This window comes from Xanthomonas sp. LMC-A-07 (assembly GCF_030208825.1).
Lineage (GTDB): Bacteria > Pseudomonadota > Gammaproteobacteria > Xanthomonadales > Xanthomonadaceae > Xanthomonas > Xanthomonas campestris.
This window is the reverse complement of the sequence record NZ_JARVTF010000021.1, coordinates 57,672-110,198: the sequence shown is the minus strand read 5'-3', so window position 1 is coordinate 110,198 and position 52,527 is coordinate 57,672. Positions and strand designations below refer to the sequence as shown.

The following is a 52,527-nucleotide window of genomic DNA, read 5'->3' as shown; positions in this document are numbered from 1 at the left end:
ACAGCGACAGCGACAGCGACAGCGACAGCGACAGCGACAGCGACAGCGACAGCGAGGCTGACGAATATGAGGTACGTGTGCGTCACCGGAGCTGATTGGAGAAATTCAAGAATCGGCACCGTCACTAGCATCGGCAATCAGCACAAGCGGCCGGTGATTTACGCCTAGCAGTCAACGAATCAGCAATTGCGTTTAGTTTTTGCCTATTTCGTGTGCTTCAGGTGTGCAGGTTGGAACGATGGTTCCTATTCCGTCACGGACACGGGATAAGGATGGGTCTAAAATATTCACATGATTAGCGCCGAGGACCCTGGGAGGGGCGGCGCGTTCATATCCAGGTGCGGCCGCTTTCGCCAGTCCGCTGCCTCTCTCCCTCCACGACCTGCACCGTTTGTTTGGTGCCCGGGTCCTTCCTGATAACTCAAAATGACTGATCAATCCTCTAAACGCGGGCTCGGCACTTGGCTGTTGGTGGCCTATGCCGTGGTGCTCGCCGTGCTTGGTGCGGCGCTCGCCTATGAAGGCGGGCGCCTGGTGGCCGTTGGTGGCTCCTGGTATTACGTGCTGGCCGGTATCGCCTTGCTGGTGGCCGGTGTGCTGCTGGCACTGGGCAAACGCGCTGGCCTGTGGCTGTTTGGCGCCACGTTGGCGGCCACCATCGTGTGGGCGCTGTGGGAAGTGGGCCTGGATGGCTGGGGCCTGATCCCGCGTCTGGCCTGGATCTCGGTGCTCGGCCTGGTGTTGTTGCCATTCTGGGGCGCGGCGCGGCGGCGCATGCAGCCGTTGTCCGGGCTCGGCTATGTCGTGGTCACCGGCGTGCTGCCGGTGCTGGGTGCGGCGCTGATCCTGTGGCCGCTGCTGGTGCCGCGCAATGTGGAACTGGCCGATGCATCCAAGCAGCTAGCCGATGCGGCAACGCCGTTCAGCCGTGGCAGCGTACCCAGCCCAGACGGGAACGTGGCGGCCAACCACGATGCCAGTAACTGGACCGCCTACGCCGGTTCCAACCTGTCCAACCATTACACCCCCGGCGCGCAGATCACGCCGGAGAACGTCAAGGGCCTCAAGGTGGCGTGGGAATTCCATACCGGCGATCTCAAGCCGAAGGATTCCAAGCTGGGCTATGCATTCCAGAACACCCCGCTCAAGGTCGGCGACCTGCTCTACATCTGCACCCCGACCCAGAAGGTGATCGCGGTGGAGGCGGCCAACGGCAAGGAGCGCTGGCGCTTCGACCCGCAGACCAATCCGAAGGCGATGGCCGGCGTGGCCGCCACCACATGCCGCGGCGTGTCGTACTACCAGGCGCCGGAAGGCACTGCCGAGTGCCCGACGCGGATCTTCTGGCCGATGGTCGATGGCCGCCTGGGTGCGCTGGATGCGCAGACCGGCAAGCTCTGCGCCAGCTTCGGTAACAACGGCTATGTGGACCTCAATGCCGGCACTGGCAACACCAAGCCGGGCTTCGTCGGCCCGACCTCGCCGCCGGTGGTCATGCGGGGCGTGGTGATCCAGCCCACCGGGCAGGTGCGCGATGGTCAGGAACGCGATGCGCCGTCCGGCGTGGTGCGCGGCTTCGACGCGCTCACCGGCCAGCTGCGCTGGGCCTGGGATCTGGGCAACCCGGCCATCACCGCCGAACCGCCGGCCGGCCAGACCTATACCCGCTCCACCCCGAACGTATGGTCGCTGATGGCCGCCGATGACGAGCTGGGGCTGGTTTACCTGCCCACCGGCAACGCCGCCGGCGACTTCTTCGGCAAGGGCCGTACCCCGCAGGAAGAGGAATACACCGCCTCGCTGGTGGCCGTGGACGCGGCAACCGGCAAGGAGCGCTGGCACTTCCGCACCGTCAATCACGACCTGTGGGACTACGACATCGGCCCGCAGCCGAACCTGGTTGATTGGCCGGTTGCCGGCGGTGGCACCCGCCCCGCCGTGATCCAGGCCACCAAGTCCGGCCAGGTGTTCGTGCTCGACCGCGCCACCGGCCAGCCGATCATGCCGGTCAAGCAGATCGCCGTGCCGCAGGGCACCGACCATGGCGACTGGACCGCGTCCACCCAGCCGGTGTCGCCGGGCATGCCCAACACCGTGGGTGCGCCCAGCCGTGACTACGAGACCATCGTTGAATCTGACGCTTGGGGCATGACCCCGTTCGACCAGCTCGCCTGCCGCATCGAGTTCAAGACGCTGCGGTACGAAGGCATGTTCACCCCGCCAAGCCTGCAGGGCTCGCTGTCGTTCACCGGCAACCATGGCGGCATCAACTGGGGCGGCGTCTCGGTCGACCTGCAGCGCGGCATCATGGTGATGAACAGCAATCGCCTGCCCTACACCGAGCACGTCTACCCGCGCACGGTGATGAACGAGCTGGGCGTGGTGTCGGTGTTCAACGGCAGCAGCAAGACCAAGGGCTACATGGCGCAGGAAGGCCTGGCCTATGGCGCGCGCAAGGAGCCGTGGATGTCGCCGCTCAACACGCCGTGCGTGGCACCGCCGTGGGGCTACATCTCCGGCGTTGACCTGCGCACGCAGCAGGTGATCTGGCGCCGTCCGCTGGGCACCGGTTACGACCAGGGCCCGATGGGCATCCCGTCCAAGACCAAGTTCGAGATCGGCACCCCGAACAACAGCGGCTCGCTGGCCACTGCCGGCGGCGTCACCTTCATCGGTGCCAGCCTGGACAACTTCATCCGCGGCTTCGACACCCGCACCGGCAAGCAGGTCTGGGAGACCCGCGTGCCGGCGGGCCCGCAGGCCGCGCCGCTGAGCTACACCATCGATGGCAAGCAGTACATCGTTGCCGCGGTGGGTGGCCATGACCGCATGGAAACCAAGTCCGGCGACAGCGTGATTGCCTGGGCACTGCCCGACGACGCGGCCGCCAGCGCCAAATAACGTCTGAGGTTGCGTAGTGACGTTGAACCGGCCGTCGCGAGACGGCCGGTTTTTTTTTGTGCGTGCCTGAAGAGCGCCGCGCTCCGACGGGTACTTCCCCCCGAGTCGCGTGATGTTGCAAGCGAATCACAGCGCGTTAGCGCGATCGCAGTACGCCATTGCCTGCGGGGCGACCTGCGATGCAGCGGCGACGGTCGGCCCAGCCTCGCCTTCGCGGGTTCCTGCCTGGTTGCCACGGGGGTACGAAGAGCGGCTGCACCCGTCGTCTCGAATCCGGCGCACTGTCGGGTAGGCTTAAAAAATTCACATCCCAATAACAAATAAATGTGCGCTTAGGCGGGAAATCGCCAGAGCGCCCACTCCTGTCCCGAGACTGAAACCGCTTCCAAATCAAGTACATCGGCATTTTTAGGGTACCGACGTGCTGATTCCGACGAACGGCGCCTTCACGCCGTCATGATTCGGGCTCGGCCGCCGATACCCCATTGCAGCCACACACTGCCGGACACGCTCCCCACCCAGAACACCAGTCGGACACCAGCCTATGTTGCCTACCCTCGATGCCGCACCCGCCTCTCCTCCGCCCACCGGCCGGAACGTTGCGCGTGCCACCTGGACAGCCTGGTTGCCGGCCGCGGCGCAGGCCGCGTTGCTGATCCTGCTTGCCGTCTACGCCGCCACGGCCATGCCCGGCGGCTTCTGGCATAGCCTGGGCACGCTGCTACCGGCGCTGCTGGTGCTCGGCGCCGCCAGTGCGGGGCTGTGGTGGTGGTCGCGCCGGCGCACTGCCGCCCAGCTCGACCAGGCAGTCACCGCCGTCGCCGCCATCGGCGAAGGCCGCTTCCAGCGCCTGGACGCGCGCAGCGCCAGCGGCGAACTCGCGCCGCTGCTGCGCACCCTGCAAGCCACCCAGGACAAGCTCGCCATCCGCCTCGACGTGATGGAGCAGGGCCTGCGCCACGGCCAGTTCGTGATCAAGGCGCTGGACGATCTGGACACCATGATCCGCATCGCCGATGACGACGGCCAGGTGCTGTTCGCCAACCGCAAACTGCTCAAGATGCTCAAGCTGATCGAGCCGGACGTGCAGAGCTTCCGCCCCAGCTTCCATGCCGAAGGCTTCGTCGGCGGCAGCATCGGCGACATCTATCCGGACAGCCAGGCCGCCATCGACCGCATGCGTGCGCTCACCGCCTCCAAGGCCGTGCGTGCGCCGTTCTTCGGCCGCCAGATCGACTTCGTCTACAGCCCGATCATTGCCGCCGACGGCACCAAGCTCGGCACCATCGCGCAGTGGATGGATGTCACCGCGCAGGTCAACGCCGAGCAGGCGCTGATCGAGATCATCGATGCCGCCGCCGCGGGCGATTTCAGCCGCCGCATGCAGATGGAGGGTATGGACGGCGTGCTGCTGTCGCTGGCGCAAGGCATCAACCGCATCTACGACTCGGTGGAAACGCATCTGGCCGCATTGGCGCGCGTGATCAGCGCCCTGGCCGAGGGCGACCTCACCCAGCGCGTGGATGGCGATGCGCATGGCATCTTCGCGCGCTTGCGTGACGACACCAACCAGACCGTGATCCGCCTGACCGAAATCATTGGCGGCATCCAGACTGCGTCGGACACCATTCGCCGCGCCGCGGTGGAAATCGCCGCCGGCAACACCGATCTGTCCGAACGCACCGAACAGCAGGCCGCGAGCCTGGAAGAAACTGCAAGCTCCATGGAAGAACTCACCTCCACCGTGAAGCAGAACGCCGACAGCGCGCAGCAGGCCAACAAGCTGGTGCTGGGCACCGGCGAAGTGGCGCAGAACGGTGGCCAGGTGATGGACGATGTGGTGTCCACGATGAGCCAGATCAGCACTGCCTCGCGCAAGATCGGCGAGATCATCGGCGTCATCGACGGCATCGCGTTCCAGACCAACATCCTGGCGCTCAACGCCGCGGTGGAAGCAGCGCGCGCCGGCGAACAGGGCCGCGGCTTCGCGGTGGTGGCCTCGGAAGTGCGCGCCCTGGCGCGACGTTCGGCCGATGCAGCCAAGGAGATCAAATCGTTGATCGCCGACTCCACCGATAAGGTGGAACTGGGCTCGGGCCTGGTGCACCGCGCTGGCGCGACCATGCGCGAGATCGTCGGCTCGGTGAAGCACGTCACCGACATCATGAGCGAGATCACCTCGGCCAGCGCCGAACAGTCCAGCGGCATCGAGCAGGTCAACCGCACTGTGGCGCAGCTGGACGAAGTAACCCAGCGCAACGCCGCACTGGTGGAAGAAGCCACCGCCGCCGCACGCAGCCTGGAAGAACAGGCAGTGGAACTGGCCGATGCGGTGTCCATCTTCCGCCTGCAATCAGACACCCGCGGTAGCTCGAACGTGGTGCGCGGCAGTTTTGGAAGTGCGGCGGCGTAACCCGCACACCACCCGCATTCCTAGGAGCGCGCTTGCGCGCGATGGGGCCTCGCCGGTAGAGCCCCATCGCGCGCAAGCGCGCTCCTACGTCATGTGTGTCGTTAGAAACGGCGGCCCGAAACCCTTCTGTGCGCTGCAATCGAAAGCAGCCTCTGTGTGACCGGCCGCGGTGCGTGCATGCGTGTGCCAACTGGTATCGGTAGACGTTGCAGAACAGGTTTTACGCACGTATCGACAACGCGGCGGCATCACCAAAGCGCTAGAAATCGCAACCCGCGTAGGAGCGCGCTTGCGCGCGATGGGGCCTCACCGGTAACGCCTCATCGCGCGCAAGCGCGCTCCTACGTCAGGTATGTCGTTCGAAACAGCGGCCCGAAACCCTTCTGTGCGCTGCAATCGAAAGCAGCCACTGCGTGACCAGCCGCAGTCCACGCGCGCGTGTTCCATCCAATAACTGCAGACATTGCGAAACAGGTTTGCGCACGTATCAACGACGCGACCGCGTCCCAAACCGCGCAAGAAACCAAGCCTACGTAGGAGCGCGCTTGCGCGCGACGTGGCCTCACCGATAACACCCCATCGCGCGCAGCCGCGCTCCCACGCAGCACCGCATCCCACATGCGGCGGCATCAATCCAGAAACAGCGCGCGTTGCTTAGGCGTGGGCAACATGCAGTGCGTGCTGCGGCCGAACCAGCGGTAGCGGTTGCGTGCCACCACACGGTAGCCAATGTCGCGTAAGGAACGCGGTACCAGGCGTAGCACCGTAGCCACGCGCCAAAGGCCACCAAGCCCGCTCAGTACCCGCACGATTGCATCGGTATCGGTCCAGGCGCCTGCCGCGTCCACCAGCAGGAACGACAGCGGGTCCTCCGGGTCCAACCCGTGCTGGACCAGCAATGCGCGCCCGGCCGTGCCCTGCATGGCGGCATAGCGATAGCGCCTGCGGTGGTCGTGGCGCAATAGGAACCTGACCCAGCCATTGCACAGCAGGCACATGCCATCGAACACGATGGTGGCAGGCGGTGCGGCGTGCTCAGTGCGGTTCAAGCCAACCCTCGTAGCGAATGAATGGCCCCACCCACGGTAGATGCACGTCGACCAGGAAGCCATAGCGGCCCTCGTCGGCGTGCTCGCGGCAACGCACCTGCTCGAACCAGCGCGCCGGCAAGGGCAGCCAGCCGAATGCCCACACCCGCCGCGCCTGCCAGTACAGCGCGGTGGCATCGGCGCGCAGTGCGAACTCGAAACGCACTGCGCCCAGGTGTTCGCGCAACCATGCGCCGTGACGCCACATGCGTGAGTGCATCGGCAGGCCAGCAAAGCGCCGATGCCAGCGCTCGCCGTTCGCATCGACCAGGAACTCCACCTCCACCGCCACCTGTCCGCTGTGCGGCAGGCGGCTCAGCCATGCCAGCAGCGGCACCAGCGGATGCGCACCGCGGCGCACCAGCGCACGGCCAACGAAGCGCTGCCGCTGCTGCACCGCGTGCAGCGCGCGCACCGGCGCCGGCAATTGGACGAAGGCTGCCGCGCCCAGCACCTGGGCAAACAGGGGCGTGCTCAGGGTGCGATCCAGGCCAGCGTGGCCATGCGCCCACTGCGGCGATCACGCCGGTGCGAGAAAAACCGCGTCGGGTCGGAAATGGTACACAGCTCGCCGCCATGGATAGCTTGGGCCCGCACGCCCGCACTGCACAAGCGCAGCCGCGCCAACGCGTACAGATCCACCCGCCAGTGACCCGGGCGCGTGGCGACAAACGCGCTGGCTGCCTGTGGATCACGCGTCACAAACGCCTCGAAGACATCCGCGCCAATTTCGTACGCCTGCGGCCCTGCGGCCGGTCCCAGCCAGGCGACCAGCTGCGGCGGCGGGGTCCGCATTGCGGCCACGCTGCGTTCCAGCATGCCGTCGGCCAGCCCGCGCCAGCCCGCATGCGCAGCCGCCACTTCGCTGCCATCGGCGGCCGCCAGCACCACCGGCAGGCAGTCGGCGGTGAGGATGGCCAGCACCACGCCGGGCACGCTGGTGACGGCGGCATCGGCCACCGGCTCGTCCAGCTCCTGCAGTTGCGCGTGCGCTGTATCCGCAGCACGCGGCGCATCCACACGCACCACCTCCACCCCGTGCACCTGCCGCAGCCAGTGCGGCGCGCCTGGCAAGCCCAGCGCCTGTGTCAGCAGCGCCCGGTTACGTTCCACATTCGCTGGCAGGTCCCCTTGCGGGCCGCTGCGGTTGCCGAGATTCAGGCTGTCGAACGGTGCCGGCGACACGCCCAGGCCGTGCCGCAGCGTGGTTAACGCATGGATGCGCGGCGGCGCCGGCCACTGCGCCGGCAACACAAACGACGGCACGGCGCTCACCTCAGCGCCGCGCCAACTCGGCGGCGCGAGCGCTGTCTTCGCGCAGGGCGCTCATCAGCCGCTGCAGATCTTCCGGCACCGGCGCGCTGGCGCGGATCGGCTCGCCACTGACCGGGTGCAGGAATTCCAGCGTTTCGGCATGCAGCGCCTGGCGCTTGAAGCCGCGCAGCTCGGCCACCAGTGTGTCGGTGGCGCCCTTGGGTAGCTTGAGCGCGCCGCCGTACAGCGGGTCGCCGACGATCGGCGATTTCAGGTGCGCCATGTGCACACGGATCTGATGGGTCCGCCCGGTCTCCAGGCGGCATTCCAGCGCGGTGTGCGCACGGAAGCGCTCGCGCAGACGGTAATGGGTGACCGCGTCGCGGCCGTCGTCGCGCACCGCCATCTTGAGCCGGTCACGCGGGTGCCGGTCGATCGGCGCATCGGCGGTGCCGCCGGAGACCAGCGCCCCCACCACCACCGCCAGGTACTGGCGGTGCACATCGCGGGCGGAGAGCTGCTCTACCAGCGCGGTCTGCGCCTGCAGCGTGCGCGCCACCACCATCACGCCGCTGGTGTCCTTGTCCAGGCGATGCACCACCCCGGCACGCGGCACCGCAGCCAGGTTCGGGTCGCGGAACAGCAGCGCATTGACCAGGGTGCCGTCCGGGTTACCGGCGCCCGGATGCACCACCAGGCCCGCCGGCTTGTCGATGACCAGCACCTGGTCGTCTTCGTACAACACGTTCAGCGGGATGTCCTGCGGCGCGGCGTGGGTCTGGGTTTCCAGCACCACCTGCACCTGGACGGTTTCGCCGCCGCGCAAGGTGTCGCGCGGGCGGGCGGTCTCGCCGTCCAGCAGCGCGTCGCCGGACTTGATCCACTCCGACAGCCGCGAGCGCGAGAATTCGGGAAACAGCTCGGCCAGCACCGCATCGAAGCGACGCCCGGCGGCGCTGTCCGGCACGACAGCCTGGCGCAGGGAGGAATCGAGGGGTTCGGAGGATTGGTCGGACATGGACGCAGGTACTCAGGCAAAAACCAAGGAATTTGGGGTCCGGGCGGCGGGAGTCAGTCGCCGGACAGGCCACTAGGCTATCATCGCCCTTTCGTTTTCCTGACGCGTCCTGCCCAGACCCCATGATCCGACGGTCCACGTTTTCCGCGCCTGCGCGCCTGATTGCCCTCATGCTGGTCATGGCGTTTGTCGTCACCGGCTGCCACCGCGGCGCCAAGGACAAGAATCCCGACGAGGGCATGCCGGTTGAGCAGCTCTACGGCAAGGGCCACGGCCTGATGGAGAAAGGCAACTGGGCCGGCGCCGAAGCCAGCTACAAGCGCCTGATCGCCCAGTACCCGTATGGCCCGTACACCGAGCAGGCGATGATCGAAACCGCCTACGCCCAGTACAAGGCCGGCAAGCACGACGACACGGTGTCCAGCGTCGACCGCTTCATCCGTACCTATCCGACGCACCGCAACATCTCGTATCTGTATTACCTGCGCGGGCTGGCCAACAGCAACCGTGACACGGTGTTCCTGCGCCGCGTGTGGTCGCTGGACCCGAGCCGCCGCGACCTGTCCTCGCCGCAGCAGGCCTACAACGACTTCAACACCGTCACCGACCGCTATCCCAACAGCCGCTACGCGCCGGACGCGCGCAAGCGCATGATCGAGCTGCGCGACATCTTCGCCCAGCACGAACTGGACAACGCGCTGTATTACCTGCGCCGCGATGCCTGGGTGTCGGCTGCAGGGCGTGCCAACTACCTGCTGGAAACCTACCCGCAGAGCGCGTTCCAGTACGACGCAGTCGCCGTGCTGGCCGAGGCCTACACCCACCTGGGCAACAAGACCCTGGCCGCCGACGCGCGCCGCGTGCTGGAGCTCAACAGCCCGCAGCACCCGTGGCTGACCGGCGACTGGCCGAAGTATCCGTGGGCCGTGCGCAAGCTCAACCCGTTCGCTGGCGAGAAGTCCGCCGCCACCGGCCAGCGCAATGCACAGATGAGTCGCGATTGAGAGATCGATCGGCGATGAGATGAAAGGGGCCGCAAGGCCCCTTTTTTATTGCCGCAACGCTTTATTGCCGCAGCGCCGGGTGGAATCGCGACACGGCGCACCCCTGGCGGAACGTGCTCGCAAGGCGACACGTTGGTACGGGCCAGCTCCAGCTGCCGTCCGTGGCGTGGTCTTCCTGGGTGTCACGCGAAGCGGATATCGCCATCGACTTCGCTGCCATGCTCACCCTGAGCCACCGTGTGTCCGGCTGCCAGCTGCATGCGCACGAGTCCTGGGCAGCAACCACGCTCGGCCCGGACGAGCTCATGCATCGCGAACCGGATCCGGGCCACATCGCCAGCGCGAGCGCCCGAGACCCGGCACCAGGTCACCGAATGACCTGGCGAGGCTTCCTATACTCCAGGCATAAGGCAGGTACGACATCCTGCCGGCGCACGCCAAGGAGGCTGTATGTCGATGTCCGGTCAACGGATCCTGTTCGCGCTCGGGCTGCTGCTGCTCGCGGCCACCGCCCACGCCGCCCCCATCGTCTACGGCGTCAACGCCCACGACAACCGCCCCGCCTACGACATGACGCAGGCCGAGGCCCGCTTCAAACTATTGGCCGCGCGTAACCTGCGCAGCTATCGCTTCGACGTGGACCCGCGCGATTACGCCACGCTCGACACGCTGGTTCCGCTCGCGCGCAAATACGGCATCACCTTGCGCCCGATGGTCTACCCGATGACCCGCGAGATCGGCTACCAGCTGGCGCGCCGTTATGCCGCCGACATCAAGGTGTGGGAGATCGGTAACGAGCAGGATCTGGTGCGTGCCGAGGCCGATGCCAGGATCGCGGCGATGACCACGATGTACCAGGGCATGCGGCAGGCGTCCAACGAGCTGGGCGCAGGGCTACGCTTCACCATCAACATCACCGCCTGCAATAGCGACGACCACAGTGCCACCGCGCGCTGCCCTGGCGATCGCAATGGCTCACTCTGGTTTCTGGCCAAGGCCCGGGCGGCCGGCTTTGCGTTCGACCACATCAGCTTCCACTACTACGCGTTCCACCACGATGCCGGCTATTGGACCGACCTGTATCTGGGGCAGTTGCGCACCGCCGCGCAGACCTACAACACGCCGGTGTTCTTCAACGAACTCAACTGCGCCGAGGTATATACCGGCAATGTCAGCGGCGGCGCCCAGGGCGATGGCGGCTGTTACGACAGCCTGGCCCAGCTGTTACGCACCGTGCGCGACCACTATGCCGACGTGGTGGCCGAGGTAAACGTCTACGAGCTGCTGGACCAGACCAGCATCGCGGGCGTCGAAGGCCATTTCGGCCTGATGTACGACCTGACGCGCCCCAAGCCGACGCTGGAGCTGCTCACCCGTTTCGCCCAGCCTCCGGCGTCGGCGCCAGCGCGCGCGACGCCCAATGCCACAGGCTACTGACCCGAATAGCCATTGGTGATCGGGTAACGCCGCTCGCGCCCGAACGCGCGCCGCGACACCTTCGGCCCGGGCGCTGCCTGATGGCGCTTCCACTCGTTCAGGCGCACCAGCCGCAGCACATGCTCCACGGTGTCGGCCGCGTAGCCGGCAGCGACGATGTCATCGCGCGACTGCTCCTGGTCGACGTAGCGGTACAGGATGCCGTCGAGCACGTCGTAGGGCGGCAGCGAGTCCTGGTCGGTCTGGTTGTCGCGCAGTTCCGCCGAGGGCGGGCGCGAAATCACCGCCGGCGGAATCACCGGCGCCCCGCCCACGGTGTTGCGCCACTTGGCCAGCCCAAAAACCTCCGTCTTGTACAGGTCCTTGAGCGGTGCGTAGCCACCGCACATATCGCCATAGATGGTGGCGTAGCCCACTGCGTATTCGCTCTTGTTGCCGGTGGTGAGCACCAGCCCGCCGAACTTGTTGGACAACGCCATCAGGATCACGCCGCGGCTGCGCGACTGCAGGTTTTCTTCGGTGATGTCGGGCTGGGTGTCTGCGAACAGCGGCCCCAGTGCCGCGAGCAGGCCTTCGAAGGCCGGCTCGATCGCAATCGTTTCCAGTTTCACGCCCAGCGCGCGGCATTGTTCTTCGGCCAGATCGTTCGACAGCCCGGCGGTGTAGCGCGACGGCAGGCGCACTGCGGTGACGTTCTCGCCCCCCAGCGCATCCACCGCCATCGCCAGCACCAACGCCGAGTCGATGCCGCCGGACAGGCCCAGCCACACCTTGCGGAAGCCATTCTTGCCGCAGTAATCCTTGAGCCCGCGCACCACCGCCCGCCAGGCCAGCGCGTCCATGCTTTCGTCACCATCGTCCACCCACACCACCGGGGTGAAGCTGCGCTCGCCGGCGGCATAGTCCACCACCAGCCACTGGTCCACGAATGCCGCCGCGGCCGGATGCACGGTGCCATCGCCGTCGGCCACGACCGAGGCGCCGTCGAACACCAGCGCATCCTGGCCACCGACCACATTGAGATAGGCAATCGCCGCCCCGCTCTCGCGGGTGCGCTCGGCCAGCAAGGCATCGCGCTGCGCATGCTTGCCGCGCTCGTAGGGCGATGCGTTGGGCACCAGCACCAGTTCGGCGCCGGCCTGCACGGTCTTGGCCAACGGCTCGGCAAACCACAGGTCTTCGCAGATCACCACGCCCACCTGCACGCCCTTGACGGTCACCACGCAGTTGTCGCCGTCCGGGTCCACGTCGAAGTAGCGGCGCTCATCGAACACCGCGTAGTTGGGCAATTCGCGCTTGCGGTAGGTCGCTTCGATACGCCCCTCGCGCAAGACGCTGGCGGCGTTGTAGACCACGCTGCCGGCGCTCTGCGGCCAGCCGACCACCGCCACAATGCCACGCGTGGCTGCGGCAATCCGCGCCAGCGCCTGCTCGCAGTGGGCGAGAAACCCGGGGCGCAACAGCAGGTCTTCCGGCGGATAGCCGCTGATCGCCAATTCCGGGAACAGCACGATATCGGCATCGAACTCGTCGCGGGCCGCGGCGATGAACTCGATGATCCGATCGGTGTTCTGTGCCACCGCGCCGACCGGGAAGTCGAACTGGGCCATGGCGATGCGAAGGGTCTGGGACATGTGGGGGCCTATGCAGATGCGACTGGAAAGCGCCACTGACCCGGTACCGCACAATCCGCGGCGCGAGCTGGCTGCCAGCGCCCATTATTCCAGAAGCACGACAGCCTGCAGGCATCTGCCTGCGCTGCGCGTGCGGTGCCTGCGATCGACCGGCGCACCGCCTTGCAGTGTGCGCCGGTCGATCTGCCGCGGCGGCTGGCTCAGCCCGCCTGCACGGCCTGCTGCACGGCCTGCTGCACGATTGCGCTGTCGACGACCTGCTGCATGCGCACGATCTTGCCGTCGACGAATGCATACAGATGCGCGAACGTCGCCTGCATGTGCTTGCCAGTGCCTTTGTAGCGGCCGGAATACATACCGAAGGCCGCCACATGATCGCCATCAGCCAGATAGGTATGCACCTTGGCCTGGTAGCCCTCCCATTCGCTGGCCAGGCGCGCAAACACATTGGCGAAGATGGCATCGGCACCGACGTAGGTGCCGGCATACGGGAAGCCGGCCGCTTCGGTCCACTGCGCGTCGGGCGCCAATGCGGCACGCAGGTGCCGGGCGTTGTCGTCCGGGCTGCCTTCGTAGGTGGCGCGAATGATGTCGAGGCGTGTGGTCATCGCATCACCCCCACGGCATCTCGCCGGTGGCGACCTTCGCGCCAATCTGCAAAGCCACGTCCATGCCCGCGGTGGGGTAGCGCTTGGTCATCGCGTCGATCAACGCGGCGCTGGTGGTGTGTTTGGCAAGCGCTTCTTCGAATGCCAGCAGGTAATCGCGCGTGTAGGCAATGGCCGTGGCATCGGTGGGAGCACCCACGGCCATGTGGCCCGGTACGACCACCGCCGGCGTGCGCGCCGCCATCGTCTCCAACGTCTTGCGCCATGCCGCGCGGCCGTCCGCGCCCTTGGTATCGGCGGTCCACACATGCGTGCCGGAGAACACCAGCACGCCACCGAAGATCGCCTTGAGTGACGGCACCCACACATAGCGGCGATTGGCCAGGCCAGCAGCCTCGACGATTTCCAGCGCATGCCCTTCCAACGTCAGCGCGGCGCCGTCGAAGGCCTGCGGCATCACGATGTCGGCCAGTGACTGCGGGCCGTTGTCCTTGAGCTGCGGGCCCCAGGTGGCCAGCTTTTTCTCCACGTTGCCCTTGATCGCGGCAATCGTGGCCGACGCCGCCAACACCTTGGCATCCGGGAATGCCGCGGCGATGGGCGCCAGGCTGAAGTAATAATCCGGGTCGCTCTGGCTGATGTAGATGGTGGTCAGGGTCTTGCCGCTGGCGCGGATCGCCTCGGCCAGCGCCTTGCCATCCGGCAAGGTGAAGCCGCCATCGATCAACACCGCCTCGCGGGCGCCGGAGATCAACACCGGCGCGCGGAAGAAGCCGTGCTCGCCGGCCGGGAAGTGCTGGTAGGTCAGTGTGCTGGTTGCAGCCATGGCGCTAGTTCCTTTGAGAAAGGCCGTCGCGGCAGTCGCGGCGGCCAGGGTTTTGATGACATCGCGTCGGGTTGCCATTGCGCAGTCCTTTGGGTGAGAGAGTGGAACGGGTACCGCGTGCGTGTGGCCTCAGGCAGCGCGCAGCTGACCGAGCAATGCCTGCGGGTTGCCGTACGCCTCGCGGGTATCGAGCAACCAGCGCGTGTCTGCCCGCTGTGCGATCAATGTCGGCACACCGCGCGCATTGAACGCCTGCAGCAACGACTGCGCAGTGGCGATGCGCGCCTGGGCGGCAGCGATCAGTGCCGCATCGGGCTGGGCGATCTGCGCGGCGGCGCGCTGCAGGCCCAGTGCCTGCAGAATGCCGGCCAGCGTCGACATTGCGGTGACGTCCTTACCATCGACATAGCGCGCTTGCTGGATCGCATCCAGCGCCTCCCATTCGCGCGCAGGCTCGGTCTGCGCCACGGCGGTGAGCGCGAGCGTTGCCGGGCCGCTGTCGAAGCGCTGCTGGCGGTCGGCAAGCACGTGCTGCCGATACTGCTCGGTGAAGCGTTGCCCGGTAAGCTGCGCGATGCGCTGGTCATTCGTCCACGCATACGCGGCGAAGGTGTCGTCCATGGCACGCGCACCGGCGCCCAGGAACAGTCCCGATGGCAGTAATTCCACGTTGACGCCGGCAGCCCGCAGCGCGGCCAGTGCCGGCATGGCGCCGTAACACCAGCCGCACAACGGATCGTAGAGCGAATAGACGGTGGTGGTCATGTGCGCGCACCGTAGGAAGAGAACGCCATGCTAGAGGCCGACGGTTGACTCTTGAATCCATCCGCCCTACACAGACTGTATGCCAAGCACACACAATCATGTCGAGGTCGGCCCCGGTGGCCTGGGCAACCTGCGCCGCCTCGCCTACTTCGTGGCGGTGGTGGAAACCGGCTCATTCACCGCTGCGGCCGAGCGGCTAGGGATCACCAAGGCGGTGGTCAGCCAGCAGGTGGCGCGGCTGGAGCGCGAATGCCATACCTCGCTGCTGCTGCGTACCACGCGCAAGGTCCGCACCACCGAGCTGGGCCAGGCGTTCTACCTGCGGTGCGCGGCGATCCTGCGCGCCACGGACGATGCCTTCGACAGCCTCACCGATACCGCAACCGAGCTGTCTGGCGTACTGCGCCTCAAAGCGCCGCTGGATTACGGCGTGCGCGTCGTGGTGCCGGCCATCGCCGAATTCACCCGGCGCCATCCCGCCTGCAAGGTGGACGCGGTCCTGAGCGACCAGACCCTGGATCTGATGAGTTCCCACATCGAACTGGCGATCCGTGTTGGATGGCTGGCGGAGAGCGCGCTGCAGGCCCGCAAGATCGGCGCGTTCCGGCAACTGCTGGTGGCCCCGGCCGCCATGGCACGGCAGCTATCGGTGATTGCCTCGCCGCAAGAGATTGGCCAGCTGCCCTTCGTCGCCAACACCGCCTTGCGCACGTATCAGCAGTGGCACTTCACCCATGCCGACGGCGAACACCAGATGGTGCACCTGCACGCGAGCGTCTTGCTCGATGCCACGCTCGCAGTGCGCGAAGCGGTCTGCCATGGCGTCGGGCTGTCGGTGCTGCCCGAGTATGTGGTGGCCGACGACCTGGCGGCCGGCCGCCTGCTGCACGTGCTGCCGCAGTGGCAGCTGCCCTCCGGCGGCATCCATGCCGTGTTTCCGGCAGCACGCTTTCGGCCGGCGAAGGTGCGCGCCTTCGTCGAGCTGTTGCTGGAGCAGCACACCTTGCAGCAACAGTGAATCACGCGCGGCAGCGCACCTAGTCGATCGCAGTCTGCCTCGCCATCACGTTGCGTAGTTGCGATAACCAGGCCACAGTCCGCGTCACATTCAACGCTGCATCCGCGCATAAAAAAGGCCGCCCGAAGGCGGCCTCTTAGTCACACGCTTGCGCGCGCGAGGTAGTGCTTACTTCACCAGCGCGGCAATGGCCGCGCCCAGATCGCCCGGCGAACGGACGGTCTTGACGCCGGCCGCTTCCATCGCTGCGAACTTGCCTTCGGCGGTGCCCTTGCCGCCCGATGCGATCGCACCGGCGTGGCCCATGCGCTTGCCGGCCGGCGCCGAAGCACCGGCGATGAAGCCGACGACCGGCTTCTTCACGAACTGCTTGATGTACTCGGCACCGGCTTCCTCGGCGTCGCCACCGATTTCGCCGACCATGATGATGCCTTCGGTCTGCGGGTCTTCGTTGAACAGCTTGAGGCAGTCGACGAAATTCAGGCCGTTGATCGGATCGCCACCGATGCCGATGCAGGTGCTCTGGCCCAGGCCCACTTCGGTGGTCTGCTTGACCGCTTCATAGGTCAGGGTGCCCGAACGCGACACGATGCCGATCTTGCCCGGCTTGTGGATGTGGCCCGGCATGATGCCGATCTTGCACTCGCCCGGGGTGATCACGCCGGGGCAGTTCGGCCCGATCAGCACAGTGTCCGGATGCGAACGGGTCAGCACGTTCTTGACACGCAGCATGTCCAGCACCGGGATGCCTTCGGTGATGCACACGATGACCTTGATGCCGGCCGCAGCCGCTTCCAGGATCGCATCGGCCGCATACGGCGGCGGCACGTAGATGACCGACGCGTCGGCGCCGGTGCTCTGCACGGCGTCGGCCACGGTGTTGAACACCGGCAGATCGATATGCGTGGTGCCGCCCTTGCCCGGCGTCACGCCGCCAACGACCTGGGTGCCGTACTCGATCATCTGAGTGGCGTGGAAGGTGCCCTGCTGGCCGGTGAAGCCCTGCACGATCACCTTGGTGTTCTTGTTAATCAAAACGGACATGGATAGTTCCTTCGGTGTCGTGGATCAGGCAGCGTTCTTGACAGCTTCAACGACCTTCTTGGCGCCGTCGTTGATGTTGTCGGCCGGGATGATGGCCATGCCGCTGTCACGCAGCAGCTGCTTGCCTTCTTCCACGTTGGTGCCTTCCAGGCGCACCACGACCGGCACCTTGACGCCCACTTCCTTGACCGCGGCAATGATGCCTTCGGCGATCATGTCGCAGCGGACGATGCCGCCGAAGATGTTGACGAAAATGCCTTCGACCTTGTCCGAGGACAGGATCAGCTTGAACGCTTCGATGACGCGCTGCTTGTTGGCACCGCCGCCCACGTCCAGGAAGTTCGCCGGCTCGCCGCCGTTGAGCTTGATGACGTCCATGGTGGCCATGGCCAGACCGGCGCCGTTGACCATGCAACCGATGTTGCCGTCCATGGTGACGTAGTTGATGTCCAGCTCCGAAGCAGTCACTTCGGTCTCGTCTTCCTGGGTCTTGTCGCGCATGGCGACCAGCGCCTTCTGACGGAATGCGGCGTTGTCGTCGCTGTCGAACTTGCCGTCCAGCGCGTACAGGTTGCCGTCGTCCAGGATCGCCAGCGGGTTGATTTCAACCAGCGCCAGGTCCTTGTCGTTGAACAGGCGATACAGGTTCACCATGATGCTGGCGAACTGGCCGGCCTGCTTGGCATTGAGGCCGAGCTTGAAGCCGAAATCGCGGCCGTGGTAGCCCTGCACGCCTTCGACGAAATCGACGTTGAGCGAGTGGATCAGCTCCGGCGTCTCGGCGGCGACCTGTTCGATCTCCACGCCGCCCTCGCTCGAGGCGATATAGGTGATGGTCTTGGTGCCGCGGTCGACCAGGATCGACAGGTACAGCTCCTTGACGATCTCGCCGGCGGTGGTCACCAGCACAAGGTTGACCGGCAACTCGACGCCTGCGGTCTGGTAGGTGGACATCTTGGTGCCGAGCATCTTGTCTGCTGCGGCCTTCACGTCGTCGGTGGTCTTGCAGAACTTGACGCCGCCAGCCTTGCCGCGGCCGCCCGCGTGGATCTGCGCCTTGACCATCCAGGGGCCCTTGCCCAAGGAGTTGGCGACTTCAACCGCTTCGTCCGGCGTGGACGCGACCTTACCGGCCGGGACGGGGATGCCGTACTCGGCAAGCAGCTGTTTTGACTGGTATTCGTGGAAATTCATGCGTCACCGTGGGAAAAGGAAACGACCGCTGCGCGCAACGCAGACCGACGGGGCGGTCACGTCGGGAGACGCGAGCGGGCCGCCTATTGTGGCCGACCACGCCCTGCGGCGCAAAATTCGCCGGCATTGGCAGCCAGATCTGTGCGCTTGCGCAATGCGTGAATGCATGCGCAAGCGGCCGTGGGCGGCGCAGCTGCCTATACTCGCGGCTCGTTTCAGCAGGGGGTTCAGGCGTGGCATCCAGCGTATCGCTCATCGACCGGATCCAGTCGGCACCGCAGCGCGAGCTGTATTTCTTCTCGCTGTACCGGGTGCTGGTGGCCGGCCTGATCGCCGCGCTGGTGTTCAGCCCGTTGTCCGACGCCATCCCCGAGCCACGCTACCCGCGCCTGGCCGCCGGCGTGGCGATCGGCTATCTGTCGATGGCCATCCCGCTGCTGTTCTGGGGCCGCAGTGAGCGCCGCCTCACCGCCACCGTGCTGTGCGCGGTGCTGGCCGACATCCTGGCCGCGACCCTGGCCACGCACGCCCTGCCCGGCGCCAGCGCCGGCATCGCGATGATGCTGCTGTTCAACGTCGCGGCCGGCTCGATCCTGCTGCGGCTGCGCTACGGCATGAGTGTCGCGGTGGTGGCCAGCACCGCGATCGTGCTGGAGTACCTGTGGACGCTGCTGGAAGGCGGCACCACCCGCCCGGTGGCCGAGCTGGCCATGTTCGCCACCAGCTACGTGGCGGTGGCCTACATCTGCCAGCAGATCGCCTCGCGCGCGCGCAGCAACCAGGCGCTGGCCGAACAGCGCGGCGCGCAGGTCGCCAACCTTTACGAAATCAACGAGTTGATCATCCGCCGCATGCGCACCGGCGTGCTGGTGGTCGATACCCACAACCGCATCACCCTGGCCAACGAAGCCGCCCTGGCATTGCTCGGCGACGGCGACCAGCGCAACGCCCCGGCCGACCTGGCATTGGCCGCGCTCACCCCGGAACTGGCGCGCCGGCTGCAGCGCTGGCGCAGCGGCTGGCGCCAGGAAGAATCCCCGCTGCAGTTGGGCGCGGACCGCCCCGAAGTGCAGCCGCGCTTCGTGCGCCTGCTCGCCGACAGCGACCTGGTGCTGATCTTCCTGGACGATGCCAGCGTGGTCTCGCGGCGCGCCGAATCGCTGACCCTCTCGGCCATGGGCCGGTTCTCGGCCAGCCTGGCCCACGAGATCCGCAACCCGCTGGCGGCCATCAACTACGCCTCGCAGCTGCTGGAAGAATCGCCGGACATCGGCGATGCCGACCGCCGCCTGTTGCAGATCATCCACCAGCAATGCCAGCGCACCAACGGCATCGTCGAAAGCGTGCTCGGCCTGGCCCGGCGCGAGCGCGCCAACCCGGAAAACCTGGACCTGGCCGCGTTCGTGCGCCGCTTCGTCGTGGAATACCGGCAGACCTTGTCGATGGAGACCGACATCCTGGAAGCCAGCATCGAGGGCGCCTCGGTGCACGCCTTGATCGACCCCAAGCACCTGCATCAGGTCCTGACCGCGCTGGTGCACAACGCACTCAAGTACGGCCGCGTCCTGGACGAGCCGGCACGGGTGAAGATGCGGGTGGAGCGGCGCGAGCGCATGGTGGCCATCGACGTGATCGACCGTGGCCCCGGCATTCCGGAGACGGTGGCAGCGCAACTGTTCCGGCCGTTCTACACCACCTCCGAACACGGCACCGGGCTCGGCCTGTATATCGCCCAGGAGCTGTGCCGCGCCAACCAGGCGCAACTGGATTACGTCTCCGTCCCCGGCGGCGGCGCGTGTTTCCGCATCCTGCTACAGGGCCCGAATGGGCTATTCGGCAAGTAGGCGAGCAGAGCAACTCTGCGCAGGCCGGCTGTCCTGCACGGGCAACAACCGGCTTGCAATCAGCATCGATCTCCGCGCGCGCGAGGCCTCATAGCACGGAACGTGGGACGAACATCGGTGGCGGCCCTGCACGCCCAACACATGACGCTTCAGGTCCAACAGCGCCGGTAATTGTCGACTGTCATCACGCTGGGCTATCGTGCGCAACATGAACGAAACGAAAAGTGCCCTGGTCGTCGATGACGAGCGTGACATCCGCGAATTGCTTGTTCTCACCCTGGGCCGCATGGGGCTGCGCATCAGCACCGCCGCCAACCTGGCCGAAGCGCGCGAATTGCTGGCCAGCAACCCGTACGACCTGTGCCTGACCGACATGCGGTTGCCCGACGGCAACGGCATCGAGCTGGTGACCGAGATCGCGCGCCAATACCCGCAGACGCCGGTGGCGATGATCACCGCGTTCGGCAGCATGGACCTGGCGGTGGAAGCGCTGAAAGCCGGCGCGTTCGACTTCGTCAGCAAGCCGGTGGACATCAGCGTGCTGCGCGGCCTGGTCAAGCACGCACTGGAATTGAACAACCGCGACCGGCCGGCGCCGCCACCGCCCCCGCCGGAACAGGCCAGCCGCCTGCTCGGCGATTCGACCGCCATGGAAAGCCTGCGCTCCACCATCGGCAAGGTCGCGCGCAGCCAGGCGCCGGTCTACATCGTTGGCGAATCCGGCGTGGGCAAGGAACTGGTGGCCCGCACCATCCACGAGCAAGGCGCACGCGCGGCCGGGCCGTTCATTCCGGTCAACTGCGGCGCGATCCCGGCCGAGCTGATGGAGAGCGAGTTCTTCGGTCACAAGAAGGGCAGCTTTACCGGCGCGCATGCCGACAAACCGGGCCTGTTTCAGGCCGCGCATGGCGGCACGCTGTTTCTGGACGAAGTGGCCGAGCTGCCGCTGCAGATGCAGGTGAAGCTGCTGCGCGCCATCCAGGAAAAATCGGTGCGCCCGGTCGGCGCCTCGGGCGAGACGCTGGTGGACGTGCGCATTCTGTCGGCCACGCACAAGGACCTGGGCGACCTGGTCTCCGACGGCCGTTTTCGTCACGACCTGTATTACCGCATCAACGTGATCGAGCTGCGTGTGCCACCGCTGCGCGAGCGCAGTGGCGACCTGCCGCAACTGGCCGCCGCCATCATTGCGCGCCTGGCCCGCAGCCATGGCCGCCCGATCCCATTGCTCACCCAGTCCGCGCTCGATGCCCTGAACCAATACGGCTTCCCGGGCAACGTGCGCGAGCTAGAAAACATTCTCGAACGTGCGCTTGCCCTGGCCGAAGACGACCAGATCAGCGCCACTGACCTGCGCCTGCCCGCCCATGGCGGCCACCGCCTTGCCGCCAGCCCGGGCACCGCTGCGGTTGAACCGCGCGAAGCGGTGGTCGACATCGACCCGGCCTCCTCCGCCCTGCCCTCCTACATCGAACAACTGGAACGCGCCGCGATCCAGAAGGCGCTGGAAGAAAACCGCTGGAACAAGACCAAAACCGCCGCCCAGCTAGGCATCACGTTTCGTGCGTTGCGCTACAAGCTGAAGAAGTTGGGGATGGAGTAGAGGGGCGGGGAATTGGGAGTGGGGAATCGGGAACCGTAAAAGCGGGTTGGTTGGTTTCGATTGTTCTGGCCCCGCCGTCCATCGCTGCTGGATACGGCATCTTTTGCACGCTGCTGTGCTCAACTCAGAGCGGCTGCGAAACGTCGCTAGCACCTGTCAGGCGGGCGGACGGCACGGAGGAACCGGCGCGCACGGGGTGCCTGAGGACTAACGAGCACTGGTCGCGCCCGCTTATGGCGACGCACGCGTTTCGATAGCTGCCCCAAAAGAAAACGGCGCTACCCGCCAGGAGGAAGCGCCGTTCGGCAAGGCCTTGCGACTGCCCTGATCGCAAGCCTATAGATCAAGAGCTAAATCGCTATATCCAGAGCGGGCCGTTCCGATTCCCCACTCCCGATTCCCAATTCCCGGCCACTCAGTCCTTGGTCACACGATTGATCTCGGCCAGGCTGGTCACGCCGTGCGAAGCCTTCATCAACGCCGACTGGCGTAAGTCGCGGATACCGATCTTCTGCGCAGCCTCGGCGATCTGCATCGCATTGCCGCCTTCCAGCACGATCGCGCCGATTTCATCGGTCATCGGCATCACCTGATAGATGCCGGTACGGCCTTTGTAGCCTTCCGTGCATTCATCGCAACCGACTGCCTCATAGAGCTCGATGTTCGCAACCTGCTCCGGCGTAAAACCTTCCGCCAGCAGCGCATGTTCCGGCAGCGTCGACTTGCGCTTGCAGTTGTTGCACAGCCGCCGTGCCAAACGCTGCGCGATGACCAGGGTCACCGAGGAGGTGATGTTGTACGGCGCGATACCCATGTTCATCAGACGCGCAATGGTTTGCGGCGCATCGTTGGTGTGCAGTGTCGACAGCACCATGTGGCCGGTCTGCGCCGCCTTGATCGCAATCTCGGCCGTCTCCAGGTCGCGGATTTCGCCGACCATGATGATGTCCGGGTCCTGACGCAGGAACGACCGCAGCGCAGCGGCAAAGGTCATGCCCCGCTTGACGTTCTGCTGCACCTGATTGACGCCGGGCAACCGGATTTCGACCGGATCCTCGGCCGTGGAAATGTTGCGCGTCTCGTCGTTGAGAATCCCGAGCGCGGTATACAGCGACACCGTCTTGCCCGAACCGGTCGGCCCGGTCACCAGCACCATGCCGTAGGGCTTGTGGATCGCATCCAGGAACAGCTTCTGCTGGTCCGCCTCATAGCCCAGCTTCTCGATACCGAGCTTGGCCGCACTGGCGTCCAGGATACGCAGCACCACCTTTTCGCCGAACAAGGTCGGCAAGGTGCTCACGCGGAAGTCGATCTGCTTGGTCTTGGACAGGTTGAGCTTGATGCGCCCGTCCTGCGGCACCCGCTTCTCGGCGATGTCCAGCTGCGACATCACCTTCAAACGCGCCGCAATGCGCTGGCTGAGCTTCACCGGCGCCTTGGCCACGTTCTTCAACAGCCCATCGATCCGCAACCGCACCCGGTAGTCATCTTCATAAGGCTCGAAATGGATGTCCGAGGCTCCCCGCCGGATCGCATCCACCAGCACCTTGTTGACGAATTTCACCACCGGCGTGTCATCGCCCTTGGCATCGACTCCGGAATCCCCGCCGGCGCCCATGTCCTCGTCCCCGGTGGAGACGTCCAGATCCCCCATTTCATCATCGTCGTCGCCGAGCGAGGAGCCGAGCGCCGCATTGCTGGCCTGCCACTGCTCCAAGGTGCGACGGATCTGGTCCTCGTCGACCAAAATCGGCTCGACCACCAAATTGGTGTGAAACTTGATGTCGTCCAGCGCTCTGGTCTGGGTCGGATTGCTCACCCCCACGAACAACCGGTTGCCGCGCTTGAACAGCGGCAGTACCTGATGCTTCTGAAGCAACTCCTCACTGACCAGCTTGACCGCGTTCTGGCTGGCGTCGAACACCGACACATCCATCAGCGGCATACCGAACTCAACTGCATTGGCAGAGGCGAGCTGCGCAGCAGAGACTAGCTTTTTTTCAGCAAACCACTGGGGTAAAGGCACTTTGGCGAGTGCTGCCTGATCCATCGCACCACGAGCAACCGCCTCTTCGAGCGCACCGTCTTGCACAAGACGTCGAGCAATGCCCGTGATTCCAACAAGATTAGCCGTTAGCACAACGCTCATTACGCACCTACGAAAGGACAAGCATTTGATTTTTCTAAGCCGATTTCAAGCACAACCGCGAAAATCATCTACATGCTTGAGGAAGATACTTTGACTGAATAGTAGTCCCGGAGCCGTTGCATCGCCATACGGTCGAACCTGCTCCCGACCAGTCAGGCACCAATTGCAAATGTGACGTTCGTATGCTTCGACTAGCATCCCCGCTAGAAAAGGCGACAGTAATAACTCCATCGACCTCAACCGTGACTGAGGAGACATACTTCCCTTTAATGCTTTCAGGACTCCCCAATCCAGCCTCAATATTTGTGCTTGGTGACGCACTCTTAGCCCAGTGGAACTCTTCGACAGCCACCTTTGCGCCTGAGGCCAGACTTAGACCCTCTGACACCTGAGCTCTAACGAGGTAGTCTTGGTAGGCAGGCAATGCTATCGCTGCCAGAATAGCGATAACCGCAACCACGATCATCAACTCAATCAAAGTGAATCCTCGGACCCTCACTTTGCCCCCTTTGAGCTTAACACTCAGTCAGAAGTAAAAAAGCCCCGGGCGAGCCGGGGCCTTTCAACATGAGCTTTGATTACGGAGCCGCCGCAGTGCGGCAAGAGGTCGGCAGATACTTCTGATCAATCGTGGTGCCGTTGGTGCACCCCCAGCTGATCGAACCGTTATTGTCAGTCGGGGTCAGGACCAGATTCTTGCCACTCAACTTTGCATTAGCAGTATTGAATGCCGCGGTGATGATCCCACCCGCCCCCACCGTCACAGACGTAACGTACTTACCCTTGATGTTCGCAGCAGCCTCAAGGCCAGCGGCGGCATTGGTCGCCGGGAAGGCACCGGTGTTAGCATAAGTTTCAGCGACAGCTGTCTTTGCACCCGACGCCAAAGACAAGCCTTCCGAAACCTGCGAACGAGCGAGGTAATCCTGGTACGCCGGCAAAGCGATAGCGGCCAGAATAGCGATGATCGCAACGACGATCATGAGTTCGATCAGTGTAAAACCATTTTGCTTTTTCATTGTCTACATCCCCTAGAGAGTTGAATGATTCAGTTGCTAACCGCTTTGCTGAAGTAAAGCACATTTGCAGCTTGCCGCCGAATGGGCTCAAGCACATTCCGTGCCAAGTTGGCCCACATCAATGCGCCCCGTGGGAATAGTTGCAGAGACAAGCGCTCAAGGGAAGTACACAAGCTGAGAAGTGCGAGGCCCAGACGCAAGTGACGCTACGGGTCAGTTTTGGACCCCTTCCTGGCCTAAGACAGGCCCTTTGGGAGCATGCTGAGATCTTGCAAACAAGCTACTATTGGCGAGCACCGGCCTGGGGATGGTCGCGGGGAATAGTTATGTCAATCGCTCGTAGCAGCATGAAGAAGCAGCCGATAGACCGGAACGTAAACGAGATGGTCCCATTTGTCTGGGAGGGTACGGACAAGCGCGGCATCAAGATGAAGGGGGAACAACCTGCTCGCAACGCGAACATGCTCCGCGCTGAGCTTCGGCGGCAGGGCATCACACCTTTAGTTGTAAAGACGAAGCCTAAGCCGCTTTTCGGCGCCGCTGGCAAGAAAATTTCTTCAAAAGATATCGCCTTTTTCAGTCGCCAGATGGCAACAATGATGAAGTCGGGCGTACCTATTGTTGGATCGCTTGAAATCATCGGAGAGGGGCACAAAAATCCCCGCATGAAAAAAATGGTTGGTCAAATTAGGACCGACATTGAAGGAGGGTCTTCACTCCATGAAGCAATTTCTAGGCATCCAGTCCAATTCGACGACCTCTATCGAAATTTGGTACGAGCAGGCGAAGGTGCCGGCGTTCTAGAAACCGTTTTAGACACAGTTGCAAATTACAAAGAAAACATTGAAGCACTGAAGGGAAAAATAAAGAAAGCTTTATTTTATCCTGCAATGGTAATGGCCGTTGCAATTATTGTGAGCGGAATATTACTTGTATTTGTTGTCCCGCAATTTGAAGACGTATTCAAAGGATTCGGAGCAGAACTACCAGCTTTCACTCAGATGATCGTCGCGGCGTCGCGTTTCATGGTGTCTTATTGGTGGCTTATGCTACTTGGTAGCATGGCAGCAATTGCAGGATTCATTTTTGCTTACAAGCGCTCGCCTCGCATGCGACATGGAATGGATAGATTGGTCTTGAAGGTCCCAGTCATTGGCCAGATCATGCATAATAGCTCTATCGCCCGATTTGCGCGAACCACTGCCGTTACGTTCAAAGCTGGCGTTCCTTTAGTTGAAGCCTTGAGCATTGTGGCTGGCGCCACCGGTAATAAAGTTTATGAGGAAGCTGTGCTTCGTATGCGCGATGATGTCTCGGTAGGCTACCCTGTCAACATGGCGATGAAGCAGGTCAATCTTTTCCCACACATGGTGGTTCAGATGACCTCGATCGGCGAAGAAGCTGGCGCCCTGGATGCCATGTTGTTCAAAGTGGCTGAATATTTCGAGCAAGAAGTTAATAATGCCGTGGATGCATTGAGCAGCTTACTGGAACCATTGATCATGGTTTTTATTGGCACAATTGTGGGCGGCATGGTCATTGGCATGTATCTTCCCATCTTCAAACTTGGCTCAGTGGTCTAAAACGTAATGGCATTTCTCGACCAGCATCCCGGTCTCGGCTTTCCCGCCGCGGCCGGACTGGGACTGCTGATCGGCAGCTTCCTGAACGTGGTGATCCTGCGCTTACCCAAGCGCATGGAGTGGCAGTGGCGTCGCGACGCGCGCGAGATCCTGGAGCTGCCGGACATCTATGAGCCGCCGCCGCCGGGGATCGTGGTCGAGCCGTCGCACGACCCGGTCACTGGCGACAAGCTCAAGTGGTGGGAAAACATTCCGCTTTTCAGCTGGCTGATGCTGCGCGGCAAGTCGCGCTACAGCGGCAAGCCGATCTCCATCCAGTACCCGCTGGTGGAGTTGCTGACCTCGATCCTGTGCGTGGCCAGCGTCTGGCGCTTTGGCTTTGGCTGGCAGGGCTTTGGCGCAATCGTGCTGAGCTGCTTCCTGGTCGCGATGTCGGGTATCGACCTGCGCCACAAGCTGCTGCCGGACCAGCTGACCTTGCCGCTGATGTGGCTAGGTTTGGTCGGTTCGATGGACAACCTTTACATGCCAGCCAAGCCCGCCCTGCTGGGCGCGGCGGTCGGCTATGTCTCGCTGTGGACGGTGTGGTGGCTATTCAAACAGCTCACCGGCAAGGAAGGGATGGGCCACGGCGACTTCAAGCTGCTGGCTGCGCTGGGGGCGTGGTGTGGGTTAAAGGGCATCCTGCCGATCATCCTGATCTCCTCGCTAGTCGGCGCCGTGCTCGGTTCGATCTGGCTGTTCGCCAAGGGGCGCGACCGCGCCACGCCGATTCCGTTCGGGCCTTATCTGGCCATCGCCGGCTGGGTGGTGTTCTTCTGGGGTAACGACCTGGTGGATGGCTACCTGCGCTTCGCAGGCCTGCGCTGAGCAAGCCACGACGATGAGCAACTTCATCGTCGGCCTCACCGGCGGCATCGCCTCCGGCAAAAGCGCACTCGCCGCTGAGTTCGAGAAGTTGAGCGTGCCGGTGGTCGATGCCGATGTCGTTGCGCGGCAAGTGGTAGAGCCAGGGCCAATTCTGGACGCAATCGTGGGCCGATTTGGTCCAGACATCTTGATGCCTGATGGCAGGCTGGACCGGCGAGCCTTACGCAACGTTGTTTTTGACGATCCAAGTCAACGCAAAGCGCTGGAAGCCATCACGCACCCTGCCATTCGTGCAGAACTGCAGCGCGCCGCGCAGGCGGCCGAAGGCGCTTACGCCATCGTTGCGATCCCCTTGCTGGCCGAGGCGGGCGGCCGAGCCACGTATCCCTGGTTGGATCGCATCCTTGTCATCGATGCTCCAGTGTCGCTTCAACACGCTCGCCTGATGCAGCGCGACGGCACTTCATCAATGCTGGCTGATCAGATGATTGCCGCGCAAGCCTCGCGTGAACAGCGCTTGGCCATTGCAGATGATGTCGTGAGCAACTGCGATCAGCCAGAGCTACTAGCAGTGGAAGCACGAAGATTAAATATGCAATTTCGAACGGCAGCGATAGGAAATTGAATCTTCCACCTTAGAATCCTGACGCAGAATCATGCAGCAAAAATATAAATGCACTCAAATTAAAACCAATGCCCCCCGCATTAAATAATATCAAAGCTAAGCAAAATTGACAGCACCACATTAGGCAAATAGCAATATATCACTACAAGGATAGAACTATGAAAAATCTAGAAGGGGTCATCGCACACTTTTTTAGAATGAAGAAGTCCATCTCAACTCATCACTTACGCTCAGTGGTTGTCGCGACTTTCTTGATCGCTATTTCCGTATTTTCTACAAATGCCTCTGCCGCCTGCACCCAAGAGGTTTACTCATTATTCCCCGAATCTAACACTCACTACGTTTATGAGGGGCACTGCGCAACATACAGCGAGGCATTTGCGACTTGCGCCGCATTGGCTAACAAGCATGGCTACACATCCGACTATTGCGGACAGAGTGGCGGCAATACTCCGACTGAAGGTCGACTTGGCGGAGGCTGGTTTTGGGAGCAAAACACAATCAAGGTTGTTCCATTCCATCTTTCGATCCTAACATTCGGCGGCGCCGAGCCTCCGCCAAAGCGAAAATCACTTGGAACGCCAGGATGCCCGGAGCAATGCCTAGGCGACCCCATTAATGCTATTACTGGCAATAAGTTTGAGACGATACAAGAAATAAAGGCATCCCCGAGTGGCTTCCTTGACCTTTCCTGGACTTATAACTCCCAGTATGAGCCTGGCTATGCCGGAGCGCGCTCTTCTATATTCGGTGAAAAAATAACATTTACCTACGGACGATCTCTAATTTGGCCACCGACTATCGGCAAGCCTATCGCATATCTATCTAGGCCTGATGGTCAGGCAATTCAGTTCACGCAGGTGGAAGGAGTCTGGATTCCAGATACTGGGCGTTCCGAGATTCTTGAGAAGCTACCCGACTCCCCGGGCTGGATTGTTACGCTTACCAATGGAGAGACAGAGGAATACTCATCGCTAGGGGAACTTAAGAGGATTTCAAAAGCGTCCGGCCGTTTTGCAACACTAAATTATTCTACATCTGGCTTTCTCGAAAATGTACGAGACGACCAAGGGCGGACGTTATCCTTTCATTACAACAACGACAATCTAGTTGACCACATCATCGCTCCTGATGGAAAAAAAATAGTCTTTAACTATGACTCCAAGCTGTTGCGATCCGTAACCTATCCAGATGGATTTCAAAAAATCTACCTCTACAATGAGGAAGGTTATGTTAATCCTTACACAAGCCCCGGATCGCTAACTGGGGTCGTAGATGAATCAGGAAATCGGCTTTCATCTACTTGGTATGATGCAAACAACAAAGCTTATAAGACTGGACTGGCAAACGGTGCCGACACCTTTAGCATTAGCTTTTCCACAATGGGCGGCAGTCTTCAGTCGGTTGCAAATAAGCCTACAGGTGGCTGGCGAGAGTCGCTAATGAAGTTCGAGAAGGGAAACTTGATTGAATCTTCATTTAGTGACGGATGTGATGGGTGCCCCCCAAAGTCCGTTATTTATAAATACACAAATGGACTACTAGCAAGCATTGTGCGGAACGGAACCCTGACAAAATACGAGTATGACGATGAAAATAACGAAAAAATTAGATTAGAAGCACCCGAATCAAAATTTGAACGCCGCAACGAAACGGATTGGGATAAATCAAAGAAGGCGCCTATTTCCTTGCGAGCCTACAGCCATTCCGGCATTTTATTGAAGAACTCAATTTACACGTACAACTCTAGACGTCAAGTTACCTCTCTATCCGAACAGGCAAGTGGTCTTTTAGACAGGTCGATTGCGTACGAATACTGCGATCTGGCAGGAAATTCCTGTCCTTTGCTTGGGCTACCTAGCTCTAAAGATGGACCGCAGCGTGGGACCACTGACCGAACAAGCTACGACTATTATTCTGCCGACGACGCAACATGCACAAATGTAGCAGGATCTTGCCTTTATAGAAAAGGAGACTTAAAACAGGTAATTATGCCGTCCGGCCAAGCAACTAATTATTTGAGCTACGACGGCGCAGGCCGTCCGTTGTCCGTCAAGGACGCCAACGGTATCGTCACCGACTACACCTACCACCCACGCGGTTGGCTGACGGCTAGCAAGGTGCGTGGCGCTGATGACTCCAGCGAGGCCGATGACCGCATCACCCGCATCGACTACTGGCCCACCGGCCTGGTCAAGCAGGTCACCCAACCCGATGGCGCGTTCACCGCCTTTACTTATGATGCGGCGCATCGGCTGACCGATATAACCGATAACGCGGGCAATACCGTCCATTACACCTTGGACAACGCCGGCAATCGCGTCAAGGAAGACACCAAGGACGCGGCCGGCACGTTGAAGCGCACGCTCTCGCGTGTCTACAACCAGCTCGGCCAACTCAAGACACAGGCCACCGCGGGCAGCGACCCAACCGACTTTGAGTACGACGCCAACGGCAACGCCACCAAGGTGACCGATGCACTGGCAACCGCAACGCAGAGCGAATACGACCCGCTCAATCGCCTCTCGCGCACGCTGCAGGATGTGGCCGGCATCAAGGCCAACACCACGTTCGACTACGACGCGCTGGACAAGCTCACCAAGGTCACCGACCCCAAGGGCCTGGATACCAGGTACGAGTACAACGGCTTCGGCGATCTGGTGAAGCTCACCAGCCCGGACACCGGCGTCACCAGCTACACCTACGATAGCGCCGGCAACCGCGCCACCCAGACCGACGCGCGCGGCAATACCACTGCCTACGGCTACGACGCGCTCAATCGCCTGACCAAGGTCACCTACCCCACTAGCGGCCTCAACGTCAGCTACACCTACGACGTGACGCAGACGGCCTGCGCGAGTGGGGAGACCTTCTCCATCGGCCGCCTGACCAAGATGCAGGATGGCGGCGCGATCACGCAGTACTGCTACAACCGCTTCGGCGATCTGGTGCGCAAGGTGCAGACCAGCAATGGCAAGGCGCTGGTACTGCGCTACGACTACACCGTCGGCGGCCAGTTGCGGCGGATGACATATCCCGACGGGGCGGTGGTCGATTACGTGCGCAACACCCAGGGCCAGACCACCGAGGTCGGCGTGACCCCGGCCGGCGGCAGCCGGCAGGTGCTGCTGGGCAACGCCAGCTACTACCCGTTCGGCCCGGCTGCCGGCTGGACCTACGGCAATGGCCGCACTCTCGCCCGCCGCTACGATCTGGACTACCGCCCGCAGGCGATCCAGGACACCCGCCCGGGCGGACTGGAAGCCGGCTTCGGCTTCGACCCGGCCGGCAACCTCACCGCATTGACGCCCGCTGGCAATCCCACGCCGGAGATCGGCCTGGGCTACGACGCCCTGGGCCGCCTGACCGGCCTCAAGGACGGGAATACCGGCACCCTGATCGATGGCTACAGCTACGACGCCACCGGCAACCGCCTCAGCGCCAAGGTCGGCACGGCCACGCAGGCCTACAGCTATCCGGCCGACAGCCATCGCCTCAGCGCCGTGGCAGGCGTCGCCCGAACTTACGATGCCACCGGCAACACCACCGCCATCGGCGGCACCGCGCGGCAATACACCTACGACACCACCGGCCGCATGACCCAGGCCCGCCGCGCCGGCGCGGTGACCATGAACTACCGCTACAACGGCCGTGGCGAACAGGTGCGCCGCTTCCTCGGCACCACCAACACCTACACGCTCTATGACGAAGCCGGCCACTGGCTGGGTGACTACGACAACAACGGCGCACCCAAGCAGCAGGCAATCTGGCTGGACGATCTACCGGTCGGCCTGCTGGCTAACGCCAACAAGCTGCACTACATCGAGCCCGATCACCTGGGCAGCCCGCGCGTGGTGATCGATCCAACCCGCGATATGGCGGTGTGGACGTGGAGTTTGAAGGGCGAAGCTTTCGGCAACACCGCGCCGAATCAGGACCCTGATGGCGATGGTGCGGCGCTGGTGCTGGATATGCGCTTTCCGGGGCAGCGGTTTGATGCGGCGAGTGGATTGAATCAGAACTACTTCCGGGATTATGAGGCGGCTACCGGGCGGTATGGGCAAAGTGATCCGATTGGACTTGACGGCGGATCGACAACTTATAGCTACACCGGATCTAGTCCGCTTATGTGGAAAGACACTAATGGACTCGTTCGTTGGAGCGGCAATGCTATGCCTGCTGCTGTTGGCGTCGGTGCTTTATCCGTGGGTGCTTACGTATTCGATCTCACATCCCAATGTGTCAACGGGCGAAAAGCACACGTTCTCGTGAGAGCATGGGGTGCAGGATTTGGGGCGGGATTAAAGTATCTTCCGGTCACATCGACAGCTGGAAATGTGACATTGGAGGACCAGCTACCAGATATCGTTCCAAGTAATTTAGTCGGCCTGTTTTTTATGGAAAATGCCGGAGTTTCCGTAGGAGGCTTTGGTGGCGGCTGCAATGCATACCAAATGGGAAGCGAGTGGACACCTGCCGTTTCAAAGAACGGCACCTCATGCTCACTGGGTGGCGGCGGCCTTGATGCGGGTATCGGGCTTCAGTGGGGCAAGTCTGAGCTTGTTGGCCTGAAGTGGCTCAAGTGCGATGAATGCAGCCCTGTCGAGACGCCATTCTGAGAGATCGAAGAATGAAAATACTCTATCGAATAGCTTTCTCTTTTATTAGCTCTTGCTTCCTTGTTGTCCTATATCTAATGTTTGGACCTGTCTACATTGACAACAAGCTTGCAATGGAGATGGCTGGCCAATGGGTACTTATATCAACTATTTCCATCTTTACGGCGTCCTGCCTGATTCAATGGATTACTCGAAGAAGAAGCCGCCTTGCCGAATAATTTTCTTTGGCAATTTAGACACCAGCCACCGAAAGGCCACATCACTGCAAGTAGCCCAAAGGACCTGTACCCGACACATTGGTTACAGTGGGGACACTTAACCAAGCAGACGAACAGAGAAATCAGAACAAAAATTGCTGCTCCGAGAAAGAATTGTCCAGAGGTAGGACTGAAGAACACGCCAAGCAGAACTAATGCACTAAGAATCGTCCAGTAAAAAAATCTCACCCATTTGTACACCTTCATATCTTTATTCACTAGCAAACTTGTTCTTGGCGACTGAAAAAGAATTGTAGCCGTTCATTAGGCGAATACCGGGCAACGACGAAGTGGGATTCACCTTACACCTACTCCTGACGCTCCCGCAGTTGACATCCCAAGAAACCAGTAGCAACCTCTGCCTCAAGGAGCGTAGAAACTCCGTGCATAGCGGTACCCACCTCCGTCAAACCGGTGGGTTTTTTGTGCCTGCCTGCAGGTACAAGCCGACGCGTTGCCTGCGTCGGGAGGGCGGCTAATACAACACTCCTTCGGGAGGAATACGCCCGCCGACTATGCACGGTTTCTAACCTCCCGACATCCCGTCGCCAGCCGGCGACGGTGCCTGTTCTTCGAAGGAGGCGTTGTCATGGCAAATGTATCGATATTGCAGGTGAGTGAGCATCGTCGCTCCATGGTGTTGCCGGAGGTGAGGCGATGAGCCGGGTGCAGTCTCCAACCTCGAAGCGGTCCAAGCCGGATGCCAAACGCACCGCTACCGCCAAGCAGCCTGAGCGCAAGATCGATGCACAGCCCGTGCGGCTGGTGCCGTCGCCAACGTTTGATGTGGACAACCTCCACTTCGACCATCGCCCCAAGCGCCGCGTGGACGATCTGCCGCCGCGCCCACCGCGCAAGGCGCGCACGCCCACGCGCTGCACGGTGGGTTATGCATTCTACGAGGCCGAACCCGGCCGGCCGCACAGCCAGCGGATTCCCAGCGTGCGCTTGCGCGGACTGTGGCTGGAGCAGTTGGGGTTTGCGGTTGGCTGCAAGCTGCAGATCACTGCGCGCGAGGGCGAGTTGGTGGTGACGGTTGTACGCGCTCACACGCCATGAGCGACTGCCCTCCGCGTACGGCGATCGTCCCCAGCGGTTCTGGCTCTCCCGCAGCGGGGGGACTAGAATCGAACCAACTCTTCGTGAGGTGCCTATCATGTCCGCTCTCTTCAAACAGCAAGCTCACCAACTGGTGGATGCGTTGCCGGACGATGCACGCTGGGAGGACCTGATCTACCAAGCCGCACTGCACCGGGCTATTGAAAAGGGGATCGAAGAGGCAGATGGCGGGCAGTTGATTGCTGCTGAGGATGTGCTTCGGCAGCTTGAATCGTCTGCGTGAGGGTGTATTGGACACCAAGCGCCCATGTCAGGCTGCTGGAAATCCAGGCTTATCTGAAAGAGCATGCACCATCCATGGCGAAAGCGGTGACAGTCGCCCTGGCGCGGCGCGCATTGGAGCTGGGTCATTCGCCCGCGATGGGCAGAGCGCTGCCACGCTACGCACCCGCTGAACTGCGGGAGTTGCTGGAACGCCCTTACCGACTGATCTACCGCATTACGCCAACGCAGGTGGAAATCCTGACAGTGCTGCACTACCGCCAGCTGATGCCATCGGACCTGACCGACCTGCAACGTTGAGTGCCTTTGGACTGGTCTGAACTGCCGGGCGATGCGGGTGGAGCGGGGAAAGATATTATCTGTTGCGTCGCCGGGCCATATTTGTAAAGCCCTCGCGCACGAGTGCGCTCCTACCAAGCGGCTTGGTTAGCGGTGGAAGGCCAGCGTTGCGATGACGCCACGCTCCTGCCCTGGCCGTACACTCACGCGCCAGCCGTAGAGGTCGCAGAGGCGGCTGACGATCGACAGGCCGATGCCGCCGCCTTGCGAGTGGCCGGCGTGGGTGCCCCGATAGCCGCGCTGGAACAGCTTGGCGGCGTCTTCTTCGCTCAAGCCGGGGCCGGAGTCGATGACTTCTACCGCGTCTGCCAGCACGCGTACCCGTACCTGGCCATCCTGGGTGTATTTGACGGCGTTACCGATGAGGTTGCCGAGCGCCACGGAGAGCGCGGATTCGGGCGCGTCGATGACCAGGTCGCGCACGCCTTCCAGCAGCAGTTCCAGTGGTTTTCCGCCGAGCTGGGCGCGGTGTGAGTCGATCAGTTGCTCGGCCACCTTGGCCACGTTGCTGCTGCCCTGCCCGCGCTCGTTGCGCGACAGCAGCAGCAGCGAGCCGATCAGATCGCTGCATTGCTGTTCGGCACGCTGGATGCGTTGCAGCCGCTGCAGCACCTTTTCATCCAGGTTGGGTTTGGTCAGCAGCAGCTCGGTGGCGCCACGGATCACTGCCAGCGGGGTGCGCAGCTCGTGGCTCACGTCGGCGTTGAATTCGCGGTCACGCTGGACCACCTCGGTCAGGCGCGCGGAGTAGTCGTCCAACGCTTCGGCGAGCTGACCCACTTCGTCATCAGGGAAATGTGCGGCCAACGGCTTCGGTTCGCTGGTGCCGCCGCGGTAGGCGCGCAGGCGCGCGGCCAGGTCAGACACCGGGCGCATGACCTTGGATGCGGACCACCAGCCGATCAGCAGCGACAGCCCGCTGAAAACCAGCACCGACAACGTCAAGGTGCGCTTGAGCTGGATCTCGCCCTTGAGCGTTTGGGTCATGTCGTACGCGAGGAAGAACCACTCGCTGGGCGTCTTGCGCACCGCAAGCTTGTACGAGTACGCGTTGCCGCCTTCGTCTACGCCGGAGATGGTATGAATGCCATCGCGTAGCTGGTACCACTCGGGCTGCTCACGACGCAGCGCTTCGAACTTGTCGCTCTTCACCACGCGGCCGCGCATCTGCTGCACCGGCAGGTCGGGGTTACGCAACGGGTCGGAATAGAACCGTTGTGCGAACGCGTCGATATTGCGGTTCATCACGTCCTCCACCAGCTGGTTTTCCACGCGCGAGCGTGCCCAGTTGGTGGCGAAGGCGAACAGCGTCGTCAGGCAGAAGCCCAACAACACGAATGAAAGGATGATGCGGCTGCGCAGGCGCCGCCGGTAGCGGCCACGCCTGCGGGCGGGCCGCGTTCCGCTGGAGCTCTCAGGCATCGGGCGAGGCGATGCGGTAGCCAATGCCGTGACGGGTCTGGATCATCGGTACGTCGAACGGCTTGTCCACCACGGCACGCAGGCCATGGATGTGCACGCGCAACGAATCCGAGTCGGGCAGTTCTTCGCCCCAGACGCGGGTTTCCAGTTCCTGGCGCGTGACCACGGCCGGTGACGCTTCCATCAACGCCTGCAGGATCTTCAGCGCGGTGGGGTTGAGTTGCAGCAGCTTGCCACGGCGGCGCACTTCCAGCGTGTCCAGGTTGTATTCCAGGTCGCCGGTTTCCAGCACGCGGGTGTGCACGCCCTTGCCGCGACGCGACAGTGCGTTGAGCCGCACTTCCACTTCCTGCAACGCGAACGGCTTGATCAGGTAGTCGTCGGCGCCGGAATCGAAACCGGCCAGCTTGTTGTCCAGCGAGTCGCGTGCGGTGAGCATCAGCACCGGCGTCTGCTTGCGCGCTTCATTGCGCAGCTTTCGGCAGACCTCGATGCCGTCCATGCCCGGCAGGTTGAGGTCGAGCACGATGGCGTCGAACTCGTGCACCACCGCTAGATGCAGGCCGGTAACGCCGTCAGCGGCAAAGTCCACCGTGTGGCCACGGTCTTCCAGGTAGTCACCAAGATTGGCGGCGATGTCGCTGTTGTCTTCGATTACTAGAATTCGCACTGGAACCTCGATTGTTTTGAGTCACTGACGCGGCGGTTGGCGATCTGCCGTTGCCGCCGCGCCTTATCGTTTTCTGGTTGGCATTCTGCATCCGGCGCCATTCGGCCGCCGTCATTCGTCATGCGCCTGGGCCGGTAGCCTAACGCGTGCAGGTGGCCCACATGCATCTGGCCCGCTGCCCGGTCATACCGCATTGAACAGCCTGCATGTGCTGAAGCACGCACAGCGTCTGCTATGACAGGCAATAAGGCTGGAAAGTTGCAGCGCGGACTCCACTGCCGGACACCTACGCCAGCGGGATCAACGATGGCTGCTGGCAGTGCGCGCTGCAGACCCCCACGCTGGCCAAGCGCAACCTGGCCGGCAATGGTGATCGTGCCGCCGAGTGCAGACGCCTCTCTCCATGTTGGTCTCGCCCCCTGTTGCGTCATGCGTGTTGTCCGCTGATCCATTGCAGTTGTTGCTGAATGTAGACCTGAACCTGAGGGCCGGCAAGCCGTCACAAAAAGGCCCAGGTGCGGCTAGGCACCTGGGCCAAATGTTCATCCCGATCACCGTCACTGCCGAGAGCGGAGCTACGGTCGGCAGACGTTAGCGGGGCAAGGATTAGAGTTTCGTTAACTTTCTGCTAAAACAGCGGGCGTCCCGATCAACGGATGGCCTGCTCCAGATGCTGGATGATGGTGCCGGCCACATCCACGCCGCAGACGCCCTCCACCCCCTCCAGGCCGGGGGTGGAGTTGACCTCCAGCACCAAGGGCCCGCGCTGCGAGCGGATCAGGTCAACCCCGGCCACCGCCAGGCCCAGCGCGCGTGCCGAGCGCACCGCGACATCCTGCTCCTGCGGGGAGGCCTCGGCCATGGCGGCGGTGCCACCCAGGTGCAGATTGGATCGGAAGTCGCCGTCGGCGGCCTGTCGCCGCATTGCTGCCACCACCCGGTCGCCCACCACGAAGCAGCGCAGGTCCGCGCCTTCGGCCTCGCCAATGAATTCCTGCACGATGAAATTGGCGTACAGCCCGCGCAACGCCTCGACCACGCCGCGCGAGGCGCTGGCCTTCTCGGTCAGGATGACACCGGCGCCCTGGGCGCCTTCGTTCAACTTCACCACATGCGGCGGGGGGCCGAGCATGGACAGCAAGTCCTGGGTGTCGTCGGGGTTGTCGCCGAAGACAGTCACCGGCATATCGATACCCTGCGACGCCAGCAGCTGATGTGCGCGCAGTTTGTCGCGCGAACGCAGGATGGCGTCGGAGGGGTTGGGCGTATAGGTGCCCATGAATTCGAGCTGGCGCAGCACCGCGGTGCCGTACCGGGTGACCGATGCGCCAATGCGCGGGATCACTGCATCGAACCCGGTGATCGGCTTGCCCTTGTAGTGCAGGCTGAAACCATCCGCGGCAATGCGCATGTAGCAGCGCAGCGGGTCGAGGATGCGCACGGTGTGCCCGCGCGTGCGGCCGGCCTCGATCAGGCGGCGTGTCGAATACAGCTTGCTGTTGCGGGAGAGGATGGCGATTTTCATCGCGGCATTCGCGCGGCGCGGCCTGGTCATGGTCGGGATCTGATGGCGACGAAAGCCCCAAGCCCGTTCCGCTGCCAATGAGCCGATCGTTGCCAGGCTGCCATGCGCCCTGCACGCGTCGATCCGACTGGTATGCGACGGCCCCAAGGAGTGGGAAGCGAAAGCGACTCAGCGAGGAAGTGGCAACGCAAACCGCGCGGCCTCAACCGGGATCGATGCTAGCAGGGCGCCAGCGCGCTGCTCAAGCAAAGGGTGATGGCAACGTCGCGTGTTGTGACACCAAGCGGACGCGACATGACGCGCGATATCGAGCCGAAGCACCAACGCATCACGATGCCGGTTGCTGACCGTGCATGGTTGATTGATCACCCAACGACGCATGCGCAGCCACCCTCACGCCGCCCCACTGCGGCCGTGACGTGTCTTGCACAGCCTCACCAGCAATGCTTGAGCCCCCTAATGCCGGCGTGCCGGTTCACGAGATCCTGCCCAATGCGACATCCCGCCAGCGCGGCTTATGCCACCCCATCCCGCATCCGCCAAGGCCGCCCGTTCCCACGCGGCGCCATCTTCGATGGCAAGGGCACCAACTTTGCGCTGTTTTCCGCGCACGCCACGCGTGTGGAGCTGTGCCTGTTCGACGAACAAGGTAACGAAAGCCGCGTCGACCTGCCCGAGTACACCAACGAGATCTGGCATGGCTATCTACCCGACGTAAAGCCCGGCCAGCGCTATGGCTACCGCGTGCACGGTCCCTATGCGCCCACCGAAGGACACCGGTTCAACCACAACAAGCTGTTGCTGGATCCATATGCGCGCGAACTCGATGGCGATCTGGTGTGGGCGGATGAATTGTATGGCTACACGGTCGGGCATCCTGATGGCGACCTGAGCTTCGACGAGCGCGACAGCGCGCCGTTCATGCCCAAGTGCGTGGTGGTCGAAGACACGTACGACTGGGAGGACGACGCGCGCCTGCTCAAGCCGTGGAACGAGACGGTGATCTACGAGACCCACGTACGTGGCTACACCATGCGCAACGCGCAGGTACCGGAAGCCGTGCGTGGCACCTTTGCCGGCCTGGCGCAGCCATCGGTGCTGCAGTACATCAAGGACCTGGGCATTACGGCAGTGGAACTGCTGCCGGTACATGCGTATCTGGACGATCAGCATCTGCTGGATAAAGGCCTGCGCAACTACTGGGGCTACAACACCATCAGCTTCTTCGCGCTGAAGTCGCGCTACCTTTCCAGCGGCCATCGCGACGAGTTCCGCGACATGGTCAAGGCGATGCACAAGCAAGGCCTGGAAGTGATCCTGGATGTGGTCTACAACCACACTGCCGAAGGCAGCGAACTGGGGCCGACGCTCTCGTTCAAGGGCATCGACAACGCCAGCTATTATCGTCTTGCAGAAGACAAGCGCTACTACATCAACGACACTGGCACCGGTAATACGCTCAACCTGAGCAATTCGCGGGTGATCCAGTTCGTCAACGATTCGCTGCGCTACTGGGCTGGCGAAATGCATGTGGACGGGTTCCGTTTCGACCTGGCCACGATCCTGGGCCGCGAGCCGAGCGGCTTCGATCAACGCGGTGGCTTCCTGGATGCCTGCAACCAGGATCCGCTGCTGTCGGAAGTCAAGCTCATTGCCGAACCATGGGATTGCGGCCCGGGCGGCTATCAGGTGGGGCATTTCCCGCCGGGTTGGTCGGAGTGGAATGACAAATTCCGCGACAACGCGCGCGAGTTCTGGAAGGGCGAGGACGGCAAGCTGGCAGAGTTTGCTACTCGCTTCACCGGCTCTGCGGACCTGTTCGACCGCCGCGGTCGCCGCCCCTGGGCATCGGTGAACTTCATCACCGCGCACGACGGTTTTACGCTGCGCGATCTGGTGAGCTACAACGAGAAGCACAACATCGACAACGGCGAGGACAACCGCGACGGCTCCTCCAACGATGGCTCGTGCAACTACGGCGAAGAAGGCGAGACCGACAACGCCGACATCCTGCAACTTCGCGAGCGGCAGATGAAGAACCTGCTCGCCACGCTGCTGCTCTCGCAAGGCACGCCGATGATGCTGGCAGGCGACGAGCGAGCGCAGTCGCAGGGCGGCAACAACAATACCTATTGCCAGGACAATGAAATCACCTGGCTCGACTGGGAGAACGACCCCACCGACGGCCGCCTGACCGACTTCGTCAAATCACTGACCGCGCTGCGCAAGCGTTACCCGATCCTGTCGCGTGGCCGCTTCCTCAATGGGCAGTACAACGAGGAAGCCGGCCTGCGCGATCTGACCTGGCTCAATCCGGGCGGCACCGAGATGGACGACGCGCACTGGACCGATGCCGGCGCGCGCTCGGTGGGACTGCTGCTGGAAGGCAAGGCGCAGACCTCCGGCGTCAAGGAACGCGGCAACGACGCCACCTTGCTGATCGTGATCAACGCTTACCACGAGGGCGTGACCTTCACCCTGCCCTCTTCCGACGAACCGGTGCACTGGAAGCTTGCGCTCTCCACCGACGAAGCGCTGGAAGTGGACAGCATGCCGGCCGGCGCCAGCGAGTTCCTGGCACCGCCGCGCAGCATCACGGTGTTCGAGTGCAAGGTGGGCTGATTGCCTGAGCGTGCGTTAGCAAGCCCGCCTTTCGTTGAATGAAAGGCGGGCTTTTTTGTGGCTACGTTGTTTGTATAGCGCCGGATACCTGGCAGCCTGCAGCGCGGGCGCAGCCGACGCAATTGCGGGCCTTTTCGCTTTGCCTGCGTACCCAGCCGGCCCAGCGCTGATCACGGCCAGCTTGCGCCACATGCGGCGGCACGCGCGGCTGGCGTGGGCAGGGGATGACCTATCAGCGATTGGCATGCGGGATGCAATGCCGTCTGCAGCCTCGTGCTTACCTAAACCTCTTGTCTACGCGCACGCGGCTGATGTTCGACCGTGATCGTGATGCGCTTGCAAACGGTTATCGCGCAGCCGAGCGCCAGCATCATTTCCGACAAAGGGTCACGCCGGAGGCCGCCAGACTGTGTTGCCCCTTCCCGCAGCGCGCGGCCGCGCTACCAAGCGTGAGGCTGTCGATCTCGCCCGCGCGGCCGTTTGATTTCCATCTCAATGCGTGTGTGCCACAAGTAGCAGCGATCGACCGCAGCTCAGCCCGGATACAACGGAAAGCGCTTGTCCGGGTGCTTGGCTTTCCATTCCTTATAGGAGCTGGTGCCCTCCCACGCCTTGAACGCACGCGGCGTGCGACCACGGCCGGACCAGGTCTCGCCCGAATGCGGCAGCCAGTACTTGGCGGCCACCTCGCCGCTAGAGGTCAACGGGCCCTTGACTTTGCCGGTCGTGGCCAGCGAAGCGATCTGGGCTTTTTGCTTGGTGTTGAAGCGGCCACCGAACTGGGTCAGCGTCTCGATCACCTGGTCGAACGCTTCCAGGGTCTGAGCGTATTTCAATTGCGCCTCTTCCTGCTCGAGCTTGCGCAGCTCTTCCAGCAGTTGGGCTTTGGCGGCGGCGGAGGGTGACGCGGGCGAACCTTGGCGCATGGGCGAAGCAAAATTCTTGGACAGGTCAGCGAGTATTGCCGTTGCACCGCCCAGCGTAAAGCGGCTGCAGCACGGCAGTTGCAGGCCCGCTCAGCGTGGCCGCAGCAGCGCCTGCTCGCGCGCCATGGTCAAAACCGGGCCGATGCGCCCGGTACGGATCAGCTCGCTGCAATGCTTGCCGACGAATTCGACCCGTGGCGCGCTAAACCACTGCCTGACGCGCTCCACTTCGCCGGCATTGATCGACCAGGCATGGAACACCGTCTCCCCGAGCTCCTCCACACCGATCAAGCCAAGCTCTTGAATTTGCTCGGCATCCAGCCCGAACATCTCCAGCACTTGGCCGGCATCGTCCAGGGTGCCGAAGCCGCTGTTCATCTGATCCGCCATGCCGGCGGCGTAGGCGACCGACGCGGCACGCGCATATTCAGCGCGCCGCATGCCTTTGAGGAGTGCTCCAACCAACTGGGTGTGCGTGGTGGCCATGGCGCTTGTGTCGAAGGATGTTGCCACTATGGGCGTACGCTCGACCCCGCTCAATCAGGAGCTTCCTGACGGTGGGGAAGGAAATTGCGAAGCGAACTGCGCGGCCGCTTCGCCAACAAGGGGCGCCCGCAGCGTCCTACACACCTGCCCGGCATCCGTCTGATAGGACGGCGTGCTCAAACGTCCTAGTCCTCGATGCTGTCGTCATCATCGATCTCGCTGTCTTGTGCGGGGCCTTCCTGCACAGGAGCGTGCGGCTTGCCCGGCGCCTTGACGCCATCCGGCGGGTTGGGATCGGAGGGGCCTTGATTGCTGTCGTTGTCGGTGCTCATGCGTTTCTCCCAGGGCAACAGTGCCACCTGCCCACCGTCGCTCAGGGTGCGTGAGCCTGACGTGTGATTGATCCGCTGCGCGCGAGTGCGTTCGACTGCGCCATGACGGCCCGGCCGTTAGGCGGTGGTACGCATGGCGTGTTTGAGCTTTTTGTTCGAATCGCAGATGTCACGCAGTTGAGCGGATGGAGCGCATACCCAAGCCGGGCATTTCAACTCTCTGATGCACAGCGCCTTCGCAAGCACACCCTTGAATCAAACGAAGCGGCCTTCGACAAGCTGCTGAGCCGCTGAAAACGGCGCAGCGCCGGTGACACAGACGCCTCTCATGATTGTGTCCGGCCGTGCAGAATGCTGATGCGCGCCAGCACCCCTGCAGCTGATACCGCAAGAGTACGTGGGGTTTCTTGCGGTCGCATCCATCAGCGTATCTTCGCGCAGCTGTGCGATCACATCGATGCGCTCTGGAGCGTTGAGCGGTATAGCAATCAGGTAACGAGTACTTTCCTAAAGAGGCAGTGGAATCAGCCAGTTCGAACTGTAGGCCTATCCATCTCGCGGCCGCTTTCAATGGATCTGCCGCGCTATCTTGCAGTTTCCATAAGCACGTATTGAAGCGCTACAGCAGCGTAGGTCAGCACCACCGCGAGCAAACCAAACCATACGTATTTGCGCGGCCCATGCTTCAACCCCATCACACTTATGACGACTGCAAGAGCAAGCATCAGCGTAAATTTCAGAACGTACAACGAAGACGGCAGCAGGAAGGCCAGCAGCAACCCGACGACCATGCTTCCTATGACGCAGCTTTGGAAGTAATAGCGCGCACGAACAGACATGCGTCTCGACACGATCAGCAACAAGCAACCAAACGCAATAAACCACGCGGCAATTACTAGCTGACCTGCAAGAACATCGAGCGAAGGTGCAGACATCAGCGCGTCTTCCAGATACACCAGCGTCCTCTGCCTTCCTGCGATGGGTGCTTTGATCGTGACATCGCCGGGCAGCTAACAGCCGCTGCATCACATGGAGTCAATCAGACAGCGCACGAGGGAAAGGCAAATCTATGGGCTGCAAATCAGCAGCTACCAAGACATACGCTTCAAGGCATCCAAATTTAAGGGCCAGAAGGTTGCAAACATCACCTCACACTGCCTGGCGGGCCGTTCGAGGCTCGTGCTCGCCTTCTGGGATAGCCAGCGCCGTCAGTTGCCATCACGGCCTTCCACGGCTGGAGCGGGCGATGGGAATCGAACCCACGTCAGTAGCTTGGGAAGCTACAGCTCTACCATTGAGCTACGCCCGCGTGGCGTGGGCAGAGTTTATGCGCCGGCAGGCCTTGGGCGCAATGCGTGGCGTACATGACAAGGGCCGGTTGCCCGGCCCTTGTCGTAGACAGCCTTGACGCTGCGGGTGCAGCGGGTGCGATCAGAAGTTGCCGCTGAAGTTCACGAACACGGTGGCGTCGCGGGCGCTGCGCTGGGCGGTGGTGGTGCTCAGGCCGATGTTGCTCTGCAGGCCCCAGATGCCGGTGCGGGCGCCCAGCACAACGGTCGCGTAGTTGCGGTCGAAGTTCTGGCCCGGGACGGTATACATGCCCACTTCCGGCATCGACTGCAGCCAGGCGCTGGCTTCGGTGCCGTCCTTGAACTCGTGGTCGTAGGTGGCCTGCAGGTACGGCTTGACCGGCGCGCCATCCAGGCGCACCTGGAAGCCGATGCGGCCCACCAGCGAGTCGATGTCCTGGTCGGCATAGCCCAGCGCGGTGGAGCTTGCGTTGCTTTCGGTGTAGCCGTCGAGCTTGAGCTTCTGCCAGGTCAGGCCGACCACCGGGCCGTACTTGACGTTGCCTTCGCCCAGCGAATAGCCGGCATTGACCGCGGCGGTGAGGTTACTGCCGTCCGGCGAGCCGCTGTGCACGCGGGTGGCCGGCCCCAGCTGGACTTCGCGGTCCACGTCGTAGCTCAGCCAGCTGTAGCTGACCTGGGCGTTGACCCAGACCGGGCCGGTGTACCAGCCGACGAAGCCGCCCAGGGTGGTGTCGTCCTGCTTGAAGCTGCCGTTGCGGTTACCGAAGTCGGCATCCATGCGGCCGAAGCCGGCAAAGCCGCCGAACACCAGGTCACCGGCGGTCCAATCCACGCCGAACAGGCCGGCCGGCGCCATGCCGTCGTACAGGTCCGCATCGTCGTAGCGCTGAATGTCGCCACGCACGCTCCCCCACCAACGCAGGCCATCAGCCTCGGGCTTGCCGTCGAGGTGCCAGGCCACCTGGTCGGCACGTGCGCGGCCGCCGGCCTGGGCGGAGCGCGTCAGCACCTGCTGCAGGCGCGGCGCTTCCAACAGCGAGATGGCGTACTGGCCCAGGATCTGGTGGGTGGCCGTGGTGGGGTGGATGCCGTCGGCGAACACATAGGTGTTGGGCGCGTTCGCGGCGACCAGGCTGGTGGGGTTGCAGGCCGGCAGCGCGAGCGCCGGGTTGCAGGCGGTACCGGTGACGTTGCTGAAACCGTAGATGCCCGGGTCGGCAACCACTTCCTGCAGGATGTGGAAGGTATCGACCGGGATCACCCGCAGGCCGGCCGACTGCAGGCCGTTGAACAGTGCGGTGTTGTAGGCGGTGGCAGCGGCCGTGCCCTGCGCCATGGCGGCGGCACCGCCGGCGCGGAAGCGCGGGGTGATGCCCACATCCGGAATGGTCGGCACCATTACATAGCGTGCGCCGGCGGCCTGCAGCGCGCCAACCGCGCCCACCTGCGCGGTCACGGCGCTGCCGATGATGGCCTGCGCCTGGGCAGGCGCGGTGGCCGCGGCGAGCAGGTCATTGGCGCCGCCCCACACGGTGTACAGCGCATTCGGGTTGGCCTGGCCGCCGTTGGCAGCCAAATAGGTGTTGATCTGGCTGGTTACCGACGGCGCTGCGCCGAGCGCGCTGACCGAACTGGCCTGGATGCGCGCGCCGCCGGCAGCGTAGTTGTCGCCGGTCTGGCCATTGCCGTTGGGCGCTGCATTGGTGCCGAAGTGGTCGCCCACGTATTCGGCCCACACCCAGCCCGGGTTGGTGGTGAACTTGCCGGTGACCGCACGCGAGCCGGCCGGCAGCAGCGGGTTGTAGTAACCGCTGTCGGTGAGGCTGTCACCGAAGAACACGGTCTGATCGAAGGCCGAGTCGGCTATGGCCGGGCTGGCCGCCAGCGCGATGGCCACGGCCATCAGGGAACGGATCGGGCGAAGGGTTGAAGCCATGGGAATGCCTGCTCAAGGTAGAGTGGAACCGGACCGGCCTGCATACGTACGCCGGCGAATGGCACATCGTTTCACCCTCGCCGTCCACGCTCACGCTGCATTGCCGCATAACGCAAAACGCGCGCCCTGGCGGCACGCGATGCAACAATGATGACATGAACATTCAACTCAACGGCACTCCACGCGCGCTTCCCGACAACGTGTTGTTGTCCGCGCTGCTGGATCTTGAAGGTCTGTCGCAGCGCCGCGTTGCGGTGGAGGTCAATGGCGAAATCGTCTCGCGCGGGTTGCACGCCACCCATGCGCTGCGCGAGGGCGATGTGGTGGAAATCGTGCATGCACTGGGCGGCGGTTGATCGCGGCAAGTGCCGCGCAGCCACGCTCGATCGGTGATAATCGCCGCATGACACTTTCCGCCCCCTCCGATGCGCTGGTGATCGCCGGCAAGCCCTACCGTTCGCGCCTGCTAACCGGCACCGGCAAGTTCAAGGACCTGGACGAAACCCGCCTGGCCACCGAGGCCGCTGCCGCGCAGATCGTCACCGTGGCCATTCGCCGGGTGAACATTGGCCAGGACCCCAACGCGCCCAGCCTGCTCGATGTGCTGCCGCCGGACCGCTACACCCTGTTACCCAACACCGCCGGCTGCTACACCGCCGAAGACGCGGTGCGCACCTGCCGGCTGGCCCGCGAGCTGCTGGATGGCCACAACCTCACCAAGCTGGAAGTGCTGGGCGACGAGCGCACGCTCTATCCGGACGTGGTGCAGACGCTCAAGGCCGCCGAACAACTGGTCGCCGACGGCTTCGAGGTCATGGTGTACACCTCCGATGACCCGATCCTGGCCAAGCGGCTGGAAGAGATCGGCTGCGTGGCGGTGATGCCGCTGGCCGCGCCGATCGGTTCGGGCCTGGGCATCCAGAACAAGTACAACCTGCTGGAAATCATCGAAAACGCCAAGGTGCCGATCATCGTCGACGCCGGCGTGGGCACCGCCTCCGATGCGGCGATTGCGATGGAACTTGGCTGCGACGGCGTGCTGATGAACACCGCCATTGCCGGTGCACGCGACCCGATCCTGATGGCCAGCGCGATGCGCAAGGCGATCGAAGCCGGCCGCGAGGCGTTCCTGGCTGGCCGGATTCCGCGCAAGCGCTACGCCTCGGCATCGAGCCCGGTCGATGGCGTGATCGGATGAGCAGGCGCGCCGAGATGGCCTTGCATCCGGGGCCTGCGCCTGGCGCGGGCCGCGGCGCGCGACGCCTGCTTGGCTTCCATTTTTCATTTATTCACACCCCTCTCCCGGCGGGACAGGGGCGTTGTTTGCCGATGGCTGATTTTCATGACTGATCCTTTCACCAGCGACGGCGCCAAGATGCCGCCCAAGCCCTTCACCCTCGAAGAGGGGCGCCGCCAGGTGCGCAGCTTCGTGTTGCGCCAGGGCCGCTTTACGCCGGCGCAGCAGCGCGCGTTCGACGAACTGTGGCCGCGCTTCGGCCTGGACTACACCGGCACCCCGCGCGACCTGGACGCCGTGTTCGGCCGCCCTGCGCCCAAGGTGCTGGAGATCGGTTTCGGCAATGGCGCGGCCTTGCGCTTTGCAGCCCAGCACGACCCTGCGCGCGACTACATCGGCATCGAGGTGCATGCCCCCGGTGTCGGGCGGCTGCTCAACGCGCTGGACGATGACGGCGCCACGCATGTGCGCCTATATCACCACGATGCAGTGGAAGTGCTCGAGCGCGAGATCGCCGATGGCGCGCTGGACGAAGTACGCATTTACTTCCCGGACCCGTGGCACAAGAAGCGCCACAACAAGCGCCGCCTGGTGCAGCCGGCGTTCGCTCAGCTGCTGGTGCGCAAGCTGCGCACAGGCGGCCGCTTGCACGCAGCTACCGACTGGGCCGACTACGCCGAACAGATGTGGGACGTGCTCGACGCCACCGAAGGCCTGGTGAATCGCGCCGGCCCACGCGGCCACGTCGCACGCCCGGCCTGGCGCCCACAAACCCACTTCGAGACCCGCGGCCAGAAGCTGGGCCATGGCGTGTGGGATTTACTGTATGACCGGGAATCGGGAATGGAGAATCGGGAATCGCCAGAGCAGGCACCAGCGGCGCCCGGATAACCTGCACGCGTCAGCGCCATCCGTTCTTGCCATTCCCCATTCCCGACTCCCCATTCCCGGCACCTCATGGACACCGCGCTAACGCTGACCAACGACATGAAGCTCGTCCTCGGGCTGGTCGGCTTTACGATGGCGATGTTCCTGTTCGAGCGCATCCGCGCCGACGTGGTGGCGTTGATCGTGTTGGTGGTGCTGGGCGTCACCGGGCTGGTGGCGCCGGAGGAACTGTTTGGCGGCTTCTCCGGTAACGCGGTGATGAGCATCATCGCCACCACCATCCTGGGTGCGGGGCTGGAGCGCACCGGCGCCTTGAACCGCCTGGCCACCTGGTTGCTGCGGCGCTCGCACGGCAGCGAGCAGCGGCTGATGATGATGACGTTGGGCATTTCCGGCCTGAATTCGTCCTTCATGCAAAACCCCTCGGTGATGGCGCTCTACCTGCCGGTCGCCTCGCGGCTGGCCGCACGCACAGGGCTCACCTTGCAACGCATGCTGTTGCCGATCGCCGCGGCGATCGTGATGGGCGGCGCGCTCACCATGGTGGGTAATTCGCCGCTGATCCTGCTCAACGATTTGTTGGTGTCGGCCAACAACAACCTGCCCTCGGGCATGGCCAGCATCGAGCCGTTGACCATGTTTGCACCGCTGCCGATCGGTCTGGCACTGCTGGTGGCTGCCTTGCTGTATTTCCGGTTCTACGGCGACCGCAAGTTGATCGAGGAAGAGCGCCTGATCAACGAGGGCGTCACGCCCTCGCGCACCGAGAGCTATTTCGCCAAGACCTACGGCATCGACGGCGATGTGTTCGAACTCACTGTCACTGCCGAAAGCCCATTGGTGGGCATGACCCTGGGCGAGGCCGAAGCCATTCACGATGCGCCGCTGCTGTTGGCGCTGAAGACCGGCAACGACACCCGCCTGGCCCCGCCGGCCGACATGCGCATCTGGGTCGGCAGCGTGCTGGGTGCGATGGGCAAGCGCCAGGAAGTGACCGACTTTGCGCAGAACCATTTCCTGCGCATGTCCTCGCGCCTGCGCAACCTGGGCGATCTGTTCAACCCAAGCCTGGCTGGCATTTCCGAGGCGGTGATTCCGCCCAACTCGCGCCTGATCGGCAAGAACGCCGCCGAGCTGCGGCTGCGCAAGCAAAGCGGCATCAGCCTGCTGGCGATCAACCGCGACAAGCAGGTGATTCGCGAGGACGTGCGCAACGTGGCACTGCGCGCCGGCGACATGCTGGTGTTCCACAGTATCTGGCAGGACCTGGCGCAGGCCGCGGAAAGCCGCGACTTCGTGCCGGTCACCGACTTCCCGAAGGGCGAACAGCGCCCGCACAAGTTCAAGATCGCGATGGCGATCTTCGCCTTCACCATCCTGATTGCGCTGACCTCCAAGTTGCCGGTGGCACTGACCTTGATGACCGGCGTGGCCTGCATGCTGGTGACCGGCGTGCTGCGCATGGACGAGGCCTACGCCTCGATCAACTGGAAGACCATCTTCATGATGGCCGGGCTGATTCCGCTCGGCTGGGCGATGGACAGCAGCGGCACCGCGGCGTGGGTGGCCGGCCACACCATCGACCGCCTGCCGGAAGGCATGCCGGTGTGGGCGCTGGAGATCAGCCTGGCCTTGCTGACGACCGCTTTTTCACTGGTGATCAGCCATGTCGGCGCGACCATCGTGATGGTGCCGATCGCGGTCAACCTGGCGCTCGCGGCCAATGGCAACCCCACCGCATTCGCCTTGATCGTAGCGTTGTCGGCATCGAACAACCTGATGACCGCCTCCAACCCGGTGATCTCGATGGTGACCGGCCCAGCCAACTACCAGCCGCGTGAGCTGTGGCGCGTGGGCGCACCGCTGTCACTGATCTACATCGTGGTGATGGTGACGATGATCAACCTGATGTTCTGGTGGGCGGCGCGCTGAGCGCGCTGTTGCGGTAGCGGGGGAGCGTTGCGCCTCCGCGCTGAGTGGTGGCGCGCTGTCGTGCCGACTTTCGAATACGTGCGCTGCGCTCGATGCATGCAATGCAGTGCAGTGGCACTGCGATCGACGGGCACTCTTTACAGTGAGCATCTGACTGGCGGCGGCATCGCAACACGCGGATAGTCGTGACTGGCAGGATGCGGGTGCATTGCACGCGCTACCTCCAGCAGTCTTGCAGTCCAATAGTATTGTTGCGTGCGGTCTTGTTGCGTGCGGTCTTGGAGAGCGTGCGGTCTTGCAACAGAGAGACCACTGCCCTCGCAATGCCGCATGAGGCCCATCTAGGCCCAGGCCAGCTCACCCCAGCAGCACATGCTCGCCATCGATGCGCACCGGCACCGCCACCAGCGATTGACCGCGACACGGCCCGCTGACGCATTCGCCGGCATCCAGCTCGAACGCCGCGCCGTGTGCGGCGCACACCAACTGGCCTTCCTTGGTCTTGAGAAACTGGCCGGGCGCCCAATCCAGCCGGCGGCCAGCGTGCGGGCACACGTTCAACCAGGCGCGGACCTGTGCACCCTCCCGATACAACACCACCGATTCCGGTCCGCCATCCCACAGCGCTTCGACTTCTAAAAATCCGGCATCGGGAATCTGCGCCAACGGAATCGGCGCGGTGGGCGGTAGTGACGACATGGGATTGATCGCTGCGAACAGACCTGATTGTGCCATGCCGCTCCATGGAGACTGCGCCCAGGCGCCTTGCGCCATTTCAACGCGGCGGAGTCCGCGTCACTGCGGCTCCGCGCGGTTTCGGCGATCGCGCAGTCCTACCAGCCAACGCGTCTGAATCGTCAGCCAAGCCGCACGGCGACCTTCCCACTCCACACTGCAGCTTCGTAACCAACTGCAACCAACCGATCACAGCCAAGCGATCGCAATTAGCAGACACAACCGCGTGCAGGCCCCACAACGGCACGCGAAGCGCGCTGTTCCCAACACAACTAATGTGATGGGCTCAACAAAACGGCACTCGATTTAACGAAGTTTTCACTCAATGACATGAAACCGCAACGATACTGCCCCCTCGTTTCCTCCGGCAGCCCACCGCCATGCCCGCACGCATCTTCCAATTCGGCAACCTCCACCACCTGTTTGCGCCGCGCAAGCCGCGTCACCCGTTGGTGCGCGTTGCCGCTGGCCTCGCCGGCCTGGCTATCCTGGCTGTGCTGATCTTCTTCAGCGTGTTCGTGGGCGCTGCGATGATCCTTGGTGGCGTGGCCTGGAAATTGTTGAGTAAGTCCAACCGCCGCGCGCCGCAGCACGCCCGCGTGGTGGAGGCCGAGTACCACGTGGTACGCAAGCCGGCTCTGCCGCTCTCGCACTGAGCCGCAAGTTGCTGCGCGCCTGAAGCGCCAGTTGTTTTCGCCTGCACCGCCAAGCAGCTAGACTCACGCGTCCTGTCTTCGAGGATGCGTGCATGACCCACGATGTGATTCCCGCTGCCGATGTCCCGCGCATTCCGGTGGTGGGTGGCGGAAGTTTTCCGGTGCACCGCATCTATTGCGTTGGCCGCAACTTTGCTGATCACGCCCGCGAAATGGGTGCCACCGCGCCGGCGTCCAAGGCCGAACGTGGCCAGCCCACGTTCTTCATGAAACCGGCCGACGCCATCGTGGTGGGTCATGGCGACCACATCCCCTACCCGCCCGGCACCAAGGAGCTGCACCACGAGGTCGAGCTGGTGGTGGCCTTGGGCAGCGATGCACCCGCCGGTGAACTGCCTGTGGACCAGGCCGAGGCCCTGATCTATGGCTACGGCGTGGGCCTGGACCTGACCCGCCGTGATCTGCAGGCCGCGGCCAAGGCCAAGGGCCTGCCCTGGGACATCGCCAAGGGCTTCGATCATTCCGCACCGATCAGCGAGCTGGTGCATGCCGGCGAAGTGGGTGCACTGGATGCATTGAACCTGTCGCTGGAAGTCAACGGCGAAGTGCGCCAGCAATCGTTGCTGGACCAGATGATCTGGAATGTGCCGGAGATCTTGCACGAGCTGTCCAAGCTCTATGCATTGCGCGCGGGCGATCTGATCTTCATGGGCACGCCGGCCGGCGTCGGCCCGTTGTTGCCGGGCGATCAATTCAGTGCGCGCCTGGAAAATGTGGCCGAACGCCACGGCATCATCGCGGGCTGACATCGGCCGGGCTACGATCGCTGCAGCGGCAGTGGGTCCGCGTCCCCATCTGGAGTGCACTATGGGAATGGTCAGCGAATTCAAGCAATTCGCGATGCGTGGCAATGTCATCGACCTGGCGGTCGGTGTGGTCATCGGCGCGGCGTTCGGCAAGATCGTCACCGCGCTGGTGGAAAAGATCATCATGCCGCCGATCGGCTGGGCCATCGGCAACGTGGATTTTTCGCGGCTGGCGTGGGTGCTCAAACCGGCGGGCGTGGATGCCACCGGCAAGGAAATTCCTGCCGTGGTGATCGGCTACGGTGACTTCATCAACACCGTCGTGCAGTTCGTGATCATTGCCTTTGCGATCTTCCTGGTGGTCAAGCTGATCAACCGCCTCAGCCAGCGCAAGCCGGATGCTCCCAAGGGACCGAGCGAAGAAGTGCTGCTGCTGCGCGAGATCCGCGACTCGCTCAAGAACGACACGCTCAAGAATCCGACCGTGCCGTAAGCAAGCGGCCACATCCTTGCACGCACTTCGCACACAAGGATGACTTTTCGCACGCAGACGGGGGACCTCGCGCTGATAAGCTCGGGGTCCCCCTT

At 63.1% G+C, this 52,527-nt stretch carries 45 protein-coding genes and 1 tRNA gene; 23 read left to right on the top strand and 23 right to left on the bottom strand.

Going from position 1 to position 52,527, the window contains the following annotated elements:
* Positions 1-465: 465 nt before the first annotated feature.
* Both QRM89_RS20610 and QRM89_RS20605 read left to right on the top strand, forming a co-directional pair.
* Positions 466-2,901: a glucose/quinate/shikimate family membrane-bound PQQ-dependent dehydrogenase gene (locus QRM89_RS20610; RefSeq protein WP_285448949.1), complete on the top strand. Its 2,436-nt coding sequence runs from the start codon at positions 466-468 to the stop codon at positions 2,899-2,901.
* Between the two features lie 544 nt (positions 2,902-3,445).
* Positions 3,446-5,314, top strand: coding sequence for a methyl-accepting chemotaxis protein (locus QRM89_RS20605; RefSeq protein WP_285448938.1), 1,869 nt, complete (start codon positions 3,446-3,448; stop codon positions 5,312-5,314).
* Positions 5,315-5,943: 629 nt separating this feature from the next.
* Here the strand turns inward: QRM89_RS20605 and QRM89_RS20600 are convergent.
* Genes QRM89_RS20600 through rluD form a run of 4 tightly spaced genes read right to left on the bottom strand, consistent with a single transcriptional unit; the run spans position 5,944 to position 8,674 of the window.
* Positions 5,944-6,363, bottom strand: a complete 420-nt coding sequence (locus QRM89_RS20600; protein WP_103700636.1) for a thiol-disulfide oxidoreductase DCC family protein — start codon at positions 6,361-6,363, stop codon at positions 5,944-5,946.
* Positions 6,350-6,856 (bottom strand): DUF4166 domain-containing protein, encoded by a 507-nt coding sequence (locus QRM89_RS20595; protein ID WP_285448933.1) that lies wholly within the window; start codon positions 6,854-6,856, stop codon positions 6,350-6,352. The genes QRM89_RS20600 and QRM89_RS20595 overlap by 14 nt, the downstream gene beginning before the upstream one ends.
* A 20-nt stretch (positions 6,857-6,876) precedes the next feature.
* Positions 6,877-7,677, bottom strand: a complete 801-nt coding sequence (gene pgeF / locus QRM89_RS20590) for a peptidoglycan editing factor PgeF (protein ID WP_285448931.1) — start codon at positions 7,675-7,677, stop codon at positions 6,877-6,879.
* 1 nt (position 7,678) lies between these two features.
* Entirely contained in the window at positions 7,679-8,674 is a 996-nt protein-coding gene (gene rluD, locus QRM89_RS20585) for a 23S rRNA pseudouridine(1911/1915/1917) synthase RluD (protein WP_076038496.1), read from the bottom strand.
* 122 nt (positions 8,675-8,796) lie between these two features.
* On the opposite strand from rluD, the gene QRM89_RS20580 reads away from it, so the two are divergent.
* The gene (locus QRM89_RS20580) at positions 8,797-9,678 is read left to right on the top strand and encodes an outer membrane protein assembly factor BamD (RefSeq protein WP_011038204.1); all 882 of its coding nucleotides are present in this window, start codon (positions 8,797-8,799) and stop codon (positions 9,676-9,678) included.
* Between the two features lie 450 nt (positions 9,679-10,128).
* Positions 10,129-11,115, top strand: coding sequence for a hypothetical protein (locus tag QRM89_RS20575; protein WP_285448927.1), 987 nt, complete (start codon positions 10,129-10,131; stop codon positions 11,113-11,115).
* Here QRM89_RS20575 and QRM89_RS20570 read toward each other — a convergent pair.
* From QRM89_RS20570 to QRM89_RS20555, 4 genes are all read right to left on the bottom strand, one after another.
* Positions 11,109-12,749 carry an NAD+ synthase gene (locus tag QRM89_RS20570; protein WP_042594913.1) on the bottom strand — a complete coding sequence of 547 codons (1,641 nt, stop codon included), beginning with the start codon at positions 12,747-12,749 and terminating at the stop codon, positions 11,109-11,111. The genes QRM89_RS20575 and QRM89_RS20570 overlap by 7 nt on opposite strands.
* Positions 12,750-12,949: 200 nt before the next feature.
* Positions 12,950-13,357 carry a nuclear transport factor 2 family protein gene (locus tag QRM89_RS20565; protein ID WP_228424142.1) on the bottom strand — a complete coding sequence of 136 codons (408 nt, stop codon included), beginning with the start codon at positions 13,355-13,357 and terminating at the stop codon, positions 12,950-12,952.
* A 4-nt stretch (positions 13,358-13,361) separates the two neighbouring features.
* Positions 13,362-14,183 carry an MBL fold metallo-hydrolase gene (locus QRM89_RS20560; protein ID WP_285448921.1) on the bottom strand — a complete coding sequence of 274 codons (822 nt, stop codon included), beginning with the start codon at positions 14,181-14,183 and terminating at the stop codon, positions 13,362-13,364.
* Between the two features lie 129 nt (positions 14,184-14,312).
* A complete protein-coding gene (locus tag QRM89_RS20555; RefSeq protein ID WP_285448919.1) occupies positions 14,313-14,948 on the bottom strand; it encodes a DsbA family protein in 636 nt (211 codons plus the stop codon).
* A gap of 79 nt (positions 14,949-15,027) precedes the next feature.
* Between QRM89_RS20555 and QRM89_RS20550 the strand changes: the two genes are divergently transcribed.
* Positions 15,028-15,966, top strand: coding sequence for a LysR family transcriptional regulator (locus QRM89_RS20550; protein WP_285448917.1), 939 nt, complete (start codon positions 15,028-15,030; stop codon positions 15,964-15,966).
* Positions 15,967-16,134: 168 nt separating this feature from the next.
* Here QRM89_RS20550 and sucD read toward each other — a convergent pair whose 3' ends face one another.
* Both sucD and sucC read right to left on the bottom strand, forming a co-directional pair.
* Positions 16,135-17,010 (bottom strand): succinate--CoA ligase subunit alpha, encoded by an 876-nt coding sequence (gene sucD / locus QRM89_RS20545; RefSeq protein WP_011038208.1) that lies wholly within the window; start codon positions 17,008-17,010, stop codon positions 16,135-16,137.
* 24 nt (positions 17,011-17,034) lie between these two features.
* Complete coding sequence (gene sucC, locus QRM89_RS20540; protein ID WP_011038209.1) at positions 17,035-18,204, bottom strand: ADP-forming succinate--CoA ligase subunit beta; 1,170 nt, start codon at positions 18,202-18,204, stop codon at positions 17,035-17,037.
* 233 nt (positions 18,205-18,437) lie between these two features.
* Between sucC and QRM89_RS20535 the strand changes: the two genes are divergently transcribed.
* Positions 18,438-20,048 (top strand): HAMP domain-containing sensor histidine kinase, encoded by a 1,611-nt coding sequence (locus tag QRM89_RS20535; protein WP_285448915.1) that lies wholly within the window; start codon positions 18,438-18,440, stop codon positions 20,046-20,048.
* 208 nt (positions 20,049-20,256) lie between these two features.
* The gene (locus QRM89_RS20530) at positions 20,257-21,651 is read left to right on the top strand and encodes a sigma-54 dependent transcriptional regulator (protein ID WP_042594919.1); all 1,395 of its coding nucleotides are present in this window, start codon (positions 20,257-20,259) and stop codon (positions 21,649-21,651) included.
* A 415-nt stretch (positions 21,652-22,066) separates the two neighbouring features.
* On the opposite strand, the gene pilB is transcribed toward QRM89_RS20530, so the two are convergent.
* From pilB to QRM89_RS20515, 3 genes are all read right to left on the bottom strand, one after another.
* Complete coding sequence (pilB, locus tag QRM89_RS20525) at positions 22,067-23,800, bottom strand: type IV-A pilus assembly ATPase PilB (RefSeq protein ID WP_115006670.1); 1,734 nt, start codon at positions 23,798-23,800, stop codon at positions 22,067-22,069.
* A gap of 64 nt (positions 23,801-23,864) precedes the next feature.
* A complete protein-coding gene (locus QRM89_RS20520; protein WP_011038213.1) occupies positions 23,865-24,299 on the bottom strand; it encodes a pilin in 435 nt (144 codons plus the stop codon).
* A 79-nt stretch (positions 24,300-24,378) separates the two neighbouring features.
* Positions 24,379-24,819: a pilin gene (locus tag QRM89_RS20515; protein ID WP_011038214.1), complete on the bottom strand. Its 441-nt coding sequence runs from the start codon at positions 24,817-24,819 to the stop codon at positions 24,379-24,381.
* 326 nt (positions 24,820-25,145) lie between these two features.
* Here QRM89_RS20515 and QRM89_RS20510 point away from each other — a divergent pair, with 326 nt between their 5' ends.
* The 7 genes from QRM89_RS20510 (at position 25,146) to QRM89_RS20480 (ending at position 34,414) form a co-directional block, all read left to right on the top strand.
* Positions 25,146-26,402, top strand: a complete 1,257-nt coding sequence (locus QRM89_RS20510; protein WP_285448908.1) for a type II secretion system F family protein — start codon at positions 25,146-25,148, stop codon at positions 26,400-26,402.
* 6 nt (positions 26,403-26,408) lie between these two features.
* Positions 26,409-27,272, top strand: coding sequence for an A24 family peptidase (locus QRM89_RS20505; RefSeq protein ID WP_011038216.1), 864 nt, complete (start codon positions 26,409-26,411; stop codon positions 27,270-27,272).
* A gap of 13 nt (positions 27,273-27,285) precedes the next feature.
* Positions 27,286-27,897 (top strand): dephospho-CoA kinase, encoded by a 612-nt coding sequence (coaE, locus tag QRM89_RS20500; RefSeq protein ID WP_285448906.1) that lies wholly within the window; start codon positions 27,286-27,288, stop codon positions 27,895-27,897.
* Between the two features lie 197 nt (positions 27,898-28,094).
* A complete protein-coding gene (locus QRM89_RS20495) occupies positions 28,095-32,516 on the top strand; it encodes an RHS repeat-associated core domain-containing protein (RefSeq protein ID WP_285448904.1) in 4,422 nt (1,473 codons plus the stop codon).
* Between the two features lie 914 nt (positions 32,517-33,430).
* A complete protein-coding gene (locus QRM89_RS20490) occupies positions 33,431-33,832 on the top strand; it encodes a SymE family type I addiction module toxin (RefSeq protein WP_285448902.1) in 402 nt (133 codons plus the stop codon).
* A gap of 97 nt (positions 33,833-33,929) precedes the next feature.
* Positions 33,930-34,115 carry a hypothetical protein gene (locus tag QRM89_RS20485; RefSeq protein WP_285448900.1) on the top strand — a complete coding sequence of 62 codons (186 nt, stop codon included), beginning with the start codon at positions 33,930-33,932 and terminating at the stop codon, positions 34,113-34,115.
* Positions 34,112-34,414 carry a type II toxin-antitoxin system RelE/ParE family toxin gene (locus QRM89_RS20480; protein WP_161555990.1) on the top strand — a complete coding sequence of 101 codons (303 nt, stop codon included), beginning with the start codon at positions 34,112-34,114 and terminating at the stop codon, positions 34,412-34,414. The genes QRM89_RS20485 and QRM89_RS20480 overlap by 4 nt, the downstream gene beginning before the upstream one ends.
* 126 nt (positions 34,415-34,540) lie before the next feature.
* On the opposite strand, the gene QRM89_RS20475 is transcribed toward QRM89_RS20480, so the two are convergent.
* From QRM89_RS20475 to rimK, 3 genes are all read right to left on the bottom strand, one after another.
* Complete coding sequence (locus QRM89_RS20475) at positions 34,541-35,875, bottom strand: HAMP domain-containing sensor histidine kinase (protein ID WP_012437598.1); 1,335 nt, start codon at positions 35,873-35,875, stop codon at positions 34,541-34,543.
* A complete protein-coding gene (locus QRM89_RS20470; protein WP_003490678.1) occupies positions 35,868-36,545 on the bottom strand; it encodes a response regulator transcription factor in 678 nt (225 codons plus the stop codon). Before QRM89_RS20470 ends, QRM89_RS20475 begins: the two co-directional genes overlap by 8 nt.
* A 649-nt stretch (positions 36,546-37,194) precedes the next feature.
* Positions 37,195-38,070 carry a 30S ribosomal protein S6--L-glutamate ligase gene (gene rimK, locus QRM89_RS20465; RefSeq protein WP_011038222.1) on the bottom strand — a complete coding sequence of 292 codons (876 nt, stop codon included), beginning with the start codon at positions 38,068-38,070 and terminating at the stop codon, positions 37,195-37,197.
* 492 nt (positions 38,071-38,562) lie between these two features.
* On the opposite strand from rimK, the gene glgX reads away from it, so the two are divergent.
* Entirely contained in the window at positions 38,563-40,692 is a 2,130-nt protein-coding gene (glgX, locus tag QRM89_RS20460; protein WP_016945001.1) for a glycogen debranching protein GlgX, read from the top strand.
* Positions 40,693-41,225: 533 nt separating this feature from the next.
* Here glgX and QRM89_RS20455 read toward each other — a convergent pair.
* The 3 genes from QRM89_RS20455 to QRM89_RS20445 form a co-directional block, all read right to left on the bottom strand.
* The gene (locus QRM89_RS20455) at positions 41,226-41,618 is read right to left on the bottom strand and encodes an H-NS family nucleoid-associated regulatory protein (protein ID WP_011038224.1); all 393 of its coding nucleotides are present in this window, start codon (positions 41,616-41,618) and stop codon (positions 41,226-41,228) included.
* A 90-nt stretch (positions 41,619-41,708) separates the two neighbouring features.
* On the bottom strand, positions 41,709-42,104 hold the full coding sequence (locus tag QRM89_RS20450) for a hypothetical protein (RefSeq protein ID WP_285448947.1): 396 nt from the start codon (positions 42,102-42,104) through the stop codon (positions 41,709-41,711).
* A 185-nt stretch (positions 42,105-42,289) separates the two neighbouring features.
* Entirely contained in the window at positions 42,290-42,436 is a 147-nt protein-coding gene (locus QRM89_RS20445; RefSeq protein WP_076054137.1) for a hypothetical protein, read from the bottom strand.
* Between the two features lie 63 nt (positions 42,437-42,499).
* On the opposite strand from QRM89_RS20445, the gene QRM89_RS20440 reads away from it, so the two are divergent.
* Positions 42,500-42,730, top strand: a complete 231-nt coding sequence (locus tag QRM89_RS20440) for a hypothetical protein (RefSeq protein WP_228424126.1) — start codon at positions 42,500-42,502, stop codon at positions 42,728-42,730.
* Positions 42,731-43,020: 290 nt separating this feature from the next.
* Here QRM89_RS20440 and QRM89_RS20435 read toward each other — a convergent pair whose 3' ends face one another.
* The 3 genes from QRM89_RS20435 to QRM89_RS20425 form a co-directional block, all read right to left on the bottom strand.
* Entirely contained in the window at positions 43,021-43,392 is a 372-nt protein-coding gene (locus tag QRM89_RS20435; RefSeq protein ID WP_285448893.1) for a hypothetical protein, read from the bottom strand.
* 279 nt (positions 43,393-43,671) lie between these two features.
* Positions 43,672-43,745 (bottom strand) — tRNA-Gly (locus tag QRM89_RS20430).
* 122 nt (positions 43,746-43,867) lie between these two features.
* The gene (locus QRM89_RS20425; protein WP_285448945.1) at positions 43,868-45,652 is read right to left on the bottom strand and encodes an autotransporter domain-containing protein; all 1,785 of its coding nucleotides are present in this window, start codon (positions 45,650-45,652) and stop codon (positions 43,868-43,870) included.
* 188 nt (positions 45,653-45,840) lie between these two features.
* Here QRM89_RS20425 and thiS point away from each other — a divergent pair, with 188 nt between their 5' ends.
* From thiS to QRM89_RS20405, 4 genes are all read left to right on the top strand, one after another.
* Positions 45,841-46,041, top strand: a complete 201-nt coding sequence (gene thiS, locus QRM89_RS20420) for a sulfur carrier protein ThiS (RefSeq protein WP_274318269.1) — start codon at positions 45,841-45,843, stop codon at positions 46,039-46,041.
* Between the two features lie 47 nt (positions 46,042-46,088).
* Positions 46,089-46,883 (top strand): thiazole synthase, encoded by a 795-nt coding sequence (locus QRM89_RS20415; RefSeq protein ID WP_011038257.1) that lies wholly within the window; start codon positions 46,089-46,091, stop codon positions 46,881-46,883.
* A 144-nt stretch (positions 46,884-47,027) separates the two neighbouring features.
* Entirely contained in the window at positions 47,028-47,813 is a 786-nt protein-coding gene (gene trmB / locus QRM89_RS20410; protein ID WP_285448892.1) for a tRNA (guanosine(46)-N7)-methyltransferase TrmB, read from the top strand.
* A 66-nt stretch (positions 47,814-47,879) separates the two neighbouring features.
* Positions 47,880-49,742, top strand: coding sequence for an SLC13 family permease (locus QRM89_RS20405; protein ID WP_285448891.1), 1,863 nt, complete (start codon positions 47,880-47,882; stop codon positions 49,740-49,742).
* 357 nt (positions 49,743-50,099) lie between these two features.
* On the opposite strand, the gene QRM89_RS20400 is transcribed toward QRM89_RS20405, so the two are convergent.
* Complete coding sequence (locus tag QRM89_RS20400) at positions 50,100-50,441, bottom strand: Rieske (2Fe-2S) protein (protein WP_057671632.1); 342 nt, start codon at positions 50,439-50,441, stop codon at positions 50,100-50,102.
* A 416-nt stretch (positions 50,442-50,857) separates the two neighbouring features.
* Between QRM89_RS20400 and QRM89_RS20395 the strand changes: the two genes are divergently transcribed.
* The 3 genes from QRM89_RS20395 to mscL all read left to right on the top strand — a co-directional run bounded on the left by QRM89_RS20395 (position 50,858) and on the right by mscL (position 52,432).
* Entirely contained in the window at positions 50,858-51,133 is a 276-nt protein-coding gene (locus QRM89_RS20395) for a hypothetical protein (protein ID WP_011038261.1), read from the top strand.
* A gap of 92 nt (positions 51,134-51,225) precedes the next feature.
* Positions 51,226-51,939: a fumarylacetoacetate hydrolase family protein gene (locus tag QRM89_RS20390; protein ID WP_014508750.1), complete on the top strand. Its 714-nt coding sequence runs from the start codon at positions 51,226-51,228 to the stop codon at positions 51,937-51,939.
* Between the two features lie 61 nt (positions 51,940-52,000).
* A complete protein-coding gene (gene mscL, locus QRM89_RS20385; RefSeq protein WP_011038263.1) occupies positions 52,001-52,432 on the top strand; it encodes a large-conductance mechanosensitive channel protein MscL in 432 nt (143 codons plus the stop codon).
* Positions 52,433-52,527 lie beyond the last annotated feature (95 nt).

What these genes read in the sequence shown, in the direction of transcription:
- QRM89_RS20555 (WP_285448919.1), bottom strand. Translation starts at nt 14,948, where the DNA reads ATGACCACCACCGTCTATTCGCTCTACGATCCGTTGTGCGGCTGGTGT.
- QRM89_RS20570 (WP_042594913.1), bottom strand. Translation starts at nt 12,749, where the DNA reads ATGTCCCAGACCCTTCGCATCGCCATGGCCCAGTTCGACTTCCCGGTC.
- QRM89_RS20560 (WP_285448921.1), bottom strand. Translation starts at nt 14,183, where the DNA reads ATGGCTGCAACCAGCACACTGACCTACCAGCACTTCCCGGCCGGCGAG.
- rimK (WP_011038222.1), bottom strand. Translation starts at nt 38,070, where the DNA reads ATGAAAATCGCCATCCTCTCCCGCAACAGCAAGCTGTATTCGACACGC.
- QRM89_RS20515 (WP_011038214.1), bottom strand. Translation starts at nt 24,819, where the DNA reads ATGAAAAAGCAAAATGGTTTTACACTGATCGAACTCATGATCGTCGTT.
- QRM89_RS20575 (WP_285448927.1), top strand. Translation starts at nt 10,129, where the DNA reads ATGTCGATGTCCGGTCAACGGATCCTGTTCGCGCTCGGGCTGCTGCTG.
- QRM89_RS20580 (WP_011038204.1), top strand. Translation starts at nt 8,797, where the DNA reads ATGATCCGACGGTCCACGTTTTCCGCGCCTGCGCGCCTGATTGCCCTC.
- QRM89_RS20490 (WP_285448902.1), top strand. Translation starts at nt 33,431, where the DNA reads ATGAGCCGGGTGCAGTCTCCAACCTCGAAGCGGTCCAAGCCGGATGCC.
- QRM89_RS20445 (WP_076054137.1), bottom strand. Translation starts at nt 42,436, where the DNA reads ATGAGCACCGACAACGACAGCAATCAAGGCCCCTCCGATCCCAACCCG.
- sucD (WP_011038208.1), bottom strand. Translation starts at nt 17,010, where the DNA reads ATGTCCGTTTTGATTAACAAGAACACCAAGGTGATCGTGCAGGGCTTC.
- QRM89_RS20530 (WP_042594919.1), top strand. Translation starts at nt 20,257, where the DNA reads ATGAACGAAACGAAAAGTGCCCTGGTCGTCGATGACGAGCGTGACATC.
- glgX (WP_016945001.1), top strand. Translation starts at nt 38,563, where the DNA reads ATGCGACATCCCGCCAGCGCGGCTTATGCCACCCCATCCCGCATCCGC.
- QRM89_RS20450 (WP_285448947.1), bottom strand. Translation starts at nt 42,104, where the DNA reads ATGGCCACCACGCACACCCAGTTGGTTGGAGCACTCCTCAAAGGCATG.
- QRM89_RS20505 (WP_011038216.1), top strand. Translation starts at nt 26,409, where the DNA reads ATGGCATTTCTCGACCAGCATCCCGGTCTCGGCTTTCCCGCCGCGGCC.
- QRM89_RS20390 (WP_014508750.1), top strand. Translation starts at nt 51,226, where the DNA reads ATGACCCACGATGTGATTCCCGCTGCCGATGTCCCGCGCATTCCGGTG.
- QRM89_RS20485 (WP_285448900.1), top strand. Translation starts at nt 33,930, where the DNA reads ATGTCCGCTCTCTTCAAACAGCAAGCTCACCAACTGGTGGATGCGTTG.
- QRM89_RS20425 (WP_285448945.1), bottom strand. Translation starts at nt 45,652, where the DNA reads ATGGCCGTGGCCATCGCGCTGGCGGCCAGCCCGGCCATAGCCGACTCG.
- QRM89_RS20565 (WP_228424142.1), bottom strand. Translation starts at nt 13,357, where the DNA reads ATGACCACACGCCTCGACATCATTCGCGCCACCTACGAAGGCAGCCCG.
- coaE (WP_285448906.1), top strand. Translation starts at nt 27,286, where the DNA reads ATGAGCAACTTCATCGTCGGCCTCACCGGCGGCATCGCCTCCGGCAAA.
- QRM89_RS20415 (WP_011038257.1), top strand. Translation starts at nt 46,089, where the DNA reads ATGACACTTTCCGCCCCCTCCGATGCGCTGGTGATCGCCGGCAAGCCC.
- rluD (WP_076038496.1), bottom strand. Translation starts at nt 8,674, where the DNA reads ATGTCCGACCAATCCTCCGAACCCCTCGATTCCTCCCTGCGCCAGGCT.
- QRM89_RS20395 (WP_011038261.1), top strand. Translation starts at nt 50,858, where the DNA reads ATGCCCGCACGCATCTTCCAATTCGGCAACCTCCACCACCTGTTTGCG.
- QRM89_RS20475 (WP_012437598.1), bottom strand. Translation starts at nt 35,875, where the DNA reads ATGCCTGAGAGCTCCAGCGGAACGCGGCCCGCCCGCAGGCGTGGCCGC.
- QRM89_RS20550 (WP_285448917.1), top strand. Translation starts at nt 15,028, where the DNA reads ATGCCAAGCACACACAATCATGTCGAGGTCGGCCCCGGTGGCCTGGGC.
- QRM89_RS20405 (WP_285448891.1), top strand. Translation starts at nt 47,880, where the DNA reads ATGGACACCGCGCTAACGCTGACCAACGACATGAAGCTCGTCCTCGGG.
- trmB (WP_285448892.1), top strand. Translation starts at nt 47,028, where the DNA reads ATGACTGATCCTTTCACCAGCGACGGCGCCAAGATGCCGCCCAAGCCC.
- thiS (WP_274318269.1), top strand. Translation starts at nt 45,841, where the DNA reads ATGAACATTCAACTCAACGGCACTCCACGCGCGCTTCCCGACAACGTG.
- pilB (WP_115006670.1), bottom strand. Translation starts at nt 23,800, where the DNA reads ATGAGCGTTGTGCTAACGGCTAATCTTGTTGGAATCACGGGCATTGCT.
- sucC (WP_011038209.1), bottom strand. Translation starts at nt 18,204, where the DNA reads ATGAATTTCCACGAATACCAGTCAAAACAGCTGCTTGCCGAGTACGGC.
- QRM89_RS20455 (WP_011038224.1), bottom strand. Translation starts at nt 41,618, where the DNA reads ATGCGCCAAGGTTCGCCCGCGTCACCCTCCGCCGCCGCCAAAGCCCAA.
- mscL (WP_011038263.1), top strand. Translation starts at nt 52,001, where the DNA reads ATGGGAATGGTCAGCGAATTCAAGCAATTCGCGATGCGTGGCAATGTC.
- QRM89_RS20495 (WP_285448904.1), top strand. Translation starts at nt 28,095, where the DNA reads ATGAAGAAGTCCATCTCAACTCATCACTTACGCTCAGTGGTTGTCGCG.
- QRM89_RS20605 (WP_285448938.1), top strand. Translation starts at nt 3,446, where the DNA reads ATGTTGCCTACCCTCGATGCCGCACCCGCCTCTCCTCCGCCCACCGGC.
- QRM89_RS20510 (WP_285448908.1), top strand. Translation starts at nt 25,146, where the DNA reads ATGTCAATCGCTCGTAGCAGCATGAAGAAGCAGCCGATAGACCGGAAC.
- QRM89_RS20400 (WP_057671632.1), bottom strand. Translation starts at nt 50,441, where the DNA reads ATGTCGTCACTACCGCCCACCGCGCCGATTCCGTTGGCGCAGATTCCC.